The 57,671-nt window shown below is 74.9% G+C and carries 14 protein-coding genes (2 of these 14 only partly in view); 3 read left to right on the forward strand and 11 right to left on the reverse strand.

Annotated features, from left to right (window positions below; genetic code table 11):
* Both ccrA and ACFY1U_RS31160 read right to left on the reverse strand, forming a co-directional pair.
* On the reverse strand, window positions 1-1,190 hold the 5' portion of the coding sequence (gene ccrA, locus ACFY1U_RS31155) for a crotonyl-CoA carboxylase/reductase (protein ID WP_390697460.1). 187 nt of this gene lie to the left of the window's left edge; the window shows 1,190 of its 1,377 coding nt (coding positions 1-1,190); the start codon lies at window positions 1,188-1,190; the stop codon falls past the left edge of the window.
* A gap of 96 nt (window positions 1,191-1,286) precedes the next feature.
* Window positions 1,287-3,209 (reverse strand): BTAD domain-containing putative transcriptional regulator, encoded by a 1,923-nt coding sequence (locus ACFY1U_RS31160; RefSeq protein WP_390697461.1) that lies wholly within the window; start codon window positions 3,207-3,209, stop codon window positions 1,287-1,289.
* Between the two features lie 446 nt (window positions 3,210-3,655).
* Here ACFY1U_RS31160 and ACFY1U_RS31165 point away from each other — a divergent pair, with 446 nt between their 5' ends.
* From ACFY1U_RS31165 to ACFY1U_RS31175, 3 genes are read left to right on the forward strand one after another with little or no spacing between them, the layout of a single operon-like run.
* Window positions 3,656-4,438, forward strand: coding sequence for a thioesterase II family protein (locus tag ACFY1U_RS31165; RefSeq protein WP_390697462.1), 783 nt, complete (start codon window positions 3,656-3,658; stop codon window positions 4,436-4,438).
* A 19-nt stretch (window positions 4,439-4,457) separates the two neighbouring features.
* Window positions 4,458-4,745, forward strand: a complete 288-nt coding sequence (locus ACFY1U_RS31170; RefSeq protein ID WP_390697463.1) for a hypothetical protein — start codon at window positions 4,458-4,460, stop codon at window positions 4,743-4,745.
* A 55-nt stretch (window positions 4,746-4,800) separates the two neighbouring features.
* Window positions 4,801-5,469, forward strand: a complete 669-nt coding sequence (locus tag ACFY1U_RS31175) for an O-methyltransferase (RefSeq protein ID WP_390697464.1) — start codon at window positions 4,801-4,803, stop codon at window positions 5,467-5,469.
* Window positions 5,470-5,527: 58 nt separating this feature from the next.
* Here ACFY1U_RS31175 and ACFY1U_RS31180 read toward each other — a convergent pair whose 3' ends face one another.
* From ACFY1U_RS31180 to ACFY1U_RS31220, 9 genes are all read right to left on the reverse strand, one after another.
* Window positions 5,528-6,607 (reverse strand): HAD-IIIC family phosphatase, encoded by a 1,080-nt coding sequence (locus ACFY1U_RS31180; RefSeq protein WP_390697465.1) that lies wholly within the window; start codon window positions 6,605-6,607, stop codon window positions 5,528-5,530.
* A complete protein-coding gene (locus ACFY1U_RS31185; protein WP_390697466.1) occupies window positions 6,604-7,719 on the reverse strand; it encodes an acyl-CoA dehydrogenase family protein in 1,116 nt (371 codons plus the stop codon). Before ACFY1U_RS31185 ends, ACFY1U_RS31180 begins: the two co-directional genes overlap by 4 nt.
* Window positions 7,712-7,981, reverse strand: a complete 270-nt coding sequence (locus ACFY1U_RS31190) for an acyl carrier protein (protein ID WP_365838786.1) — start codon at window positions 7,979-7,981, stop codon at window positions 7,712-7,714. The genes ACFY1U_RS31185 and ACFY1U_RS31190 overlap by 8 nt, the downstream gene beginning before the upstream one ends.
* Window positions 7,978-8,868, reverse strand: a complete 891-nt coding sequence (locus ACFY1U_RS31195; protein WP_390697467.1) for a 3-hydroxyacyl-CoA dehydrogenase family protein — start codon at window positions 8,866-8,868, stop codon at window positions 7,978-7,980. Before ACFY1U_RS31195 ends, ACFY1U_RS31190 begins: the two co-directional genes overlap by 4 nt.
* Window positions 8,869-8,877: 9 nt before the next feature.
* The gene (locus ACFY1U_RS31200; RefSeq protein ID WP_390697468.1) at window positions 8,878-14,967 is read right to left on the reverse strand and encodes a type I polyketide synthase; all 6,090 of its coding nucleotides are present in this window, start codon (window positions 14,965-14,967) and stop codon (window positions 8,878-8,880) included.
* A gap of 34 nt (window positions 14,968-15,001) precedes the next feature.
* Window positions 15,002-29,872, reverse strand: coding sequence for a type I polyketide synthase (locus ACFY1U_RS31205; RefSeq protein WP_390697469.1), 14,871 nt, complete (start codon window positions 29,870-29,872; stop codon window positions 15,002-15,004).
* Between the two features lie 46 nt (window positions 29,873-29,918).
* Window positions 29,919-41,525 carry an SDR family NAD(P)-dependent oxidoreductase gene (locus tag ACFY1U_RS31210; RefSeq protein WP_390697470.1) on the reverse strand — a complete coding sequence of 3,869 codons (11,607 nt, stop codon included), beginning with the start codon at window positions 41,523-41,525 and terminating at the stop codon, window positions 29,919-29,921.
* A 61-nt stretch (window positions 41,526-41,586) separates the two neighbouring features.
* The gene (locus ACFY1U_RS31215) at window positions 41,587-56,379 is read right to left on the reverse strand and encodes a type I polyketide synthase (protein ID WP_390697471.1); all 14,793 of its coding nucleotides are present in this window, start codon (window positions 56,377-56,379) and stop codon (window positions 41,587-41,589) included.
* 13 nt (window positions 56,380-56,392) lie between these two features.
* Window positions 56,393-57,671: the 3' portion of a type I polyketide synthase gene (locus ACFY1U_RS31220; protein ID WP_390697472.1), read on the reverse strand. The gene runs 13,334 nt beyond the window's last position; only the last 1,279 of its 14,613 coding nucleotides appear in the window; its start codon lies off the right edge, out of view — the gene reads right to left on this strand; the stop codon is at window positions 56,393-56,395.

Raw genomic sequence — 57,671 nt, forward strand, 5'->3', positions numbered from 1 at the left:
GCGTCGGCGACCTCGGTGAGGGGGTAGACGGTCGATCGCGCGGGGACCAGGCGGCCGAGGCGGAACAGCCGGTTGCACTCCGACTGCTCCTGGAGGTTGGCGGCGTGGCTGCCCACGATGCGCTTGAGATTCATCCACAGGTAACGGTTGTCGAAGCGGTGCTGGTATCCGGTGCTGGAGCCGCAGGTGACGACTGTTCCGCCGCGTCGGACGACGAACACGGACAGGCCGAAGGTGGCCTTTCCGATGTAGTCGAAGACGACGTGGGGGTCCTCGCCGAAGTGGCCGCGGATGATCCCGCCCAGCCGCTTGCCCGCCTCGACGGTCGCCTCCGGGTCGTCGGAGATGTCCTGGTCCAGGCCGACCTCGGCCCGGTTGATGACGAGGTCGCAGCCGAGGGCGCGCAGCCGCTCCGCCTTCTCCTCGGAGCTCACGACACCGACGGCGATACCACCGCCGCCCCGGACGAGCTGGACGGCGTAGGAGCCGAGACCGCCGGTCGCGCCCCAGATGAGCACGATGTCGCCCTGCTTGATGCGCGCGCCCCGGTCGCTGACCAGCATGCGGTACGAGGTGGCGGCGCACAGCATCGTCGAGGCGGCCTCCTCCCAGGTCAGGTGCGCGGGCTTGGGCATCAACTGGCTGGCCCGGACGACGGCGTAGTGGGCCAGGCCACCGAAGTTGGTCTCGAAGCCCCAGATCCGCTGCTCGGCGCCGAGCATGCCGTCCGCGTGGGTGGCGGGTTCCTGGTCGTCCACCTGGACGCAGCTGACGACGACGTGGTCACCGGCCTGCCAGCGCCGCACGCCCGTACCCACCCGTACGACGACTCCGGCGGCGTCGGAGCCGACCACGTGCCAGGGCAGGTCGTGCCGGGCGGCCGGGCCGCCCTGGCGGCCCAGGCGCTTGAGGAAGGTGAACGTCGGCAGGGGTTCGAAGGTCGCCGACCAGACCGTGTTGTAGTTGATGGAGCTGGCCATGACGGCGATCAGGACCTCGTCGACGGCCAGTTCCGGCATGGGCACCGGGCCGACCCGCAGGGTCTTGCGGACGTCCCGGTCACAGGTGCCGTCGAAGACCGTCTGGTCCTCGGCGTGCAGATGGGCCGCGGTGTACGTGTCCGGCAGCGGCCTGCGCAGGAGTTCCTCCGCGGGCGCGTCGCTGAGCACGGCTTCGATCAAGGAGTCCATGGGTTCCCCAATGGGTTCGGGAAGGTCCGGTGAATGCGCTGCCGGAACCGGCCGTCGTCCGGTTCCGGGCCGGGCGGGCACGGCGTTGCGCCGGCCCTATCGAAAGCCTCCGGCGTGTGCAACGGCCCGGCTCGCGGCGCCGGGATCGGCGGCGGGCAGCAGGTACGGACCGCTGCCGGGCCGCACCGCGCGGACGCCGGGACCCTCGACGAGGGTCCGCTCCCGGGCGTAGGCCCGGGCCAGCCGGTCCATCAGATAGCGCCCCTGGTCGTGTTCGCGCAGGAGGTTGGCGTCCACCAGCGCGTCCAGGACATCCTCGGCGCCGTCCGGTGAGCACCCGAGCAGCGCGGCCGCCGTCTCCCGCCCGAAGGGGGCGCGGACTTCGGTGCCCAGCACGCGGAAGGCCCCGCCGAGGCAGATGCCGGCCACGGTGCGGTCACGGGTGGTGGCATACGCGGACTCCAGCACCGGCCGTACGGCCAGGTCGCCGACCTCCAGCTCGTCCAGCAGCCGCTGTTCGTCGCCGAGGCGACGGGCCACGTCGGCGAGGCCGCGGCGGGGCCTCGCGCTGATCCGGGAGCCGATGATCCGCACCGCCAGGGGCAGTCCCGCGCAGCCGGCGGCGACCTGGCGGGCGGCCCGCGGTTCCAGTTCGGTCCGCCGACGACCGACGATGCGGCGGAGCAGGTCCAGGGCACCCGCCTCGGACAGCGGCTCCAGTGCCATCTCGCGGGCGCCCTCGAGATCGGTGAGCCGGTTGCGGCTCGTGACCACCAGCCGGCTGCCGCCGGTACCGGGCACGAAGGGGCGGACCTGCGCGGCGTTCTGGGCGTCGTCCAGCACCACCAGCATCCGGCGGCCGTCCGTCAGGGACCTGAAGAGCGCGATGCGCCCCGCGAGCGAGGCGGGTACGGCCGTGTCGGGCACCCCGAGGCCGACCAGCAGCCCGGCCAGTATCTCCCCGGGTGCGACGGGGCGTCGGGAGCTGCCCTCCAGCTCCACGTAGAGCTGCCCGTCGGGAAAGCGGTCGCGGACCAGGTGACCCGACTGTACGGCGAGCGCCGTCTTGCCGATGCCTCCGCCGCCCGTCAGCACCACCGTCGTCGGCGTCTGTGCGGCCGGCTCGGCACCCAGGAGCCGTACCAGCTCGGTCAGTTCCCGGTCGCGTGCGGTCAGACCCGCGGTCGCCGGGGGCAGTTGGGCGGGGACGGGCCAGCGCGGGCCGCCCTCGCCCCAGCGGGCCGGCGGTTCCTGCCGCCGTTCGGAGGGGTGTTCGAGCTCGTCCTCGGCGCGCAGGATCCGCTGCTGGACCGCGCGCAGCTCCGTGCCGGGCTCGGCGCCCAGTTGGTCGACGAGGGCGGCCCGGGTCCGCCGGAACAGGTCGAGCGCCTCCGTCTGCTGCCCGGAGCGGGACAGGGCCAGCATCAGCCGGCCGATCAGCCCCTCGTGCAAGGGGTGCTCGCGGCCCAGCCGCCACAGTTCGGGGAGGATCTCGGCGTGCCGCCCGAGTGCCAGGTCCAGATCCACGCGCCAGGTGCAGGTCTGGAGATAGAGCTTCTCGAGGTGGCAGCCCTCCAGTTCCTGGAGCGTGTGGGAGGGGACGTCCATCAACGGTTCGTGGCGCCACAGCGCCAGTGCCGCCCGCAGTTGCTCCACGGCCTGCGGGAGGGCACCCCCCTCGGCCAGCGACTGGGCGGTTCTGCGGAGGGCCTGGAAACGGCCGAGATCGGTCTCGTCCTCCTCCATCTCGATCAGATATCCAGGTGCCCGCGTGATGATCCTGCTTCCGCCGTGCGGGCCCAGGGACTGGCGCAGGCGCATGACGTAGGTACGGATCGTGGCGGTCGCGCTCGGGGGCGGGGTTCCGTCCCAGACGAAGCGGGCCAGGGTCTGGACGGGGACCACCTTGTTCGCGTTCAGTACGAGGGTGGCGAGCACGACGCGCTGGCGGGGCGCCGAGACTCGAAGTTCGTGTCCGCCGGAACGGACGACCAGGGGACCAAGTAACGAGATTTCCATAACTGCTCCACCCTTTAGACGGCAGTGAGCGGCGGCATCCGACCGGGACGGGGATCCCGTGGCGGAAGTCGGTGGGGGTTGCCCAGTGGGGTGTCTCGACGCGGTGCGAAGGAACAGTGCGGGTGGGAGGGAGGCGGTCAGCGCAGGGGTGCCGCGTCCCGGTGCGGGGGTGTTCCCCGCGGGCGGCAGCACCGAGGCGATCCGGAGAAGAGATCCGCGGACCTGAACAGCGATGACGGACTGTGTGCGGGTTCTGCCTGGCAGTGCACGTTCATGGTGACTTTGTAGCGGCTCCGTCGCGCTGCCTGTCAGGAAGCTGGGGTGAGCGGCGCAAAGACAGGGGGCGGCAGGGGGCCAGTAGGGGTAGCCCCCCGTGGACGGGGGTGTCTAGCCTCCGGAGCGGCGTCATGTGTCCGTGATCGACTTCTCTCGAAGGACAGCAGCCGATGGATCACCATGTCGATGAGCGGGACCTGTGGCTTCGGTGCTTCGTCCCGGCCCCCGACTCCCCCACTCGACTCATCTGCTTCCCCCACGCCGGCGGCTCGGCCAGTGCCTACCACACACTGTCGGTCGCGCTCGCGCCGACGGCCGAGGTGTTCGCCGTGCAGTACCCGGGCCGGCAGGACCGGCGCAACGAGCCCTGTATCGACAACGTTCCCGAACTGCTCGACCGGCTGGTCCCGTTGCTCTCGACGCCGGGCGACGAACGGCCGCTGGCGCTGTTCGGCCACAGCATGGGCGCGACCCTCGCCTACGAGGTCGCGCGCCGGCTCCAGGAGCTGGGCGGGGCGGCGGAGCCCGTGATCGTCTTCCTGTCCGGGCGCCGCGCACCCCACTTCGAACGCGGCGAGACCGTGCATCTCCGTGACGACCAGGGGATCCTGCGCGAGCTGGAGCTGCTGGGCGGTTCCGTCGGCGCCGCGCTCAGGGACCCCGAGATCCTCCAGATGGTGATGCCCGCCATCCGGGGCGACTACCGGGCGGCGGAGACCTATGTGCATGTGCCGGGGCCCCCGCTGCGCTCCCCCGTGGTCGCGCTCACCGGCGACCGTGACCCCAGGGCGTCGGTGGGTGAGGTGGAGGGATGGCGCCGGTACACCGAGGGCCCGTTCTCCCAGCACGTCTTCGAAGGCGGCCACTTCTATCTCAACGACCAGGCGGAGGCGGTGCAGGAAACCGTACGACGGCATCTCAGCGCGCTGCCGGTCCCCGGTGTGGGGGCCTGACACCGAAAGAGGTGGGGACATGCCCGCTACGCACATCACCAACCTGCTCGGGACCATCGACGAGTTGGAGCGCTGCCTGCACGCGCTGCGGCAGCGGACCGGCGAGTCGGCCGTGGTGCAGAACCTGCTCGACACCGCGGCCCGGATGAGAACCGACGCCGCCGGCCTGGGCACTCCCCCGGTCCCGCCATCGGGGCAGCGGGCCGTGGCCGTGGCCGAGACCCCCTACGACCCCCTGCTGTGGCACAACGCGGGCGCGGACGACGAGGGCGTCGGCGGCCACCGCCCCGCCCCGTGGCGGCCGTGACCTCAGCCGGGCCGTGCCGCACCCGACCACTCGCACCGGATGGAGAGAGCACCGCATGGCCGACCAGCTGACCATGAGCCCACAACTCCTGGACTACGTACGCGACTTCTCGCTGCGCGAGGACGACGTGCTGCGCGAACTGCGGGAGGAGACGGCCGAACTGCCCGGCGGCACCGCCCTGCAGACACACCCGGAGGAGGGACAGTTCCTCGCCCTGCTGGTGCGGCTCACTGGCGCTGCCGCCGTGCTGGAGCTGGGCACCTACACGGGCTACAGCGCCCTGTGCATGGCACGGGCGCTGCCGGCCGACGGGCGCCTGGTGACCTGTGACATCACCGATCGCTGGCCGTCGATCGGCGTCCCCTACTGGAAGCGGGCGGGGGTGTCCGACCGCGTGGAGCAGCGCCTCGGGGACGCGACCGAGGTCCTCGGGGAGCTGCTCGCCGAGCAGGGGCCGGCGAGCTTCGACCTGGTGTTCGTCGACGCGGACAAGGTCAACTACCCCCGGTACTACGAGCAGTCGCTGGAACTGGTGCGGCCCGGCGGTCTGATCGTCGTGGACAACACGCTGTTCTTCGGCCGGGTCGCCGATCCGGCCTTCACGGACGCCGACACCGAGGGAGTCCGGGCGCTCAACGCGCTGCTGCGGGACGACGACCGGGTCGAGGTGAGCATGCTCACCATCGCCGACGGTGTCACGCTCGCCCGACGCAAAGAGGCCTGACCGACACGTACTTCGGGGCTGTGACGACGGATGCCGTCACAGCCCCGAAGTCATGGGGTCACGCGCCGGTGGCCGCCAGGTCGGACACCTCCAGGCGCACCGTGGTCGACGCCGGTCTCGGATCGGCCACGAGGTGGAGCCGCTCCACGTCCGGGCTGCCGTCGCCCAGGGCCTCGGTGCAGGCGCAGGGGGACTCCTCGAAGCCGGCGAAGCGGTAGGCGACCTCCATCATGCGGTTGCGGTCGGTGCGCCGGAAATCGGCCACCAGGTGCGCTCCGGCGGCGGCCGCCCGGTCCACCAGCCAGTTCAGGATCACCGATCCCGCGCCGAAGGAGACCACCCGGCACGAGGTGGCCAGCAGTTTAAGGTGCCACAGGTCCGGGTGCTTCTCCAGCAGGATCACGCCGACCGCGCCGTGCGGCCCGAACCGGTCGGTGAGGGTGGTGACCAGCACCTCGTGGGCGGGGTCGGCCATCAGTGCGCGCAGGGCGGCGTCCGAGTAGTGGACGCCGGTGGCGTTCATCTGGCTGGTGCGCAGCGTCAGTTCCTCGACGCGGGTGAGTTCGTCCGGGGTGGCCCGGCCGATCCGCATCACCAGCTCCAGGCTGCGCAGGAACTCCTCGTCGGGTCCTTCGAAGGCCTCCCGTTCGGCGTCCCTGCGGAAGCCGGCCTGGTACATCGCGCGGCGGCGCCGGGAGTCCACGGTGCTGACGGCGGGGCTGAACTCGGCGAGGCCGGTGAGGGTGAGGGCGGCCTCGGCGGGATAGCAGCGGACGTCGGGCAGGTGGTAGGTGACCTCGGCGCGTTCGGCCGGCTGGTCGTCGATGAAGGCGATGGTGCGGTGGGCGAAGTTCAGGCGCTGCGCGATCCGTTCCACCGCCTTCGACTTGGGACCCCAGCCGATCTCCGGCAGGACGAAGTACTCGGCGATGCCGAGCTCTTCCAGGCGGGCCCAGGCCTGCTCGTGGTCGTTGCGGCTGCACACCGACTGCAGGATGCCGCGGGAGTCGAGTTCGCTGACCACGGCGCGGATCTCGTCGTCCAGCAGGACCTGGCCGTCCTCCAGGAGCGTGCCGTTCCACAGGGTGTTGTCGAGGTCCCACACCAGGCACTTCACCATGACCGGGGCGTCGCTCATGACGCCCCCGCAGTGGCGAGGGCGTGCTGGGCGAGCATCAGTTCACACATCTCGTTGCTGCCTTCGATGATCTCCATGAGTTTGGCGTCCCGGTAGGCGCGGGCCACCACGTGGCCGTCCCTCGCGCCCGCCGAGGCCATGACCTGGACGGCGGTGGCGGCTCCGCGGGCGGCCTGCACCGCGCTGACGTGCTTGGCGAGCACGGTGGCGCTCACCATGTCGGGCGTTCCGTCGTCCCAGCGGCGGCTGGCGTGCTCGCACGCGCGGGTGGCGGTCTGCTCGGCGACGTAGAGCTCGGCGACGTGCCGGGCGACGAGCTGGTGGGAGGCGAGCGGCACACCGAACTGGTGCCGGGAGGCAGCGTGGGAGGCGACCGCCGCCAGGCAGGCGTGCAGGATGCCGACGCAGCCCCAGGCGACCGAGATACGGCCGTACGCGAGGGCGGTGGTCACCAGCAGCGGCAGGGACAGCTCGTTGCCCCCGAGCAGGTGGTCGGCGGGGAGCCGTACTCCTTCGAGGGTCACCTCGGCGTGGCCCGCGGCGCGGCAGCCCAGCGGGTCGGCGACCCTTTGGACGCGGACACCGGGCGTGTCGGCGGGGATGACGACGGCGGCGGCCCCCTCGCCGTAGCGTCCGAAGACGACGAGCAGGTCGGCGTAGTGGGCGGCGGTCACCCAGACCTTGTGGCCGTCGACGACCAGCGCGTCGCCCTCGCTGCGGATGGTGGTGCGGATGGCCGACAGGTCGCTGCCCGCCTGGGGTTCGCTGAAGCCCACGGCGGCGAGCTCGCCGGAGGTCAGGCGGGGCAGATAGGCGCGGCACTGGGCCGTGGTGCCGAGGCGTTCGATGGTCCAGGCGGCCATGCCCTGGGAGGTCATGACGCTTCGCAGGGAGCTGCACAGGCTGCCGACGTGCGCGGTGAACTCCCCGCCGGCGAGGCTGCTCCAGCCCGGGCCGCCGTACTTGGTGGGGACGCCGGTGCACAGCCGGCCCGTCGCGCCGAGCTCGCGCAGCAGCGGCTCGGGGATCAGGCCGGCCAGGTCCCAGTCGCCGGCCCGGTCGCCGACCAGGGCGGTGACGGAGGCGGCGGCGTCGGCGAACTCGTCACTCACCGGCGTCTCCGGTCGCTCCCTGGAGCCGGCGGACCAGGGACGCCATGCTCCTGACGGTGCGGAAGTTGTCCAGCCGCAGGTCCTTGCCGCGGATCGAGACGCCGTACGTCTTCTCCAGGTGTACAACGATCTCCATCGCGAAGAGCGAGGACAGTCCGCCGGAGGCGAAGAGGTCGGTGTCCTCCTCCCACACCCTCTTGGTCTTGCCGTGGAGGAAGTCGACGAGCTCCTGCTCGGTGGTGCTCTGCGGTGACACGGTCATGATGTTTCTCCCTGGTAGACGTAGAAGCCACGGCCGGACTTGCGGCCGATGTCACCGGCCCGCACCTTCTGCAGCAGAAGGTCGCAGGGCTGGCAGCCGGGGTCGCCGGTGCGCTCGTGGAGCACCCGCAGCGAGTCGACGAGGTTGTCGATGCCGATGAGGTCGGCCGTGCGCAGCGGGCCGGTGGGGTGGCCGAGGCAGCCCTGCATGAGGGTGTCGACGTCCTCGGCGGTCGCGGTGCCCTCCTGCACCACGCGGGCGGCGTCGTTGATCATGGGGTGGAGCACCCTGCTGGTCACGAACCCCGGTGCGTCCCGCACCACGACCGGCTGCCGGCGCAGTGCGTCGAGCAGTGACCGGATGGAGTCCATCGCCTGCTCTCCGGTGCGGGCGCCGCGGATCACCTCCACGGTGCGGATCAGATACGGCGGGTTCATGAAGTGGGTGCCGACGACGTCCGCCGGATGCGCGGCCGCCGACGCGAGTTCGTCGATGGGGATGGAGGAGGTGTTGGACACCAGGACGGTGCCGGGTGCCACGACGGCGGAGACCTCGGCGAGGACCTTCTCCTTGATGTCCGCGTCCTCCGTGACGGCCTCGACGACCGCGGTGGCGCCGGCCGCGTCGGCGAGGTGGCCGCTGGTGGTGACGGTCGCCTCGGGTACGTCGTCGGGCAGTGCCCCCATGAGCTGGGCCAGGCGCAGTTCCCCGGCGATCCTGGTCTCGGCGGCGGCGAGTTTCGCCTCGTCCACGTCGATGAGGGTGACGGGGACGCCGTGGCCGACGGCCAGGGTCGCGATGCTCGCGCCCATGACGCCGGCGCCGAGGACGACGAGGTGGTGTGGTCGCCGGGGCGTGCCGGCTGTCGGTCGGAGTGGTTGCTGCATGTCGGCCGCCTACTCGCTTCGGGGGTCGGGGGTGGTGTCGGGGAGGACGGAGTCCAGCCATGCGCGGACGGCGCCGGCGGTGGCGGGCAGATGCTGTTCGAGCATCGACCAGTGGTTTCCGGGGACGTCGACGACGGAGTGCGCGGTCGGCCAGGAGGCCCGCCAGTCGACGGTGCTGTCCGCCGCCGGTTCGGCGATCGGCTGCGAGGCCCGCACCAGCAGGACGGGCGCCTGGACCCGGGGCGGTGTCCAGTCGTCGAGGAGCTGGAAGTAGCGGCCCATGGCGGTCAGCCGGGCGCCGTCCATGGGTGCCGCCCGGTCCTCGCGTTCGAACATGCCGCGCACCAGCACGTCGTCGAACTGGGTCATCGCCGCGTCGCCGGAGAGGTAGGTGTCCAGCAGCACGACGGCCGCCGGTCCCGCGCCCAGCTCCTCCATGCGGGCGGCGGCCGCGTAGGCCAGGGTGCCGCCGGAGGAGGAGCCGAGCAGGACCTTCGGGCCCTCGCCCAGGTTCCGCAGGACGAGTCCGGTCTGGAACTCCAGCAGGGCGTCCAGGTCCGCCGGCAGTGGCTCGTCGGCGGCGAAGCCGGGCGCGTCCAGGGCGCTGACTCCGAAGCGGCCCTCGAAGGCGGCGGCGAACCTGCTGTACTGGTGGGCTCCGCCGAGGGCCACGACGGAGGCGAAGCAGACCAGTTCGGGCGCGTCCGCACGCTGGTGCAGCCGCAGCAGCTCGGGGCGCCGCTCGCCCGAATCCAGCAGGCCGGCTCCGGAGCGGAAGTCCGGGCGCAGCCGGGCGGCCTGTTGCAGCAACTGGATGCCGTCGTGTGCGCGGCCGAGGTCGCAGGCCTGCCGGAACAGGGCGCTGACCGGGTCCGGTCCGGGTTCGGCGGTGGCCGGGCCGGCCGTCGTGGTGGCGGCGAGTTCCGCCGCGAGGCGCTGCGCCAGCCGGGCCGGGGTGCGGCTGTCCAGGACGACGGTGGGCCGCAGCCGCAGGTCGAGCGCCGCCGCGAGCCGGTTGCGCAGTTCGACCGCGGTGAGCGAGTCGAATCCCCGCTCCAGGAAGGCGTCCCCCGGGTCCAGGGCCTCGGGGTCGGTGTGCCCGAGCACCTCGGCGGCGTGGGCACGCACCAGGCGCAGCAGCAGCGCGTCCCGCTCCGCCTCCGGTACCGCGGCCAGCCGCGGGCGCAGGTCCGGCTCCGCCGCCGCGGACGCGGCTCGCCGGGTGGCGGGGCGCACCAGCGCACGCAGCAACGGCGGTACGGGGCCGTGGCGGTGGACGGCCGGTTCCAGGCCGACCGGCACCATCAGCGGGCGCCCGGCCGCGGGTGCCGCGTCGAACAGGGCCAGGCCCTCCTCGGTGGTCAGGGCGCGGACGCCGGCCCGGGCGATGCGCCGCCGGTCGGTGTCCGAGAGGCCGGTGGTGAGGCCGGTGCGCTGCTCCCACAGACCCCAGGCCAGGGAGACGGCGGGCAGTCCCGCGCGCCGGCGGAGGGCGGCGAGGGCGTCGGCGAAGGCGTTCGCGGCGGCGTAGGCGGCCTGGCCGGGGCTGCCGAAGACACCGGCGGACGAGGAGAACAGCACGAAGGCGGACAGGTTCTGGTCCCGCGTCAGCTCGTGCAGGTTCCAGGCACCGTCGGCCTTGGGCCGCAGGACGGTGTCGAGCCGGTCGTCCGTCAGGTCCGCGAGCACTCCGTCCGCCAGCACTCCTGCCGTGTGGACGACCGCGGTCAGCGGGTGCTCCGGCGGGACCGCGTCGAGCACGGCGGTCAGCGCGGCGCGGTCGGCCACGTCGCAGGCGGCGACGGTGACCCGGCAGCCACCCGCGCGCAGTTCTTCGGCGAGCCCCGTCACGGCGGGGGTGACGCTCCGGCCGAGCAGCAGCAGGTGCCGGGCACCGTGTGCGGTGGCGAGGTGCCGGGCGACGAGTCCGCCGAGGGTGCCGCCGCCTCCGGTGACGAGGACGGTGCCGTCGGGGTCGAAGGCGGGTGTCTCGGCCGCGGGGGCGGTGGCGCGCACCAGGCGCGGTGCGTGGAGTGTGCCGCCGCGCAGTGCGAGTTGGGGCTCGTCGCCCCTCAGGGCCGTCGCCAGGGCTGTCTGAAGGCCCTCGCCGCCGTCCGTGTCCAGGAGCACGAACCGGCCGGGGTGCTCCAGCTGGGCGGTGCGCAGCAGCCCCCATACGGCGGCGCGTGCGACGTCCACCGGGACCTCGCCCAGGTCCACCGCGCCCTGCGTGAGCACGACCAGGGGGGTGTCCGTGCGGCGGGGGTCGGCCAGCCACGCCTTGAGCTGCCGCAGGACGTCCGTGAGCGCGGCGCGTGCGGCCTGCGGGCCGTCGCCGGACGGCGGACACGGCAGCAGGGCGACGTCCGTCGCCTCGTCGACCGAGCCGAGGACGGCGGTGCGGACCTCGGACCACGGCGGGACGGGGGCCAGGGCCGTCCAGTCGAGCGCGAACAGCGAACGCGCCACGGCACCGGGCGCGCCGGACGTGCCGGACCGCAGGACCAGCCGGCCGACCGTCAGCACCGGGCGTCCGCTGCTGTCGGCGACCAGGACCGAGACGGCGTCGCCGTCCTCGCCGACGGGCCGCAGGACCACGGTGAGCGCCGACTCGCCGCTCTCGCGCAGCGTCACGTCGTGCCAGGAGAACGGCAGCGGCACGCCCGAGGAGCCGTCCCGTGCGTCCGGGCGCAGGCCGACCGTCTGGAGCGCGGCGTCCAGCAGCGCGGGGTGGACGGCGAATCCGTGGTGACCGGGCTCGGGCAGGGCGACCTCGGCGTGGATCTCGGCGCCGACGCGCCAGGCGGCACGCAGTCCCTGGAACAGCGGACCGTAGTGGACGCCTACGGCCTCGAAGTCGTCATAGAGCCCGTCGATGTCGAGTTTCTCCGCCTCCTCGCCGTGTCCCCGGAAGAGGCCTTCGTCCGCTGCGGGCGCGGGCTGCGGGGCGAGGACGCCCGTGGCGTGGCGCTCCCACGGTTCGTCGTCGGAGGCCGAGTGGACGCTGATCTCGCGGCGTCCGTCCGGGCCGGGGGCAGTGACGGTGAGGCGCAGCCGGCGGGCGTCGTCGGTCAGGACCAGCGGTGCGGCCAGGGTGAGTTCCTCCACCGTGGCGCACCCGACGTGCGCGGCGGCGTGGGCGGCCATCTCCAGGAACGCCACGCCGGGCAGCAGCGCGGTTGTGGCGACGGCGTGGTCGGCCAGCCATGGCTGGGTGCGCAGGGAGAGGCGGCCGGTGAGGACCGTGCCCTCGCCGTCGGGCAGGTCGACGACGGCCGGGAGCAAGGGGTGGCCGGTGGCCGTCTGGCCGGCCGAGACCGGGTCGCCCACCGGTGCGGGGACGTCGAGCCAGAAGTGGGTGCGCTGGAAGGCGTACGTCGGCAGGTCGGTGAGGCGGGCGCCGGTGCCGTCGAAGAGCCGGTCCCAGTCGACGGGCAGGCCCTGGGTCTGGGCCTCGCCGAGCGCCAGCAGCATGCGGCGCGGGCCGCCGTCCTCGCGCTGGAGGGTGGCGAGTACGGCCGTGTCGTCGGCGCCGGCGTCCGCGGCGGTGTCGGCGATGCCGTAGGTGAGCAGGGGGTGGGGGCTGACCTCCACGAAGGTGCGGTGACCGGCGTCCAGCAGCCCCCGCACGGCCTCGTGGAAGCGGACGGTGTGGCGCAGGTTGCGGTACCAGTAGTCGTGGGTGAGGGTGCCGGGGCCTACCCAGTCGGCGTCCACCGTGGACATCATGGGGACGTCGGGCGCGCGGGGCGTCAGCCCGGACAGGTCCTCGCGCAGCCGGTCGCGCACCGCCTCGACGTCGTCGGAGTGCGAGGCGTAGGCCACCGGCATGGTCCATGCCATCATGCCCTCGCCGGTCAGGTCGTCGACGAGGCCCGCGACCTCGTCGCCGGGGCCCGCGACGACCAGCACCCGAGGGCCGTTGACGGCGGCGATCGTCACCTTGCCCGACCGGCGCTCCAGGTGGGGGGTGATCTCGTCGGGCGACATCAGGACGGTGGCCATGCCGCCCGCGCCGGTGAGACCGGCCAGGGCACGGCTGCGCAGGGCGACCACGCGGGCGGCGTCCGGCAGGCTGAGGGCGCCGGCCACACAGGCCGCGGCCACCTCGCCCTGGCTGTGGCCGACGACCGCGGCCGGCTCAACGCCGTAGGAGCGCCATACGGCGGCCAGGGACACCATCACGGAGAACAGGACGGGCTGGACCACCTCCACCCGGTCCAGCTCCGGCGCGCCGGGCGCGCGGCGCAGGACATCGGCGACGGACCAGTCCACGTACGGGGCGAGGGCCTGTTCGCACTCGGCGAGTCGGGCCGCGAACACCGGTGCGGCGTCGAGGAGTTCCGCTGCCATGCCGGGCCACTGGGAACCCAGGCCGGGGAAGACGAAGACGGCCTTGCGGCCGGGCAGCGCACGGCCGGTGGCGACCGCCGGGTGCGGCCGTCCTGCGGCGAGGGCGGCGAGCCCGTCGAGGAGTTCCGTGCGGTCGGTGCCCGCCACGACCGCACGGTCGGTGAAGAGAGAGCGACCGGTGACGAGGGAGTGGCCGACGTCCGCCGGACGGACGCCGGGGTCCGCCTCCAGGTGGGCGTGGAGGGCGGCGGCCTGGGCGCGCAGGGCGGCCGGGCCCTTGGCGGACAGAGGCCACACGACCGGAGCGGGCTCGGCGGACCCGAGGGGCTCGCGGGGCTCGGCGGACTCGCGGGGCTCCTCGGACGGTGCCTCCTCCAGCACCGCGTGCGCATTGGTGCCGCTCGCCCCGAAGGAGGACACCGCGGCCCGGCGCGGATGCCCGGTGTCGGGCCAGGCGCGGGCCTCGGTGAGGAGGGCGATGTCGCCCTCGCTCCAGTCGACCTGGGGGGTCGGCGCGTCGATGTGCAGGGTGCGCGGCAGCAGGCCGTGGCGCATGGCCAGCACCATCTTCATGATGCCGCCGACCCCGGCGGCGGCCTGGGTGTGTGTGAGGTTGGACTTGAGGGAGCCGAGCAGCAGCGGCCGCTCACGCTCCTGTCCGTAGGTCGCGAGCAGGGCCTGCGCCTCGATCGGGTCGCCGAGCCGGGTGCCGGTGCCGTGCGCCTCCACGGCGTCCACGTCGGCGGCGGTCAGTCCGGCCGAGGCCAGCGCCTGCCGGATCACCCGTTGCTGGGAGGGCCCGTTGGGGGCGGTCATACCGTTGCTTGCGCCGTCCTGGTTGACGGCCGAGCCCCGTACCAGGGCCAGCACCGGGTGCCCGTTGCGGCGGGCGTCGGACAGCCGCTCCAGCAGCAGGACGCCGACGCCCTCGCCGAAACCGGCACCGTCGGCCGCCGCGGCGAAGGACTTGCAGCGCCCGTCCGGGGCCAGCCCCCGCTGGCGGCTGAAGCCGACGTAGAGGCTGGGTGTGGACATCACGGTGACCCCGCCGGCGAGCGCGAGGGAGATCTCCCCGCCGCGCAGCGCCTGGCAGGCGAGGTGGAGGGCGACGAGGGAGGACGAGCAGGCGGTGTCGAGAGTGACCGCCGGCCCCTCCAGGCCGAGGGTGTAGGCGATGCGTCCGGTGACCACGCTGGGCACGGTCCCGGTGCCGATGAACGCCTCCACCTCGGGCGGCATGCTGGGCAGCCGGGCCCCGTACTCGTTGTACATGACGCCCGCGTAGACGCCGGTGCGGCTGCCGCGCAGCGACAGCGGGTCGATGCCGCCGCGTTCGACCGCCTCCCAGCAGGTCTCCAGCAGGAGCCGCTGCTGGGGGTCCATGGCCAGCGCTTCTCGCGGGGAGATGCCGAAGAACTCGGCGTCGAAGGCGCAGGCGTCGTGCAGGAAGCCGCCCTCCTGGGTGCTGCTCGTGCCGGGGTTGTCGGGGTCGGGGTCGTAGAGACCGGCGAGGTCCCAGCCCCGGTCGGCGGGGAACCCGGTGACGGCGTCCCGCTCGTCGACGAGGAGCTGCCACAGCTGCTCCGGGGTGCTGACACCGCCGGGGAAGCGGCAGCTCATGGCGACGACGGCGATGGGCTCGCCGGCCTGCTCGCGCTGCCGGCGCAGCCGCAGGTTCTCGCCGCGCAGCCGCTCGGTCTCCTGGAGCGAGGTGCGCAGCGCCGCCACGACCTTGTCGTCGGTCATCGTGTTCCCCCTTTCGTCCGGGGTCGGTCGGGGCTCAGGCACGCTCGTCTCCCATGGCGAGGCGTACGAGGTCGTCGACGCCCATGTCCGCGATCTCCTCGGTGCGGTCGGCGGCCGGAGCTTCGTCGGCGGCGCCGTTCTCGTGGGGTGCGGGTCCGGCCAGCCGCAGGAGTGCGTCCAGCAGGCCCGAGCGGCGCAGTGCGGCGACCGGGATGGCCGAGACCATGCGGGCGATGTCGTCGTCGGCCGGTCCGGCGTCCTCGGTGACCGCGGGGACGGCCGGGGCGAGGCGTTCCGCGCAGTACCCGGCGACCTCGGTCGGGCTGGGGTAGTCGAACACCAGGGTGGCCGGGAGGCGCAGTCCGGTCGCGGCGCCGAGCCGGTTGCGCAGTTCCACGGCCGTCAGCGAGTCGAAGCCGAGCTGCCGGAAGGCGCGTTCGGGGTCGATCGCCACGGCGCCGGAGTGTCCGAGCACGTCGGCGACGTGGGCGCACACCAGGTCGGTGAGGACGGCCCGGGTGTCGTCGGCGGACAGACCGGTCAGCCGGCGGCGCAGCAGGTCCGCTTCCTCAGCGGCGCCGGCACCGGTGGCCGCGGTGCGGCGCGCGGGACCGCGGACCAGGTCGCGGAAGAGCGGCGGTACGCCGGCCGTGACCGCCCGGGCCGCCACGCGGGCCAGGTCGAGCCGGACGGGCACCAGTGCCGGCTCGTCCAGCGCGAGCGCGGTGTCGAACAGGGTCAGGCCCTCCTCGTTGGAGAGGGCCGCCACGCCGCCCCGAACCAGCCGTCGCAGGTCCACCTCGTCGAGCGTGCCGGTCAGCGCGCTGCGCTCGGCCCACATGCCCCAGGCGAGCGACTGGGCGGGCAGTCCCCGGGCGCGGCGGCGGCGGGCGAGGGCGTCGAGGAAGGCGTTGGCGGCGGCGTAGTTGCCCTGACCGGAGCTGCCGACGGTGCCGGAGGCGGACGAGAAGAGGACGAACGCGGTCAGTGGCAGGTGCTCGGTGAGTTCGTGCAGGTTCAGGGCCGCGTCGGCCTTGGGGCGCAGGACACGGTCGAGGCGTTCCGGGGTGAGGGAGCCGATGACTCCGTCGTCGAGTACGCCCGCCGAGTGGACGACGGCGGTCAGCGGGTGGGCGTCGGGGATGCCGGCGAGAAGGGCCGCCAGGGCCTCGCGGTCGGCGGCGTCGCAGGCCCGCGCGTCGACGTGGGCGCCCAGGGCGGTGAGTTCGCCGACCAGCTCCCGCGCCTCGGCGGTGTCGGGGCCCCGGCGTCCGGTCAGCAGCAGCCTGCGGACGCCGTGCTCGGTGACCAGGTGCCGGGCGACCAGTGCGCCGAGGACGCCGAAGGCGCCGGTGACGAGGACCGTGCCGTCGGAATCCCAGGGCTTGGTCGTCCCGGTTGCGTTCTCGGGCTCCGTCTCGGCAGCAATGGCCCGGGCCAGCCTCGGTGCGAGCAACTGCCCGCCCCTCACCGCGAGTTGCGTCTCCCCCGCGGCGAGGGCGGCGGCGATCGCCGGGAGGTCGAGACGCCCGTCGGTGCCGCCGCCGGCCTCAGGGTCGCCGTCGGTGTCGAGGAGCACGATCCGGCCCGGGTGTTCGGACTGCGCGGAGCGCACGAGTCCCCAGACGGCTGCCGCCGTCAGGTCGCCGATGTCGTCTCCGGGGGCCGTGGCGACGGCGCCCCGGGTGACCAGGACGAGCCGGGTGTCGGCCCAGCGGTCGTCGGCCAGCCAGTCCTGCAGCAGGCGCAGTACGGCGGTGAGCCCGCCGCGGGCCGCGTCCGCACTGTCGCCGCCCGCGGGGAGCGCGGTGACGACTGTGTCGGGCACGGGGGCGCCGGCCTCGACGGCGGCGGTGAGCGCGGCGAGGTCCGGGTGGGTCTCGGGCAGCAGCGGTTCGGTCCCGAGGGCGGTCCAACGGCCGCTCGGCGGCTGGGCCGTGGCGGGCAGGACCGTCCAGTCGAGCCGGAACAGCGAGTCCTGGCGGCTGTCCCGGACCCGCCGCAGGGCGTCGAAGGAGACGGGCCGCACGGCCAGCGCGCCGACCTCGGCGACGGGCTGTCCGGTGGGGTCGGCCGCGGAAACGGCGATCGAGCCGGTGTCGTCGTAGCTGAGCCGGACGCGCAGTTCGGTAGCGCCCGAGGCGTGCAGCCGGACGGCACCCCAGGAGAACGGCAGCCGGGCGGTGCCGGGTTCGTCACTCTGGGCGGCGCCGCCGGGGGTGGTGAGCCACAGGCCGTGCAGGGCGGCATCGAGCAGCGCCGGGTGCAGCCCGAACGCGGCGGCCATGTCCCGCTGGTCCTCGGGCAACCCGACCTCGGCGTAGATGTCGTCGCCGAGGCGCCAGGCGGCGCGCAGGCCGTGGAAGGCGGGGCCGTAGCCGGAGCCGGAGTCGGCGAAGCGCTCGTAGAGGCCGTCGACCGGGACCGGTTCCGCGCCTGCGGGGGGCCACGCGGAAGCCGTGAACGCGGCCGGGACGTGGTGGGGTTCCGGGGCGAGGACGCCGGCCGCGTGGCCGGTCCAGGCGCCCGTGTCGTCCTCGCCCCGCGAGAAGATTCCGAGACTGCGGCGGCCCTCGTCGTCGGGGGCGCCGACCCGGGCCTGGACGTGCACCGCCTCGTCGCGGTCGAGCACCAGGGGTGCCTGCAGGGTGAGTTCCTCGACCTGCGGGCAGCCCGCCTCGTCCGCGGCGCGCACGGCCATCTCGACGAACCCGGTGCCCGGCAGCAGGATCACACCGGAGACGGCGTGGTCGGCCAGCCAGGGGTGGGTCCGGGTCGACAGGCTGCCGGTGAGGAGGATCTCACCGGTGTCGGCGACCTCGACGGCGGTGCCGAGGAGCGGGTGGCCGGTGGCGCCGGGCCCGGTGGGCAGCGCGGCCGGAGGCTTGATCCAGAAGTGGCGGCGCTGGAAGGCGTAGGTGGGCAGCGGCACCGGTGCGGCGCCTCCGGCGGACGCGGCGGCCCAGTCGACCGTGCCGCCGCGCACCCACAGTTCGGCGGCGGAGCGCAGCATGCGGTGCGCGCCGCCCTCGTCCCGGCGGAGCGAGCCGACGGCCACGGCGAGGCGTCCGCCGGCCTCGACGGTCTCCTCGACCGCCATGGTGAGCACCGGGTGCGGGCTGACCTCGACGAAGGAGGTGAAGCCCTCGGTGGCCAGGGCGCGTACGGCGGGTGCGAAGCCGACGGTCTGGCGCAGGTTGCGGTACCAGTAGTCGGCGTGCATCCGTGTGGTGTCGAGCCAGCAGCCGTCGACCGTGGAGTACAGGGGCACCTCGGCCTCGGTGGGCGCGAGCCCGGCCAGCGCCTCCATGAGTTCGCCGTGGATCTCCTCGACGTGGGCGCAGTGGGAGGCGTAGTCGACGTCGATGCGGCGGGCCCGTATGTCCTTGGCCTCGCAGTGGGCGAGCAGGGCGGTCACGGCGTCCGCGTCTCCGGCGACGACCGTCGCGGCGGCGCCGTTGAGCGCGGCCACGGCCAGGGCGTCGGCCCAGGGGGCGATGGCCGCGCGGGCCTCCGTCTCCGGCAGGGCGAGGGAGACCATGCCGCCGCGTCCGGCGAGCGCACCCAACGCCCGGCTGCGCAGGGCGACGACCCGTGCCCCGTCCTCCAACGACAGCGCACCCGCCACCACCGCGGCAGCGATCTCCCCCTGACTGTGCCCCACCACCGCATCGGGAACGACCCCGAACGACCGCCACACCTCCGCCAACGACACCATCACCGCGAACAGAGCGGGCTGGACCACGTCCACACCCTCCCAAGCACGCCCCGACCGCACCGCCTCCGTCAGCGACCAGTCCACGAACGGCGCCAAAGCCGCCTCGCACTCGGCCATCCGCGCCGCGAACACCGCCGAGGAATCCAGCAGTTCGGCCGCCATCCCCGCCCACTGCGACCCCTGACCCGGGAACACGAACACCGTCCGGCCCTCGGTGTCGGCGAAGCCGCGTACCAGGTCGGGGGCGCTCGCGCCGTCGGCGAGTGCGCCGAGGACGTCGGGAAGCCGGCCGGGGTCGCCGACGAGGACGGCTCGGTGTTCGAACGCGGTCCGGCCCGCGAGGGTGGCGGCGACGCCGGGGGCCGGGGTGTCGGGCGCCGAGGCCAGGTGCGCGGCGAGCCGCCGGGCCTGGCCGCTGAGGGCGTCCGGCGACTTGGCGGACAGGGGCCAGGCCAGGGCGCCGGAGGGCGTGGACTCCGGCGGTGCCACAGGCTCCTCCGGTGCGGGGGCCTCCTCGATGATGGCGTGGACGTTGGTGCCGCTCATGCCGAACGCGGACACGCCCGCGCGGCGCGGCCTGCCGGTCCGCGGCCACGGCGTCGGCTCGGTGACCACCTCGACGGCACCGGCCGTCCAGTCGACCTCGGTGGAGCGCTGCCGGGCGTGCAGGGTGGGTGGCACCTGGCCGTGCTGGAGGGCGAGGACGGTCTTGATGACTCCGGCCACGCCGGCGGCGGCCTGGGTGTGGCCGATGTTCGACTTCAGGGAGCCGATCAGCAGCGGCCGGTCCCCGTCGCGTTCCCTGCCGTACGTCGCGAGCAGCGCCTGGGCCTCGATCGGGTCGCCCAGCCTGGTGCCGGTGCCGTGCGCCTCGACGACGTCGACCTCGGCCGGGGTGAGCCGGGCGTTGGCCAGGGCCGCCCGGATGACCCGCTGCTGGGAGGGGCCGTTGGGCGCGGTGAGGCCGTTGCTGGCGCCGTCCTGGTTGACGGCGGAGCCGCGCAGGACGGCCAGCACGGGGTGGCCGTTGCGGCGCGCGTCGGAGAGGCGCTCCAGCAGGACCACGCCGACGCCCTCGGCCATGCCCATGCCGTCGGCGGCGTCGGAGAACGCCTTGCAACGGCCGTCGGCGGCGAGGCCGCGCTGGCGGGCGAAGCTGATGATGGCGCCCGGTGTCGACATCACCGCGACACCTCCGGCCAGGGCGAGCGAGCAGTCCCCGGAGCGCAGGGCCTGCGCGGCGATGTGGAGGGCGACCAGGGAGGCGGAGCACGCCGTGTCGACGGTGACGGCTGGGCCCTCCAGGCCGAGGGTGTAGGAGATCCGGCCGGATATCACGCTGGCGGCGCTGCCGGTGAGGAGATGGCCCTCGTTCTCCTGGGTCTGGGCGACGGAGGCGCCGTAGTCCTGGTAGTTGACGCCGGTGAAGACGCCGGTGTCGCTGCCGCGCAGGCGTTCCGGGTCGAGACCGGCCCGTTCGAGGGTCTCCCAGGTGGTCTCCAGGAGCAGTCGCTGCTGGGGGTCCATGGCGACGGCCTCGCGCGGGGAGATGCCGAAGAAGTCGGCGTCGAACTCGCCCGCGTCGTACAGGAATCCGCCGTGCCGGACGTAGCAGGTGCCGGGCCGGTCCGGGTCGGGGTCGAAGAGGGTCTCCAATGGCCAGTTGCGGTCGCCGGGGAACTCGGAGACGAGGTCCGCGCCCGCCGCCAGTGCCTCCCACAGCTGCTCGGGGGTGTGCACCTGGCCAGGGAACCGGCAACCCATGGCGACGATCGCGACGGGGTCGTCGGCGGCCGCGGCCACCGTCGACGGGGCGGCGGAGGCCGCCTGTTCGCCCAGTACCTCGGCGCGGATGTGGTCGGCCAGGACGGCGGCGGAGGGGTAGTCGAAGACGAGGGTGGCGGGCAGCGGCAGGCCGGTGGCGGTCCGCAGGCGGTTGCGGAGTTCGACGGCGGTGAGCGAGTCGAAGCCGAGTTCCTGGAAGGCCCGGCCGGGCCGCAGTTCCTCGGGCGAGTCGTGGCCGAGGACGGCCGCCGCGTGGCCGCGTACCAGGTCGAGGGTGACCCGGCGCTGTTCGGCCTCGGGCAGCCCGGTCAGGCGCTCGCGGAAGACGGACGCGGCGGGGGCGGTGGAATCCGTCGCGGGTGCCTGCGCCTCCTCCAGTTGGCGCCTGACCTCGGGGATGCCGGTGAGCAGGCGGCTGGGACGTACGGAGGTGAAGACGGCGGCGAACTGCTCCCAGTCGACGTTGGCGAGCGCGATGACGCTCTCGTCGTCGTCGAGGGCCTGTTGCAGCCCGGTGAGCGCGCGGTCGGGCTCGATGAGCGGCAGGCCCTGCTTCTGCACACGGTAGAAGTCGGAGTCGTCGACGGTCTCGCGCACGGCCCACGGGTTGGCCGCGGCCCATACGCCCCAGTCGACGCTGGTGGCCGTCAGGCCGCGGGCCCTGCGGTGTTCGGCCAGGGCGTCGAGGTAGGCGTTTCCGGCGGTGTAGGCGGCGTGGTTGCTGCTGCCCCACACACCGGCGATGGAGGAGAACAGCACGAACGCGTCGAGTTCGCGGTCGAGGAGTTCGTCCAGGTGCCGGGCGCCTTCCGCCTTGGCGGCGACGACTTCGGCGAAGGCGTCGAGCGGGGTGTCGTCGAGGGACGCCAGCTGGATGTAGGCGGCGGCGTGGAAGACGGCGGTGACCGGGGTGCCCTGGGCGTCGAGTTCGGCCAGCAGCCGGGCCACCTGGTCGCGGTCGGCGACGTCACAGGTGGGCAGAGTGAGGCCGGTACCCAGGTCGGCCAGTTCGGCGCGCAGTTCGGCCGCGCCGGGAACGTCGCCGCCGCGCCGGCCGGGCAGGACCAGGTGCTCGGCGCCGCCGCGGGCGAGCCAGCGGGCGAGGTGGGGGCCGAGGGCGCCGGTGCCGCCGGTGACCAGGACGGTGCCCCGGGGCCGCCAGGCCTGCCGGGACTCGGCACCGGGCAGGCGGGGCGCGCGCACCAGGCGGCGGGCGAGGAGACCGGAGGCACGCAGCGCGAGCTGGTCCTCGCCGGTCGCACCGGCCAGGACGGCACGCAGCCGTTCACGGGCCGGGGTGTTGAGGGCGGGCGGCAGGTCGATCAGGCCGCCCCAGCGGTTCGCGTGTTCGAGGCCGGCGACCATGCCGGTGCCCCAGGTCAGTGCCTGGTCGGGGGCGCTGAGCGGGTCGGCGGGGCCGGTGGAGACACCGCCGCGGGTGGCGCACCACAGCGGGGCGTCGATGCCGAGGTCTCCGAGCGCCTGCACCAGGACGAGGGTCAGCGCGGCGCCGGTGGAGACGGCGGGGTGGTGGGCGTGCGGCCGTCCGGCGAGGGCGACCAGGGAGAGGACGCCCTGGGGCTCGCGCCCGTCGAGGGTGTCGGCGAGTTTCGCGGCGAGGGCCGGGCGGTCGGCGTCGGCGTCGCCGAGCCGCACGGTGACCGGCTGCGCGCCCGCCTCGGCGAGGGCCTCCACGGTGTTGCGGACCGTGGGGTCCTCCTCGTGGCCCTCGGGTGCGGCGACCAGCCAGACGCCGGACAGGCGGGCCGAGGAGGGTTCGGGGACCGGCTGCCAGTCGACGCGGTAGCGCCAGCTCTCGACGGTGGCGTTCTCGCGCCTGCGGCGGCGCCAGTCGCCCAGCGCGGGCAGCACCCGGCCGAGCGCGTCGGCGTCGACCTCCAGGCCGGCGAAGGCGGCGACGGGGTCGGCGCCCTCCACGATGTCCCAGAACTCGGTGTCGTCGCTCGTTTCGGTGGCAGCGGCCACCGGCTCCGCCGGCCGGAGCCAGTACCGCCGGTGTTCGAACGGGTAGGTGGGCAGATCGGCGCGGCGGGCGCCGGAGTTCTCGAACAGGACCGGCCAGGCGACGGGCACTCCGCGCACCCACAGTTCGGCTGCCGAGCAGAGCGCTCGGGCGAGGCCGCCCTCGCCGCGCCGCAGTGTTCCGGTCACCACGGCCTGCGGGGCGTCGGCCGCGTCGAGGGAGTCCTGGACGGACATGGTGAGCACCGGGTGTGGCGAGACCTCGACGAAGATCTCGTGTCCCTGGGCGGCGAGGGCGGTGACAGCGGCGTCGAACTCGACGGTCTCGCGCAGGTTGCGGTACCAGTAGTCCGCGTCCATGGTGGCCGTGTCCAGCCAGTTCCCGGTGAGGGTGGAGAACAGGGGCACGTCCCCGGTGGCCGGTCGGATGCCGTCGAGCGCGGTGAGCAGTTCCTCACGGATCCGCTCGACCTGGGCCGAGTGGGAGGCGTAGTCGACCGCCACCATGCGGGCGCGGACGCCGTCGGCCTCGCAGGCGGCCTGGAGTTCGGCCAGCGCCTTGGGGGTGCCCGAAATCACCACGGCCGAGGGGCCGTTGACGGCCGCCAGCGACAAGTCGTCCCGGCCCGCGACGAGTTCGGCGGCCCGCTCGCGCGGGACGGCGACGGACAGCATGCCGCCGTGTCCCGCGAGGGCGAGGATCGCGCGGCTGCGCAGCGTCACCACTTTGGCGCCGTCCTCCAGGGACAGCGCTCCGGCGACGACGGCCGCGGCGATCTCGCCCTGGCTGTGCCCGAGTACGGCGTCGGGCTCGACGCCCCAGGAGCGCCACAGGGCGGCCAGCGACACCATCACGGCCCACAGCGCGGGCTGGACGACGTCCACCCGCTCGAAGGGGGGCGTGCCCTCCTCGCCGCGCAGGACGGCCTCCAGCGACCAGTCGACGTGCGGGGCGAGAGCGCGCTCGCAGCCGGCGAGGGAGTCGGCGAACACCGGGCAGGTGTCGAGGAGTTCGACGGCCATGCCGGCCCACTGGGCGCCCTGGCCGGGGAAGACGAAGACACGACGGCCGTCGCTGTCGGCGGTGCCGCGGACCAGGCCGGGGCTCTCCCCGTCCGCGGCGAGCGCGTCGAGGGCGGCCAGCGGGTCGGTGCCGACGAGCACGGCGCGGTGCTCGAAGGGGGTGCGGCCGGTCGCCAGGGACCAGGCGGCGTCGAGGAGTTCGGGGGCGCCCGGGCCGGTGAGGCGGTCGCGCAGCCGCTCCGCCTGGCGGGCGAGGGCACGCGGCGACCTGGCCGACAGGATCCAAGGCAGGGTGCCGGGGACGTCCCCGCTCTCGGTCGGCTCGGTCTCGATCGGCCCGCTCTCGGCCGGCTCGTTCTCGGGCGGGGCCTCCTCCAGGATGGCGTGGACGTTGGTGCCGCTGAAGCCGAAGGAGGAGATGCCGGCCCGGCGGGGCTCGCCGGTCTCGGGCCACGGACGGGCCTCGGTGAGCAGGGCGACGTCCCCGGAGTCCCAGTCGACGTGCGGGGAGGGCTCATCGGCGTGCAGGGTGCGGGGCAGGACGCCGTGGCGCAGGGCGAGGACGGTCTTGATGACGCCGGCGACGCCGGACGCGGCCTGGGTGTGCCCGATGTTGGACTTCAGGGCGCCGATGTACAGCGGCCGTCCGTGCGGGCGCTCCTGGCCGTAGGTGGCGAGCAGGGCGTCCGCCTCGATGGGGTCGCCGAGCGTGGTGCCGGTGCCGTGGGTCTCGACGACGTCGACGTCGGCCGCCGTGACGTGGGCGTTGGCCAGGGCCTGGCGGATGACGCGTTGCTGGGCGAGGCCGTTGGGGGCGGACAGGCCGTTGCTCGCGCCGTCCTGGTTGACGGCCGACCCGCGCAGCACCGCGAGGACGGGGTGGCCGTTGCGGCGGGCGTCCGAGAGGCGTTCGAGGAGGACCACGCCGGCGCCCTCGGCGAGACCCATGCCGTCGGCGCCTGCACCGAAGGCCTTGCAGCGGCCGTCGGCGGCGAGGCCGCGCTGCCGGGAGAAGCCGACGAAGACGCCCGGGGTGGCCATCACGGCCACGCCGCCTGCCAGGGCGAGCGAGCAGTCGCCGCCGCGCAGCCCCTGGGCCGCGAGATGGATGGCGACGAGGGAGGAGGAGCAGGCGGTGTCGACGGTGACCGCCGGGCCCTCCAGGCCGAGGGTGTAGGCGACGCGGCCGGAGACGACGCTCGCCGCTCCCCCGGCGACCAGGTGGCCTTCGCCGCCCTCCGGGGAGGTGCCCGCGAGGGAGGTGTAGTCCTGGTAGTTGAGGCCGACGAAGACGCCGGTGCGGGTGGTGCGCAGGGTGCCGGGGTCGATGCCGGCGCGTTCGATCGTCTCCCAGGAAGTCTCGAGCAGCAGCCGCTGCTGGGGGTCCATGGCGACGGCCTCGCGCGGGGAGATGCCGAAGAAGGCGGGGTCGAAGTCGCCCGCGTCGTGCAGGAAGCTGCCTTCGCGGACGTAGGAGGTGCTCTGGTGGTCGGGGTCGGGGTGGTAGAGCCGCTCCAGCGGCCAGCCGCGGTCGGTGGGCATGCCCGACAGCACCTCGCCGCCGTCCTGGAGCAGCTGCCACAGCCGTTCGGGGGTGTCGATGCCGCCGGGGAAGCGGCAGCTCATGGCGACGACGGCGATGGGTTCGTCGGGTTCGGCCTGCGCCCTGGTCTCCGGTACGGCCACCGGGGCCGGGCCGACGCCGAGCAGTTCGGTCCGCACGTGCTCGGCGAGCAGCCCCGCGGTGGGGTGGTCGAAGACGACCGTGGCGCGCAGCCGCAGTCCGGTGGCCGTGTTGAGCCGGTTGCGCATCTCGACGGCGATGAGGGAGTCGAAGCCCAGTTCGCGGAAGGCCCGGTCGGGCAGGACCGCGTCGGCGGAGTCGTGGCCGAGGACGGCGCTCGCGTGCGTGCGGACGAGGTCCAGGAGCCTGCGCCGGACTTCCGCCTCGGACAGCCCGGCGAGGCTGCGGCGCAGCGCGGACACGGCGTCGGCGGGGTCGTCCTCGGCGGGTTCCTGGGCGGTGGCGAGCGCGCGGACGTCGGGCAGGGAGGCGATGAGGGGGCTCGGGCGCACGGAGGTGAAGACGGGCACGAATCGCGCCCAGTCCACGTCGGCGACCACGACCACGGTCTCGTCGTCGTCCAGGGCCCGCTGGAGTCCGCTGACGGCGAGGCGCGGGTCCATGAACGGGATGCCCCGCTGGAGCAGTTGCTGCTCCAGGTCGCTGGTGGCCAGGCCGCCGCCCTCGGCGCTCCAGATGCCCCACACGATCGAGGTGGCCTTCAGGCCGCGTCCGCGGCGGTGGCAGGCGAGCGCGTCGAGGTAGGCGTTGCCGGCGGCGTAGGCGGCGTGGTCGGCACTGCCCCAGGTTCCCGAGACGGAGGAGTACAGGACGAAGGCGTCCAGGTCGGTGTCGGCGAACACCGCGTCGAGGTTGGCGGCGCCCTGGACCTTGGCGGCCAGGGTGGCGTTCATCGTCGCCGGGCTCTCGTCGCGCAGCGACAGCAGCTGGGCGGCAGCGGCGGTGTGCAGGACGGCGTCGATACGGCGGTTCTCCGCACGGAGCCGGTCGACCAGGTCGGACAGGGCCTGGCGGTCGGTGATGTCGCAGGCCGCGAGGGTCACGCCGACGCCGAGTTCGGTGAGTTCGGCGGCCAGCTCCCCGGCGCCGGGTGCCTCGGGGCCGCGCCGGCTGACCAGGACGAGATGCTCGGCGCCACCGCGGGCGAGCCGGCGGGCGGCGTGGGCGCCGAGTCCGCCGGTGCCGCCGGTGACGAGCACGGTGCCCCGGGGCTGCCAGGGGTTCGGTGTGTCGCCGCCGGCGGGTGCGCGTTCGAGCCGGCGGACGTGGATGCCGGAGGGGCGTACGGCCAGCTGGTCCTCCTCACCGGCATCGGCGAGGACGTCGGCGAGGTGCAGCGCGGCGCGTTCGTCGCACATCTCCGGGAGGTCGATCAACCCGCCCCACAGGCCGGGGAGTTCGAGTGCGGCGGTCCGGCCGAGGCCCCATACGAGGGCCTGTACGGGATGAGGCACGGGCTCGCCCGCGCCGACCGCGAGGGCGCCGGTCGTGGCGCACCACACGCGGGCCTCGGTCGCGGCCTCGTCCAGCACCTGGACCAGGGTGGTGGTCAGTGCCTGCCCGGTGGGCAGGGCGGGCAGACCGGGGTGCGGGCGCTCGTCGAGGGCCAGCAGGGAGAGGAATCCGGCCGGTTCGTCCGCCAGGTGGGGGCGCAGTTCCTCGGCGAGCCGGGGCCGGTCGGTGTGGGAGGCGTCGAGGACCACGACGCGGGGTTCGGCGCCCCGCTGCCGCAGCGCGTCCACGACGTGGGTCACGACGGCGTCGTCGGCGCTGCCTTCGGGGACGAGGACCGGCCAGACGCCGTGCAGGGGTGCGGTGGGCCGTACGGTGTGCCGCTGCCAGGTGATGTGGTAGCGCCAGCGGTCCAGCACGGAAGCGTCGCGGCGGCGCCGGCGCCAGTCGGCGAGGGCCGGCAGGACGTCGCTCCAGGTGTCGGCCGCGACGCCGAGGGTGGTGGCGACGGCGGCGACGTCCTCGCGTTCGACCGCGGCCCAGAAGGCGGCGTCGGCGGGGTCGCCCACGACGGCCCCGGCGCCTGCCGGGGCTTCCGGTTCGAGCCAGAAGCGCCGGTTCTGGAAGGCGTACGTGGGCAGGTCGACCCGCCGGGGCCCGTCGCCCTCGTACACGGCCCGCCAGTCCACCCGCACGCCCGCCGCGTGTACTTCGGCGAGTGCCGTGAGCATCCGGCGCAGTCCGCCCTCGTCGCGACGCAGGGTGCCGGTGACGAGCGTGGGCGGGGCGGGGACCGCCGCGTCGGGGTCCGTGAGGTCGTCGACGATGTCCTGCGTCGGGACGGTGAGGACCGGGTGCGGGCTGATCTCCAGGAAGACGGTGTGTCCCTGCCCGGCCAGGGTCCGTACGGCGGTGTCGAAGTCGACCGTCTGCCGCATGTTGGCGAACCAGTAGGCGGCGTCCAGGGTGCCGGTGTCCAGCAGGGCGCCGGTCACCGTGGAGCAGAACGGGATGCGGGAGGTGCGCGGCTGTACCTGGGCCAGGGCGTCGAGGACGCCCTCGCGCAGCGGGTCCATGTGGGCGGAGTGACCGGCGACGTCGGCGGCGACGCGCCGCACGCGTGTCCCGTCGGCCTCGCAGCCCGCCAGGAACTCCTCCAGGGCTTCGGGGTCGCCCGCGACCACGGCGGAGGCGGGGCCGTTGACGGCGGCGACGGACAGCCGGTCGTCGAAGGGGCGCAGCCGCTCGCGCAGGGCGTCGGCGGGCAGCGCGACGGAGGCCATGCCGCCGGTGCCGGACAGCTCGCGCTGGGCGCGGCTGCGGACGGCGACGATCCGGGCGGCGTCCTCGATGGAGAGGGCGCCCGCCACGTACGCGGCGGCGATCTCGCCCTGGGAGTGGCCGACGACGGCGTCCGGTTCGACGCCGTACGACTGCCAGAGGGCGGCCAGGGAGACCATCACGGCGAACAGGACGGGCTGGACGACATCGATGCGCTGCAGGCTCGGGGCGTCCGGCTCGCCCCGGACGACGGCCATCAGCGACCAGTCCAGGTGGGGTGCGAGGGCCTGCTCGCACTCGGCCATGCGCGCGGCGAACACCGGTGACTCGGCGAGCAGTTCCCGGGCCATGCCCTCCCACTGACCGCCCTGTCCGGGGAAGACGAACACCGTCTTGCCGTCGCCCGCGCCGGTGCGGCCCACGACGGTCTCGGGGGCGCTGCCGCCGGCGGCCACGGCGGCGAGGCCGCGCCGGAAGCCGTCCGCGTCGTCGGCGACGACCACGGCCCGGTGTTCGAAGGCGGAGCGGGTGGTGGCCAGGGAGTGGCCGACGTCGGCGGGTCGTATGTCCGGGTGGTCGGCGATCCATGCGGCGAGGCGGACGGCCTGGTCGCGCAGCGCGTCGGGGGTGCGGGCGGCCAGCGGCCAGGGCACGGGGGCGCCGCTCGCGGCCGGGGCGGGCTCGGCGTCGGTCTCGACGGCCGGCGCCTGCTCGATCAGGACGTGGGCGTTGGTGCCGCTCATGCCGAACGAGGACACGCCCGCGCGGCGGGGCGCCCCGGTGCCCGGCCAGTCGCGGGCCTCGGTGAGCAGCCGTACGGCGCCGGAGCTCCAGTCGACATGCGGGGTGGGGGCGTCGACGTGCAGGGTCTGGGGCAGCACGCCGTGCCGGATCGCCATGACCATCTTGATGACGCCGGCCAGACCGGCGGCGGCCTGGGTGTGGCCGATGTTCGACTTGACGGAGCCGAGCCACAAGGGCCGTTCCTCGGGGCGCTCCTGGCCGTAGGCGGCGAGCAGGGCGTCGGCCTCGATCGGGTCGCCGAGCCGGGTGCCGGTGCCGTGCGCCTCGACGACGTCGACGTCGGCGGGGGTCAGGCCCGCGTCCAGCAGGGCGGCCCGGATGACCCGCTGCTGGGAAGGCCCGTTGGGGGCGGTGAGGCCGTTGCTGGCGCCGTCCTGGTTGATGGCGCTGCCCCGCAGTACGGCGAGGACGGGCCGGCCGGCCGCCTGGGCGTCCCGGAGGCGCTCGACGAGGAGGACGGCGACGCCCTCGCCCCAGCCGGTGCCGTCGGCCGCCGCGGCGAAGGGCTTGCTGCGCCCGTTGGCGGCGAGGCCGCCCTGCCGGGCGATCTCGACGAACGCCCCGGGCAGGGCCATGACGTTGACGCCGCCGACGAGCGCCAGCGAGCACTCCTCGTTGCGCAGGGAGTGCGCCGCGAGGTGCAGGGCGACGAGGGAGGCGGAGCAGGCGGTGTCGACGGTGACGGAGGGGCCCTCCAGGCCCATGACGTACGACACCCGGCCGGACATGACGCTGACCGCGTTGCCGGTCATCAGGAAGCCGCGGACCGCCTCGGGCGCGCCGTCCGCCAGGGACATGTAGCCCTGGTCGATGGAGGCGGCGAACACGCCGGTGCGGCTGCCGCGCAGCGAGAGGGGGTCGATGCCGGCCCGCTCGACCGCCTCCCAGCAGGACTGCAGCATCAGCCGCTGCTGGGGGTCCATGGCGAGGGCCTCGCGCGGCGAGATCCCGAAGAAGTCGGGGTCGAAGCCGGCCGGATCGTCGAGGAACGCACCCTGGACGGGTACTCCGGAGGAGGCCAGCGCGCCGACCTCCCAGCCCCGGTCCGCCGGCATCCCGGCGATGGTGTCACGGCCGGCGGCGACCAGCTCCCACAGGTCCTCGGGGCTGCGCACCCCGCCGGGGAAGTGACAGCTCATCGCGGTGATCGCGATGGGCTCACGGTGCCGTTCCTCGGCCTCGCGCAGCCGCCTGCGGGTCTGCTGGAGGTCGATGGTCACGCGGTTGAGGTAGTCGCGCAGACGCTGCTCGTTGTTCTCGCCGTGCTCGCTCACTGGGCATCCTCGCCTTCTGGAAGCAGTGGTACGTGGATCCGGGGCGTCACGAGATGCCCAGCTGGTTGTCGATGAGGTGGAAGATCTCGTCGTCCGTGGCGGACTCGATGTTCGCGGCGGTGACCTCGCCGTCGGTCCCGCCGTCCGGGGCGGAGGCCTCCAGGGCGGTGAGGGCCTCGCGCAGGCGCCGGGTCAGCAGGTCGCGCTCGGGGGCACGCGGGGACAGCCCCGCGAGGCGTTCGAGGAACCGGTCGAGTTCGGCCGGCGACGCGGCCGGCCGGGCCGGGCGGGTGCGCTCGCCGACGGCCGTGCCGATGTGCCGGGCCAGCGCCTCGGGGGTGGGGTGGTCGAAGACCAGTCCGGCGGGCAGCCGCACGCCGGTCGCGGCGGAGAGCCGGTTGCGCAGTTCGACGCCGGTGAGGGAGTCGAAGCCGAGGTCCTTGAACGGGCGGCCCTGCTGGACCCGTTCGGCCGAGGTGTGGCCGAGGACGGCGGCGGCGTGGCTGCGCACGAGGTCGAGGAGGGCCCGGTGGGCGTCCGCCTCGGACAGCCCGCTCAGCCGGGTCATCAGGTCGTCGGCGGCCCGGCCCGCGGCCGCTTGGGCGGCGGCGCGCCGGCGCGGGGCGCGGACCAGGCCCGCCAGCAGCGGCGGGATCTCCTGGCCTCCCGTGCGCAGCGCGGCCGTGTCGAGCCGGGCGGCCAGCAGATAGTCGTGGTCGCAGGCTAGGGCGCGGTCGAACAGCGCGAGGCCCTCGGCGGAGGACAGCGGTGTGACGCCGCCGCGGTTCATCCTGCCGAGGTCGGCCTCGCCCAGGTGCCGGGTCATGCCCGTGCGCTCCTCCCACATGCCCCAGGCGATCGACAGCCCCGGCAGGCCCTCGGCGCGGCGCCGCCGGGCGAGTGCGTCCAGGGCGGCGTTGGCGGCGGCGTAGTTGGCCTGCCCCGCGCCGCCGAAGAGGGCTGCGCCGGAGGAGAAGAGCACGAAGGCGGCCAGGTCGCTGTCCCGGGTCAGTTCGTCCAGGACGAACGCAGCGTCGGTCTTGGGACGCAGCACCCGGTCCAGGTGCTCGGGGGTGAGGGAGTCGACCAGGGCGTCGTCGAGGACGCCGGCGGCGTGCACGACGGCGGTGAGCGGAGCGGTGGCCCGGGCGAGGACGGCGGCGAGGCCGTCGCGGTCGGCGGCGTCGCAGGCGGCGATCCGCACCTCGGCGCCGAGGACCGCGAGTTCGTCGCTCAGCTCGGCCGCGCCGGGCGCCTCGGGGCCGCTGCGGCTGGTCAGCAGCAGATGCCGCATGCCGTGCTCGGTGACCAGGTGCCGCGCGACGAGACGGCCGAGCGTGCCGGTGCCGCCGGTGATGAGGACGGTGCCGTCCGGGTCGGGCGTGCCGGGCAGCAGCAGGACGTTCTTGCCGGTGTGCCGGGCCTGGCTCACGTGCCGGAACGCCTCGGGGGCCCGGCGTACGTCCCAGCAGGTGAGCGGCAGCGGGGTGAGGGCTCCGTCGTCGAACAGGGCGACGAGGTGCCGCAGTAGCTCGCCGATCCGTTCCGGGCCGGCCTCTGCCAGGTCGTACGCCTGGTAGCGGACCCCGGGATGGGCGGCTGCCACGGCGTCCGCGTCACGGATGTCGGTCTTGCCCATCTCCAGGAACCGCCCGCCCCGGGGCAGCAGGCGCAGTGACGCGTCCACGAACTCCCGGGCCAGACAGTCCAGGACGAGATCGGCGCCCCGCCCGTCGGTGGCGGCCAGGAAGCGGGACTCGAAGTCCAGGGTGCGGGAGGAGGCGATGTGCTCGTCGTCGAGGCCGAGCGCGCGCAGGGTGTCCCACTTTCCGGGGCTCGCCGTGCCGTACACCTCGGCCCCGGCGTGCCGGGCGAGCTGCACGGCCGCCATGCCGACACCGCCGGCGGCGGAGTGCACGACGACCTTCTCCCCCGCCCGCAGACCACCGAGGTCGAACAGGCCGTAGTGGGCGGTGAGGAAGGCGACGGGTAGGGCGGCGGCCCGGGCGAAGGACCAGCCGGCGGGCATCGGGACGACGGTACGGCGGTCCGCCACGGCGACCGGGCCGAAGGCGGCGCCGAAGATACCGAACACGCGGTCGCCGGGGGCGAGGTCGCTCACCCCGGGCCCGGTCTCCAGGACCACCCCGGCGCCTTCACTGCCCAGGACGCGCTGGTCGGGGACGAGGCCGAGGCTGATGGCGACATCCCGGAAGTTGAGGCCGGCGGCGCGGACGGCGATCCGCACCTCGCCCTCGGCCAGCGGGGCGTGGGCGTGCGAGGCGGGCAGCAGGGCGAGCCCGTCGAGGCTGCCGTCGCCGGTGACGGCGAGGTGCCAGGCGGCGGTGTCGGCCGGCGCCGCCAGGACGGTGTCCCGGTCGGCCCGGGCCAGCCGAGGCGCCAGCACGGTCCCCTCGCGCAGCGCGAACTGGGTCTCTCCTGTGGCGAGCGCCCGGGGCAGGGCGTCCTCGGAGGCGGTGGTGCCGTCCAGGTCCACCAGCACGAAACGGTCCGGGTGTTCGGTCTGGGCGGCACGCACGAGCCCCCACACCGCCGCCTGCGCCGGGTCGGGCGCGGGGGTACCGAGGGCGGTGGAGACGGCGTGGCGGGTGACGACCGCGAGGCGGGCCTCGGCGAGGGCGGGCTCGGTGACCCAGCGGCGGACAAGGTCCAGGGCGTGACCTGTGAGCTTCCGGACGGCCCCGGCCCCGCTGTCGCTCTCGCTCTCGCTCTCGGTGTCGATGTCGGAGGGGCAGGACCACACGAGCAGCGCGGGTATCTCGTCGGCGTGGTCCGCGAGGCGCACCAGGAAGGCGTCGTCGAGCACCGCCGGATCCGCGGCCTCGGGCCCGTCGGCGGGGACCGGCGTCCACTCCAGCCGGTAGAGCCCGTCCCGGCCGGCGGCGGGTGTCAGGGCGCCCGGGGTCAGCGGGCGCAGGAGCAGCGAATCGGCGGACAGGACGGGCTCCCCCGCCGGGTCCCAGGCGTCGAGGGTGACCGCGTCGGGCCCTGCGGATCCGATCCGGATGCGCAGCGCGGCGGCCCCGGCGGCGTGCACCTCGACGCCGGACCAGGAGAACGGCAGCCGGGCCTGCCTGTCCTGCCCGGCGAGCAGCGCGGAGGCCTGGAGGGCGCCGTCGAGGAGGGCGGGGTGCAGCAGGTAGCGGGCGGCGTCGGAGGGCTGGTCGAGGGCGATGTCGGCGTAGACGTCGGTGCCGTGCCGCCAGGCGGCGCGCAGGCCGCGGAAGGCGGGGCCGTAGCCATATCCGGCTTCGGCGAAGCGGTCGTAGACGCCGGTCAGGTCGACCGGTTCGGCACCGGGCGGCGGCCAGGCCGCGGGCGCGGCGGCAGGAGCCGTACGGTCGCCCGTTCCGAGGGTGCCGGTGGCGTGCGGGGTCCATTCGGCGCCCGGGTCGCCTTCGGGGCGGGCATAGAGGCCGAAGGTCCGGCTGCCGTCGTCCTCGGCGGGCCCGACGCGCAGTTGCAGGTGGACGCCGTCGCGCTGGGGCAGGACCAGCGGTGTCTGCAGGGTGAGTTCGTCGACGACGGCGCTGCCGGCCTCGTCGGCGGCGCGCAGGGCGAGTTCCAGGAACGCGGTGCCGGGCAGCAGGTTCAGTCCGGAGACGACGTGGTCGGCGAGCCAGGGCTGGGTGCGGGCCGAGAGCCGTCCGGTGAGCAGGTGTTCGCCGGAGTGGGCGAGGTCGACGGACGCGCCCAGCAGCGGGTGGTCGGTGGCGCCGAGTCCGGCGGTGGCCACGTCGCCGCTACGGACGGGCACGTCCAGCCAGTAGCGGGTGCGCTGGAAGGCGTAGGTGGGCAGGTCGTCGGCCGGGGTGCCGCTGCCGGGGAGGGCGGCGGACCAGTCGACGGGCACGCCCTGGACATGGGCCTCGCCGAGCGAGAGCAGCAGCCGGTCGAGTCCGCCGTCGTCGCGGCGCAGCGACCCGACGACGAGGCCGCCCTCTGCCTCGTCCAGCACCTCCTGTACGGCGGCGGTGAGTACGGGGTGCGGGCTGGTCTCCACGAACGTGGTGAACCCGGACTCGGCGAGCGCCTGGACGGCCGGTGCGAACCGGACGGTGCCGCGCAGGTTGCGGAACCAGTAGTCGGCGTCGAGTTCGGGGCCTTCGAGCCAGTCGGCTTCCAGGCTGGAGTACATGCGGATACGGGCCGGTGCGGGACGCAACCCGGCCAGCGCGTCGTGGAGTTGTGCGCGCAAGGGGTCCATCTCGGCGGAGTGGGAGGCGTAGTCGACCTCGATCCGCCGGGCGCGGACACCGTCGGCCTCACATGCCGCGATCAGTTCGGCCAGCGCGGCCGCCTCGCCCGCGACCACCGTCGAGCGCGGGCCGTTCACCGCGGCGACGGACAGCCGCTCGCCCCAGGGCGCCAGCAGTTCGGCCGCGCGGTCGGCGGGCAGGGCCACGGATGCCATGCCGCCGCGGCCAGCGACGGCCCGCAGCAGCCTGCTGCGCAGGGCGACGACCTTGGCGCCGTCCTGAAGGGAGAGTGCCTCGGCGACCACGGCGGCGGCGATTTCGCCCTGGCTGTGTCCGAGGACGGCGTCGGGCTCGACGCCGTACGCCCGCCAGGCCGCGGCGAGGGAGACCATGACGGCGAAGAGGGCGGGCTGGACGACGTCGACGCGTTCCAGGTCGGCCGCGCTGCCGAGGACTTCGGTCAGGGACCAGTCGACGTGCGGCGCAAGGGCTGCCTGACAGTCGGCGAGGGCCGAGGCGAACACGGGGCAGGTGTCGAGGAGTTCGAGCGCCATGCCGGTCCACTGGGCGCCCTGGCCGGGGAAGACGAAGACGGTACGGCCGACCGGTCCCGCGGCGCCCTGGGCCGTGCGGGGCCAGGGGTTGTCATCGGCCAGGGCGCGCAGTCCGGCGGTCAGCTGCTCGCGGTCGCCGACGAGGACGGCCCGGTGCTCATGCCGGGTGCGGCCGGTGGCGAGGGTGCGGCCGACGGCCGCGAGGTCGGCCTCGGGGTGGCTCTCGGCGTAGACGGAGAGGAGTTCCGCCTGGGCGCGGAGGGCTTCGGGGGTGTGGCCCGAGACGGTCCAGGGGACGGGCGGCCCGTCCGGGCCCGCCTCGGCGGGGAGTTCGGGGCCCGGGGACTGTTCCAGCACGAGATGGGCGTTGGTGCCGCTCATGCCGAACGAGGAGACGGCGGCGCGCCGCGGCCGTCCGGCGTCGGCGGGCCATTCCCGCGCGTCGGTCAGCAGCTCCACCGCGCCCGCCGACCAGTCGACCTGTGACGACGGCTCGTCCACATGCAGGGTCTTGGGGAGCAGCCCGTGTCGCAGCGCCTGGACCATCTTGATCACGCCGCCCACTCCGGCAGCCGCCGAGGTGTGCCCGATGTTCGACTTCAACGACCCGAGGTACAGGGGCTGTTCGCGGTCCCGTCCGTAGGTGGCGAGCAGCGCCTGCGCCTCGATCGGGTCGCCCAGCCGGGTCCCCGTACCGTGCCCTTCGACGACGTCCACGTCCGCCGGCGTCAACCGGGCGTCGGCCAACGCCGCCCGGATGACCCGTTGTTGAGCCGGACCGCTGGGAGCTGTCAGCCCGTTGCTCGCCCCGTCCTGGTTCACCGCCGACCCGCGTACCACCGCCAGCACCCGGCGCCCGGCGGCCCGTGCGTCCGACAGCCGCTCCAGTACGACGACGCCGACCCCCTCGCCGAAGCCCGTGCCGTCGGCGGCGTCGGCGAAGGCCTTGCAGCGGCCGTCGGAGGCCAGTCCGCGCTGCCGGCTGAACTCCACGAAGAGCTCGGGGCTGGACATGACGGTGACGCCGCCCGCCAGCGCGAGGGTGCACTCGCCGGACCTGAGGGCCCGTACCGCAAGGTGCAGGGCGACCAGCGAGGACGAGCACGCGGTGTCCACGGTCACCGCCGGACCTTCCAGACCGAGGGTGTAGCTGACCCTGCCGGACAGGACGCTGCCCGAGTTGCCGGCGCCGAGGAAGCCCTCGACCTCCTCGGGGATGTGGGGCAGCAGCCGGGCCGCGTAGTCCTGGTGCATGACGCCGACGAACACACCGGTCGGGGTGGCACGCAGGGTGCTCGGGTCGATGCCCGCGCGCTCCAGCGCCTCCCAGGACGTCTCCAGCATCAGCCGCTGCTGCGGGTCCATGGCCAGCGCCTCGCGCGGCGAGATCCCGAAGAAGCCCGCGTCGAACTCGCCTGCCGCGTCGAGGAATCCGCCTTCGCGCACGTACGACGTGCCGTGGCGTTCGCCGTCGGGGTCGTGGAGGGCGTCGAGGTCCCAGCCACGGTCGGCGGGGAAGGCGGCGATGCCGTCGGTGCCGGAGGCGACGAGGTCCCACAGGTCCTGCGGGGAGCGGACGCCTCCCGGGTAGCGGCAGCCCATCGCGACGACGGCGATGAGGTCGTCGTCGTCCGTCGCGGCCCGGGGCACGAGGGCGGCGGGCGTCTCGGCCGTGCCGGTCAGCTTCTCGTCGAGGTGGGCGGCGAGGGCCTCGGGGTTGGGGTGGTCGAAGACCAGGGTGGCGGGCAGCCGCAGCCCGGTGGCGGTGCCGAGCCGGTTGCGCAGCTGGACGGCGGCCAGCGAGTCGAAGCCGAGGTCGCGGAAGGCGCGCCCGGCCTCCACGGCCTGCCCGGAAGCGTGGCCGAGGACCGCGGCTACCTGTTCGCGCACCAGGTCCAGGAGTTCGCGTCGGCGCCCGGGGCCGTCCAGCGCGGCGAGCCGGCGGCTCAGCGCCGGCCTGTCGTCGCCGGGGCCGTCGGTGGCGGCCTGCGGTCGGGCCGGGGCGCGGACCAGGCCGTGCAGCAGCCGGGGTACGGGATCGGCGGCGGTCCGGCCGCGCAGGGCGGCGGTGTCCAGGCGCAGCGCGACCAGGTGCGGCGCGTCCACGGTGAGCGCGCTGTCGAGCAGCGCCAGGCCCTCGTCGACGGTGATCGGACGCATGCCGGAGCGGGCGATGCGGCGGACCTCCTCGTCGCCGAGGTGGCCGGTCATGGCGCTGCGCTGCTCCCACAGGGTCCAGGAGATCGACTGCCCTGCCAGGCCGCGGGCGCGCCGGTGGTGGGCGAGGGCGTCGAGGAAGGCGTTGGCGGCGGCGTAGTTGCCCTGCCCGGGGCCGCCGAACGTGCCGGCCGCGGAGGAGAAGAGCACGAACGCGGCGAGGTCGTGGTCCTCGGTCAGGCGGTGGAGGGTGAGCGCCGCGTCGGTCTTCGGCCGCAGCACGGCGTCGACGCGGTCGGGCGTGAGGGATTCGATCACGCCGTCGTCGAGGACTCCGGCCGCGTGGATCACGGCCGTCAGGGGGTGGTCCGCGGGCACGCCGGCCAGCAGCTCGGCCAGTTGCCCGGGGTCGGCCGCGTCGCAGGCGGCGATCCGCGCGTCGGCGCCGAGGGCGGCGAGTTCGTCGCGCAGTCGGGCGGCGCCGGGGGCGTCGGGGCCGCTGCGGCCGGCGAGCAGCAGATGCCGTACTCCGTGGTGGCGTACCAGGTGGCGGGCGACATGTCCGCCGAGGAGGCCGGTGCCGCCGGTGATCAGCACGGTGCGGTCGGGGTCCAGGACGGGCGCCCGGTCGTCGTCCCGCGCCGGGGTCCGGGCCAGGCGCGGTGCGCACCAGTGGCCGTCCCGCAGGGCCAGCTGCGGTTCGTCACAGGCTTCCAGTACGGCGACCAGGGCGGCCGGGCCGATGTCGCTCCGGTCGGTGTCCACGAGGTGGAAGCGGCCGGGGTGTTCGGACTGGGCGGAGCGGACCAGCCCCCAGACGGCGCTCAGCGGCAGGTCGGTGACGTCGTCGCCGGGGTGCGCGGCCACTGCTCCCCGGGTGATCAGCACCAGCCGGGAGCCGGCCCGGCGCTCGTCGGCGAGCCACTCCTGGAGAAGGGCGAGAGCGTCGTGGACGGCACGGTGGGTGTCGTCGGCGGGGGCGAGTTCGGCCAGGACGAAGTCCGCGTCCCGGGAGTCGTCGAGGCGTGCCCAGCCGGCGCGGGCCGGTCCGGTCGCCGGGGCGAGGGGCGTCCAGTCCAGGCGGAAGAGCGCGTCGTGGTGGCGGGCCGGGCCCTGAAGCGCGTCGGGGGCGGCCGGGCGCAGGCCGAGGGAGGCCACGGACAGGACGGGCTGTCCGGCCGGGTCGTAGGCGTACAGCGCCATGCTGTCCTGGCCCGTCGGGGTGATCCGCAGGCGCAGACGGGTCGCGCCCTGGGCGTGCAGGGCGGCCCCGGTCCAGGTGAACGGCATCCGGCCGCCGCCCGCGCCGATCAGGCCGGTGGTGTGCAGGGCGCTGTCCAGCAGGGCGGGATGCAGTCCGAAGAGGCCGGCGTCGCTGTGCCGGTCGTCCGGGAGGCTCGCCTCGGCGAAGTACTCCTCCCCCAGGCGCCATACCGCGTTCAGGCCCTGGAAGGCCGGACCGTAGGCGAAGCCGCCCGCGGCGAACCGCTCGTAGATGCCGGTGATGTCGACCGGTTCGGCGCCGGGCGGCGGCCAGTGCGTGAGCGGCTCGGCCGGAGCGGCGGGGGCGGTGGACAGGACGCCGGTGGCGTGCGGGGTCCACTCGTCGGCGTCGTTGTCGTCGGGCCGGGAGTGCACGGTCAGCGGGCGGCGGCCCTCGTCGTCCGGTGCGCCGACGGTCAGTTGGAGGGCGACGCCGCCCGTCTCGGGCAGGCGCAGCGGGGCGTGCAGGGTGAGTTCCTCGACCTGGCCGCAGCCCACCTGGTCGGCGGCGGCGACAGCGAGTTCGAGGAAGGCGGTGCCGGGCAGCAGGGCACTCTCCCCCACCGTGTGGTCGGCGAGCCAGGGGTGCGTGCGGGTGGACAGACGGCCGGTGAGCACCTGACCCGTGCCGTCGGCGAGGGAGACCACGGCGCCGAGCAGCGGGTGGTCGGCGGCGGCCAGGCCGGCGGATGACATGTCGCCCTGCGGCGCCGAGGTGTCCTCCAGCCAGTACCTGCGGCGCTGGAAGGGGTAGGTCGGCAGGTCGACGCGCTCGGGGGCCGGGCCGGTGTGGGCCGCGGTCCAGTCGACGGGCGTACCGGCCGCATAGAGTTCGCCGACCGCGGCGAGGAACCGGTCCCGGCCGCCGTCGTCCCGGCGCAGGGTCCCGGTGACGACGGTGTCCTCGGCGTCGGCCGCTCGGGCCGTGTCCTCCATGGGGAGGGTGAGCACCGGGTGGGGGCTCACCTCCAGCAGGATGCGGTGGCCCGCGGCCAGCAGCCCCCGGGTGGCGCGCTCGAATTCCACCGTGGTGCGCAGGTTGCGGTACCAGTAGTCGGCGGTCAGCAGTTCCCCGTCGACCGGCTCGCCGGTGACGGTGGAGTGGAAGGGGATGTCGGCCGTGCGGGGGCGGATGCCGTCCAGCAGTCGCAGCACCTCGTCGCGGATGCGTTCGACGTGCGGGCCGTGCGAGGCGTAGTCGACGGGGATGCGCCGCACGCGCAGGTCCCGTGCGGTGAGTTCGGCGAGGAAGGCGTCCAGGGCGGCCTCGTCCCCGCAGACCACCGCCGAGGCAGGTCCGTTGACGGCGGCGAGGGACAGTCCGTCGCCGCGGTCGGCGAGCAGCGCGCGCACCTCGTCCGCCGGGAGGGGGACGGAGGCCATGCCGCCCTGGCCGGCGAGCGTCCGCAGTGCGCGGCTGCGCAGCGCGACCACGGCGGCGCCGTGCTCAAGCGACAGGGCCCCGGCGACGACGGCGGCGGCGATCTCGCCCTGGCTGTGTCCGGCGACGGCGGCCGGTTCGACGCCGTAGGAGCGCCAGAGCGCGGCGAGGGACACCATCACGGCGAACAGGGCGGGCTGGACGACGTCCACCCGGTCGAGACCGGGCGCGCCCGGCGTGCCGCGGATCACCTCGTCGAGCGAGAAGTCGACGTGCGGCGCGAGGGCGTCGGCGCAGGCCGCGAAGCGGTCGCGGAAGACGGGCTCGGTGTCGAGGAGGGCCGCCGCCATTCCGGTCCACTGGGAGCCCTGGCCGGGGAAGACGAAGGCGATGTCGCCACCGGTGCCGGGCTGCGAACGGTGGTCCTCGGCAAGGGCGTTCAGGGTGTCGACGGCCGTGTCGCGGTCGGCGGCGACGACGAGGGCCCGGTGCTCCAGCGCGGCCCGCCCGGTGGCCAGGGCGTGGCTCACGGCGGTGAGGGGCTGCTCGGGGTGGGCCGCCAGGTGGGCGGCGAGCTGCCGGGCCTGGGCGCGCAGTCCGTCGCCGTTGCGGGCGGAGAAGGGCAGGGGTACCGGGAGGGCGGTGTCGGCGGCGGGCGTGCCCAGGTCGGCCGGGTCGCCCTGTTCGAGGTCGCCCTGTTCGAGGATGACGTGCCCGTTGGTGCCGCTGATGCCGAAGGAGGAGACGGCGGCACGGCGCGGGCCTCCCGTCCGCGGCCAGGGTGCGACCTCGGTGACCAGGCGGACGGCGCCGGAGGACCAGTCGACGGCCTGGGTGGGCCGCTCGGCGTGCAGGGTGGGCGGTACGGTGCCGTGCCGCATGGCCATGACCATCTTGATGATCCCGCCCACGCCGGCGGCGGCCTGGGTGTGGCCCAGGTTGGACTTCAACGAGCCCAGCAGCAGCGGCCGTTCACGCTCGCGTCCGTAGGCGGCGAGCAGCGCCTGGGCCTCGATGGGGTCGCCCAGCGGGGTGCCCGTGCCGTGCGCCTCGACGACGTCGACCTCGGCCGGGGCGAGCCGCGCGTCGGCGAGGGCACTCCGGATGACGCGCTGCTGGGCGGGCCCGTTGGGGGCGGTCAGGCGGCTGCTGGCGCCGTCCTGGTTGACTGCGGTGCCGCGGACGACGGCCAGCACGGGGTGGCCGTTGCGGCGGGCGTCCGAGAGGCGTTCGAGGAGGAGCATGCCGACGCCCTCGCCCCAGCCGGTGCCGTCGGCCTCGGCGCTGAAGGACTTGCTGCGTCCGTCGGCGGCGAGTCCGCCCTGCCTGCTCATCTCCACGAACGGCACCGGCGTCGACATCACCATCGCGCCGCCCGCCAGGGCCAGTCCGCACTCCTGCCGGCGCAGCGACTGGCAGGCGAGGTGCAGGGCGACCAGGGAGGACGAGCAGGCGGTGTCGACGGTGACGGCGGGGCCCCCCAGACCGAAGGTGTAGGCGAGGCGCCCGGAGGCGACGCTGTCGGAGGTGCCGCTGCCGATGTATCCCTGGATGTCGTCCGGAACGTGGCGCAGGCGCAGGGCGTAGTCCTGGTACATGACGCCGACGAACACGCCGGTGTCGCTGCCGCGCAGCCCGGCCGGGTCGACGCCGGCCCGTTCGAACGCCTCCCACGTGGTCTCCAGCAGCAGCCGCTGCTGCGGGTCCATCGCCAGGGCCTCGCGCGGGGAGATGCCGAAGAAGGCGGGGTCGAAGTCGGCGGCGCCGGTGAGGAAGCCGCCCTCGGCGGCGTAGGTGGTGCCCGGGCGCTCGCGGGCGGGGTCGTGCAGCGCCTCCACGTCCCAGCCGCGGTCGTCGGGGAATCCGGCGACGGCGTCGGTGCCGGTGGCCACCAGGTTCCACAGGTCCTCGGGTGAGGTGACCCGGCCCGGGTAGCGGCAGGCCATGCCGACGACGGCGACGGGCTCGTGCTGCCGGGCCTCGACCTCTTCCAGCTGCCGCCGGGTGCTGTGCAGGTCGGCGGCGACCCGCTTGAGGTACGCGCGGAGCTTGTCGTCGTTCACCGTGCCGTCCGTCACTGGGCACCGTCCTTCGAGCGGGGGGCGGGGGGTCGCGGGGTCGCGGATGCGGGTCGGCCGGTCACGACGTGCCCAGCTCGTTGTCGATGAAGTCGAAGAGGTCGTCGTCGCTGGCCAGGTCGAGACGGTCCTGAGCCGTCTCGCCGGCCGTCGGGCGCAGCGTGCTGAGCAGGGTCTGGAGGCGGGCGAGCAGTTCCGGACTCGGCTCCGCGCCGGCGAGGGCCGCCTCCAGCAGGCCGAGTTCGGCCAGTCCGGTGGTGGCGCCCGTGGCGGCCCCGGGTGTCTCGGGGAGGAGTTCGGTGGCGAGGTGGGCCGCGATGGCCGCCGAGGTCGGGTGGTCGAAGAGCAGGGTGGCCGGGAGCCGCAGCCCGCAGGCCGCGCCGAGCCGGTTGCGCAGTTCGACGGCGGTGAGCGAGTCGAAGCCCAGGTCCAGCAGGCCTCGTTCGGCGTCCACGGAGCCGGGCCCGGAGTGTCCGAGGACGGTGGCGGCGTGGGTGCGTACCAGGTCCAGCAGGGTCCGCGTCCGCTGGGCCTCGGTCTGCCCGGCGAGCGTGCGGCGCAGCGCGTCCGCCGCGCCGGGCGCGGCCGTCTCGCCGGTGGCGGCGGTGCGGCGGGCGGGTGCGCGGACGAGTCCGCGCAGCAGGGCCGGTACGCCGCCGGGTCCGGACTGGGCGGCGAGCGCGGCGGTGTCCAGGCGCAGGGGCAGCAGCGCGGGCTCACCGGTGGCGAGCGCGGCGTCGAACAGGCGGGCGCCCTCGTCGGGCGGGAAGGCGAGGATGCCGCCGCGGGCGATGCGCCGGAAGTCCGCCTCGTCCAGGCCGCCGCTCATACCGCCCTTGTTGGCCCACAGGCCCCAGGCCAGCGAAGCGGCGGGCAGTCCGAGCGAGCGCCGGTACTGGGCGAGGCCGTCCAGGTAGGCGTTGGCGGCAGCGTAGTTGCCCTGCCCCATGCCGCCGAAGACGCCGGCGATGGAGGAGAACAGCACGAAGGCCGACAGCTCGGCGTCCGCGGACAGTTCGTGCAGGTTCCAGGCGGCGTCCGCCTTGGGTCGCAGCGCGGTGTCGAGTTGCTGCTGCGTCATCGCGTCGACGACACCGTCCGCGATCACGCCCGCCGCGTGGACGACCGCCGTCAGGGGCCGGCCGCCGGGGATGCGGGCCAGCAGCGCCGCGAGCGCGTCCCGGTCGGCGGCGTCGCAGGCCACGACCTCGGCCTCGGCTCCCCGTTCCGCCAGCTCGGCGACGAGTTCGGCGGCGTCCGCTGCCGCCGGTCCGCGCCGGCTGGTGAGCAGCAGGTGCCGTACACCGTGCTCGGTGGCGAGGTGACGGGCGATCACGGCGCCGATGGCTCCCGTGCCGCCGGTGATCAGAACGGTGCCGGAGCCGAAGTCCGGGGCGTCGCTCTCTCCCGTGTCGGGGACGTGCGCGAGCCGGGCCAGGTGGACCTGGCCGTCCCGCAGCGCCAGTTGGGGTTCGCCCGTGGCGACCGCGGCGGCGAGCGCCGTGTCGGAGGCTTCGGTGCCGTCGAGGTCGACGAGGACGAACCGGCCCGGGTTCTCGGTCTGGGCCGAGCGCACCAGGCCCCAGACGGCGGCCTGTACGGGGTCCGGTGCGTCGTCGCCGAGGCCGGTGCCGACCGCGTTCCGGGTGAGCAGGACGAGGGCGGCGCCGCTCAGCGCCTCCTCGGCGAGCCACTCCTGGACCAGGGCGAGGGTGCGCCCGGTGACCTGGCGCACGGCCTCGGCCTGGCCCACACCGGCCGCCGGGACCGGAGCGGCCACGAGGACGAAACCGGGCCGTACGGCCCCGTCGGAGACCTCGCGGGCGAGCCCTGCCGGGCCGGCGGCGGTACGGGTGATGCCGTGGGCGGGTTCCTGCGCGACGAGTGCCCAGCCGTCGTCCGGGGTGAGCGGTGCCGGCACGGGTGCGGTGGGCCACTCGACCCGGTAGAGGTCGTCGTGGTGGCCGGAGCGGGCGGCGGCCACCTGGTCGGGGGCCACCGGACGCAGGCGCAGGGAGCCGACGTCGGCGACCGGGCGCCCGGTGGGGTCGGTGACCAGCACGGCCATCGCGTCGCGGCCCGTGGGGCGCAGCCGGATGCGCAGGGCGGTGGCGCCCGTGGCGTGCAGGCGCGCTTCGTTGAAGGAGAAGGGCAGCCAGCCCTGGTCGGTGCCGTCGAGGACACCGAAGGCGAGCGCGTGCAGGGCGCTGTCCAGCAGAGCGGGGTGCAGTCCGAAGCGGGTGGCGTCGGCCTGGGTGCCGGACGGGAGTTCCGCCTCGGCGTACACCTCGTCGCCGACGCGCCACACCGACCGCAGCCCCTGGAAGGCGGGGCCGTAGCCGAAGCCGTCCTCGGCGGACTGTTCGTACAGCCCGTCCAGCGCGACGGGTGCGGCGCCCTGCGGCGGCCACTCGGTGAGGGGCTCGGGCGGGGCGGCGGACGCGGTGGAGAGCAGGCCGCCCGCGTGCCGGACCCAGGGTCCGTCGGCCGGCCGGGAGTGCACCGAGAACGGACGGGCGCCGGAGGCGTCGGGCGCGCCGACCGTGATCTGGAGGGTCACCCCGCCCCGCTCGGGCAGCACCAGCGGGGCCTGCAGGACGAGTTCGTCGATCTGGTCGCAGCCGGCCTCGTCGCCGGCCCGCAGCGCGAGTTCGAGCAGGGCGGTGGCGGGGACGAGGACGGTGCCGTAGATCCGGTGGTCGCCCAGCCAGGGGTGGGTGTGCAGCGAGATCCGGCTGGTGAACAGGTACCCGTCCGAGTCGGCGAGCGGGACGGCCGCGCCCAGCAGCGGGTGGTCCGCCGCCTGGAGGCCGAGGGCGGTCGCACCGCCTGCCGGGGCGGTGGCCTCCAGCCAGTACCGCTCGCGCTGGAAGGCGTACGTGGGCAGGTCGGCCCGGCGCGCGCCGGTGCCGCGGAACACGGCCGGCCAGTCCACGGCCGTACCCCGCACGCTGAGGTGACCGAGAGCGGTGGTGACGGCGTGATCGTCGGGGCGGTCCTTGCGCAGCAGGGGCACCAGGGGTCCGGCCGCGGTCGGGTCGGCCGGCTCGGGAAGGCAGTCGCGGCCCATCGCGCTGAGCGAGCCGTCCGGGCCGAGTTCGAGGTACGTCACGGCGCCCTCGGCGGCGAGGGTGCGCATGCCGTCGTGGAAGCGGACCGTCTCGCGTACGTGCCGTACCCAGTACTCGGCAGAGGTCAACTGCTCCGTGGTGGCCAGGGTGCCGGTGACGTCGGAGACGATCGGCACGGTGGGTGCCCGCAGGTCGAGCGAGTCCACGACCCGGCGGAACTCGTCGAGCATGTCGTCCATCAGCGGGGAGTGGAAGGCGTGGCTGACCGTCAGGCGCCGCGCCTTGCCGCCCGCCGCCTGCCAGCGCCCGGCGATGTCCGTGACGGCGTCCTCGGCGCCGGAGACGACGACGGAGGCGGGGCCGTTGACGGCGGCCAGGGCGACCCGGTCGGCGTGGTCGGCGAGCAGCGGCCGCACGTCCGCCTCGGAGGCGGTGAGCGCGACCATGGCGCCGCCCTCGGGGAGGGCCTGCATGAGCCGGCCCCGGGCCGCGACCAGAGCGGCCGCGTCGGCTGCCGACAGGACACCCGCCACGTGCGCGGCCGAGATCTCGCCGATGGAGTGGCCGAACAGCAGGTCGGGCTCGACCCCCCAGTGGGCGGCCAGCCGGAACAGGGCGACATGCACGGCGAACAGGGCGGGCTGGGTGTACTCCGTCCGGTCCAGCAGCGCCGCGTCGGGGGATCCGGCGGGCGCGAACACGATGTCCCGCAGGGGCCTTTCGAGCAGCGGGTCGAGTACGGCGCACATCGCGTCGAAGGCGTCGGCGAACACGGGTTGGCCGGCGTAGAGTCCGGCGGCCATGCCGGGCCGCTGGCTGCCCTGGCCGGAGAAAAGGAACGCGGTCTTTCCGGTGACGGCCGTGCCGCGCAGCACGCCGGGCCCGTCCGTTCCGTGGGCGAGGGCGCTCAGCGCACCGGTGAGCGCGGGGCGGTCCTCGGCCACGAGCGCGGCCCGGTGTTCGAACGCGCCACGGGCGGTGGCCAGGGTGCGGGCGATGTCGGTGGCGGCGAGGCCGGGGTGGGCGTCGAGGTGGTCGAGGAGCCGCTCGGCCTGGGCGCGCAGGGCTTCGGGGCTGCGGGCCGAGAGCAGCCAGGGCACGGCCGTGCCGTCGTCCTGTGTGCTCTCCCCTGTCTCCTCGGCCGGTTCGGCCGGCTCGGGGACGTGTTCCAGGATCGTGTGCGCGTTGGTGCCGCTGACGCCGAACGACGAGACGGCGGCCCGGCGGGGGTGGCCGTTGTCCGGCCAGGGGGTGTCCTCGGTCAGCAGGGACACCGCGCCCGCCGACCAGTCGACGAACGGGGTCGGCGCGTCGACGTGGAGGGTGCGCGGCAGAACGCCGTGCCGCATGGCGAGGACCATCTTCTGCAGGCCCGCGATGCCGGCGGCGGCCTGGCTGTGGCCGATGTTGGACTTGAGCGAGCCGAGCAGCAGCGGCCGGTCGGCGGACCGTTCCTGACCGTAGGTGGCGAGCAGGGCCTGCGCCTCGATCGGGTCGCCGAGCCGGGTACCGGTGCCGTGTGCCTCGACCGCGTCCACCTCGGCGCCGGTCAGTCCGGCCGAGGCGAGCGCCTGGCGGATGACGCGCTGCTGAGAGGGGCCGTTGGGGGCGGTGAGGCCGTTGCTGGCGCCGTCCTGGTTGACCGCCGAGCCCCGTACCAGGGCCAGCACCGGGTGCCCGTTGCGGCGCGCGTCGGACAGCCGCTCCAGCAGGACCAGACCGGCGCCCTCGGCCCACGCGGTGCCGTCGGCGGCGGCGGCGAACGGCTTGCAGCGGCCGTCGGCCGCGAGGCCGCGCTGCCGGCTGAACTCGATGAACGCGTCGGGCCTGGCCATCACCGTGACGCCGCCCGCGAGGGCCAGGGAGCACTCGCCGCCGCGCAGCGCCTGGGCGGCGAGGTGCACCGCGACGAGCGAGGAGGAGCACGCCGTGTCGACGGTGACCGCCGGTCCCTCCAGGCCGAAGGTGTAGGCGACGCGCCCGGAGGCGACGCTGCCCGCGCTGCCGATGCCGAGATAGCCCTCGATCTCCTCGGTGGGCTGCTGGACGCGGGAGCCGTAGTCGCGGTAGCTGGAGCCGACGTAGACCCCGGAGCGGCTGCCCTTCAGGGACGTCGGATCGATACCGGCCCGTTCGAACGCCTCCCAGGCCAGCTCCAGCAACAGGCGCTGCTGCGGGTCGATGGCGACGGCCTCGCGGGGCGAGATGCCGAAGAAGGCGGGGTCGAACCGGTCGGCGTCGTACAGGAAACCGCCCTCGCGGGCGTAGGTGCGGCCGACGGCGTCCGGGTCGGGGTCGTAGAGCTCCTCGAGGTCCCAGCCGCGGTCGGTGGGGAAGGCGGAGATCGCGTCGGTGCCGAGGGACACGAGCCGCCACAGGTCCTCGGGGGTGGTGACACCGCCCGGGAAGCGGCAGCTCATGGCGACGACGGCGATGGGGTCGTCGTCGGCAGGGACGGCTGCGGCGGCAGGGGTGCCGGGGGTGGCCGACTCGGGCTCCGCGCCCCACAGTTCACCGCGGATGTGCTCGACGAGGGCGGTGACGGTCGGGTGGTCGAAGACCAGGGTCACCGACAGCCGGAGGCCGGTCGCCTCGGCGAGCCGGTTGCGCAGGTCGACGGCGGTCAGGGAGTCGAAGCCGAGGTCCTTGAAGACGCGGTCGGGCTCGATCGCGCCGGGGTCGGGATAGCCGAGCACGGCGGCGACCTCGGTGCGCACGACGCGTTCGAGTGCGGCGAGCCGTTCGGCCGCGGGAAGGCCGGTCAGGGGGTTCGCGTCCGTGCCCGCGGTGTCGACAGGGAGGGTGCGGGCGGCGGGCAGGTCGCGCAGCAGGGCGCTGGGGCGCAGGGCGGTGTAGGCGGGCAGGAAACGTTCCCAGGCGAAGGCGCACAGCACCGGCCGGGTCTCGCCGTCGGCCAGGGCCCGGCCGAGGGCGGTGAGCGCGAGCTCCGGCGGCATGGGGGGCAGGCCGTTGCGGACGAGTTGCTCGCTGGCGGCACCCGCCGCGCTGTCCCCGGCCCACAGGCCCCAGGCGACGGAGGTGGCGGGCAGGCCCCGGGCGCGCCGCTGCTCGGCGAGGGCGTCGAGGAAGGCGTTGGCGGCGGCGTAGCTGCCCTGTCCGGTGCCGCCGAGGGTGCCGGCGAGCGAGGAGAACAGTACGAAGGCGGTGAGGTCGAGGTCCCGGGTGAGTTCGTCCAGGTTGAGGGCGGCATCGAGCTTGGGCCGCAGCACGGTGGCCGTCCGCTCGGGGCTGAGGGTGTCGAGGACGCCGTCGTCGAGGACGCCGGCGGTGTGCACGACGGCGGTGAGCGGACGGTCGTCCGGGACGGCGGCGATCAGCGCGGCGAGGGCGTCACGGTCGGCGGCGTCGCAGGCCACGACCCGGGCCTCGGCGCCCAGTTCGGCGAGTTCCTGGACCAGTGTCGCGGCGCCGGGCGTGTCGGCGCCCCGCCGACTGGTGAGCAGCAGGTGCCGGGTGCCGGCGGAGGCGAGCCGGCGGGCGACGTGGGCGCCGAGCGCGCCGGTGCCGCCGGTGATCAGCACCGTGCCGGTGGGCGCCCAGGGCGTCGCCTCGGTCTGCGGCGCGGGAGGCGCCTGTTCGAGCCTGCGGCCGAAGGCGCCGGAGGCGCGGATGGCGATCTGGTCCTCGCCGTCGGCGCCCGCGAGGACGGCGGCCAGGCGGGTACCGCTGCGGTCGTCGGGCTCGGCCGGCAGGTCGATGAGGCCGCCCCAGCGCTCCGGGTACTCCACGCCGGCGACCGCGCCCAGTCCCCAGACGGTCGCCTGGAGCGTGCTGGTGAGGGCGTCGGAGCGGCCGACGGAGACCGCTCCGCTGGTCGCGCACCACAGGGGCGCGGCGATCGAGGCGTCGCCGAGTGCCTGGAGCAGGGAGGTGGTCAGGGCGAGTCCGGCCGGCAGCGACGTGCCGGTGGCGTACGGCTCCTCGGCCAGGGCGGCCAGGGACAACAGCCCGTCGGGGGCGCCGGATTCGCGCAGGGTGCGCAGGCGGGCGGTGAGCGTGTCACGGTCGGTTCCGTCGGGCGCGAGCTCCACGGTGACGGTGGTGGCACCGTGCCGGCCCAGTGCCCGCAGAACACCCGCGGTCACGGGATGCCCCGCCGCCGTGGAGGGGACCAGGACCCACCAGGTTCCTGTGAGGGCCGGTGTGCCGGACGCCAGGGTGAGGGGCTTCCAGCCGACGCGGTGGCGCCAGCCGTCGATCGTGGTCCGGCTCTGCCGGTCGCGCCACCAGTCGGCGAGCGCCGGCAGCACTCCGCTCAGACCGGCGCGGGCCGCCTCGTCGGCCTCGGGCAGTCGCAGGGTGTCGGCCACGGCGGGCAGGTCCCGGCGTTCGACGGCGTCCCAGAAGGTCGCATCCACGGGTTCCCCGGTGTGTGCGCCGGCCGTGGCCGCGGTCGTTTCGAGCCAGTACCGCTGCTGTTGGAAGGCATACGTGGGCAGGTCGGCGTGACGGGCTCCGGTGCCCTCGAACGCGGGCCGCCAGTCGACGGGGACACCCCGGACATGGGGCTCTGCGAGCGAGGTCAGGAAGCGGTCGAGGCCGCCCGCGCCGGTCTGCAGGGTGCCGGTGACGCAGCCCGTCCCGCCCGCCGCGTCCACGCTCTGCTGGAGCCAGACGGTGAGCATGGGGTGCGGGCTCGCCTCGACGAAGGTGTCGTACCCGGCGGTGGTCAACGAGGTGACGGCCCGATGGAACTCGACCGGTTCGCGCAGGTTGCGGTACCAGTACCCGGCGTCGAGGGTCAGCGGGTCCAGCGGGCCGCCGGTGACGGTGGAGCAGAAGGCGATGTCCGTGGCGCGCGGGGTGACGTCGGCCAGCGCGTCGAGGATCTCGGTGCGCAGGGCGTCCACCTGGGGCGAGTGACCCGCGAAGGTGACGCCCGGGATGCTCCAGCTGAGACTGCCGTCCTCGGCCAGCCGTTCGCCGATCTCCTCCAGTGCCCCGGGGTCGCCGGAGAGGGTCACGGACGTGGGCCCGTTGACGGCGGCGACGGCGACGCGGTCGCTGAAGTCGCTGATGCGCTCGCGCAGTTCGTCGGCCGGCAGCGCGGCGAACAGCATCGTGCCGTGCCCCACCAGCGGGATCAGGGCGCGGCTGCGCAGGGCCACGACCTTCGCCGCGTCCTGAAGGGTCAGCGCCCCGGCGACGCAGGCCGCGGCGATCTCGCCCTGGCTGTGTCCGACGACCGCGGCGGGTTCGATGCCGTACGAGCGCCAGAGCGCGGCCAGCGACACCATCACGGAGAACAGCACGGGCTGGACCACGTCCACCCGCTCCAGCGGCGGGCTGCCGGGCTCCTCGCGCAGCACGTCGGTCAGGGACCAGTCGACGTACGGGGCAAGGGCGCGTTCGCAGTCGGCGATGCTCTGGGCGAAGACGGGCGCGGTGTCGAGGAGTTCGGTGGCCATGGCGGACCACTGGGAGCCCTGGCCGGGGAAGACGAAGACGGTGCGGCCGGGTGCGGTGGCCGTGCCCCGGACCACGGCGGGGTGGGTTCGCCCGGCGGCGAGCGCGGCCAGGCCGTCGAGGAGACCGTCGCGTTCGGTGCCGACGACGACGGCCCGGTGCTCGAACGCGGAGCGTCCGGTTGCCAGGGTCAGCCCGATGTCGGCCGGGCGCAGTTCCGGCCGTTCGGTGGCGTGGGCGTACAGGTGCTCCGCCTGGTCGCGCAGGGCCTGTTCGGTGCGGCCCGACAGGGTCCAGGCGGTCGCGACGGGTGGCTGGCGGTCGGTGTGCCCGGCGGGTTCCTCGGCCTGCTCGACGATGACATGCGCGTTGGTGCCGCTGAGGCCGAACGACGAGACTCCGGCGCGGCGCGGGTGTCCGTTCGCCTCCCAGGGCCTGGCCCGGGTCAGGAGTTCCACCGCGCCCGTCGACCAGTCGACGTCGGGCGTGGGTTCGTCGGCGTGCAGGGTGCGGGGCAGGACGCCGTGGCGCATCGCCTGGACCATCTTGATGATGCCGCCGACACCGGCGGCGGCCTGGCTGTGGCCGATGTTGGACTTCAGGGAGCCGAGCAGCAGCGGCCGGTCGGCGGGCCGGTCCTGGCCGTACGTGGCGAGCAGGGCCTGCGCCTCGATCGGGTCGCCGAGCCGGGTGCCGGTGCCGTGCGCCTCCACCGCGTCGACTTCGGCGCCGGTCAGTCCGGCCGCGGCCAGGGCGCTGCGGATGACGCGCTGCTGGGCGAGTCCGCTGGGGGCGGTGAGGCCGTTGCTGGCGCCGTCCTGGTTGACCGCCGAGCCGCGCACGAGGGCCAGCACCGGGTGCCCGTTGCGGCGTGCGTCCGAGAGGCGTTCGAGGAGAAGCAGTCCGGCTCCTTCGGCGATGCCGAAGCCGTCCGCGCCGGCGCCGAAGGACTTGCAGCGACCGTCCGCCGCGAGGCCGCGCTGGCGGCTGAAACCGGTGAAGGACAGGGGGGTGCCCAGTACGGTGGCGCCGCCCGCGAGGGCCAGCGTGCACTCGCCCGACCTGAGTGCCTGGGCGGCCAGATGGACGGCGACCAGGGAGGAGGAGCAGGCGGTGTCGACGGTGACGGCCGGCCCTTCCCAGCCGAAGGTGTAGGCGATGCGGCCGGACAGGACGCTGGTGGAGATCCCGGCGATGAGGTGGCCCTCCACCTCTTCGGGGACGGCGCCCTGTCCTCCATAGCCCTGGTAGGCGGCGCCGGTGAAGACACCGACCTGGGTGCCGCGCAGGGTGGCGGGGGCGATCTGGGCGCGCTCCAGGGTCTCCCAGGCGATCTCCAGCAGGAGGCGCTGCTGGGGGTCCATGGCCAGGGCCTCGCGCGGCGAGATGCCGAAGAAGGCGGGGTCGAAGCGGCCCGCGTCGTGCAGGAAACCGCCGTCGGTGCTGTAGGTGGTGCCGGCGCGGTCCGGGTCGGTGTCGTAGAGCCGGTCGAGGTCCCAGCCACGGTCGGCGGGCGGTCCGGAGACGGCGTCGCGACCCTCCTCCACCAGCCGCCACAGGTCCTCGGGGGTGCGTACGTCTCCGGGATAGCGGCAGCCCATGGCGACGACGGCGATGGGGTCGTCGGGGTCGGCGGCCACATGGGCGGGGACGGCTGCCGCCGGGGCGTCGGGGCCGAGCAGTTCCTCGCGCACATGGCGGGCGAGGGCGGTGGCGCTGGCGTAGTCGAACAGGACGGTCACGGGCAGCCGCAGTCCGGTGGCGGTATTGAGCCGGTTGCGCATCTCGACCGCGGTCAGGGAGTCGAAGCCGAGTTCGCGGAAGGCCCTCTCGGGCTGGACCGCGTCGAGGGAGTCGTGGCCCAGGACGGCGGCGGCGTGCTCGCGGACGAGGTCGGTCAGCAGCCGGTCGCGCTCGGCGGGGGCGAGCGGGGTCAGCCGTTCACGGAGGGAGGAGGTACCGCCCTCGGTGTCGGGCCGGGGCGCGGTCTCCTCGGCGAGGGCACGGCGCACGTCCGGGAGGTCGCCGATGAGGGGGCTGGGCCGGGCCGAGGTGAAGACGGGGGCGAAGCGGTCCCAGTCGACGGCGGTGACGAGTTCGACGGCCGGATCGTCGGCGAGGACCTGGCCGAGCGCGGTCAGCGCGGTCGCGGGCCGCATGAACGGGATGCCCCGGCCGCGCAGTTGCTCCTCGACCAGGTTGGCGGCCATGCCGGCGCCGCCTTCGGGGTCCCAGATGCCCCAGACGACGGAGGTGGCCGTGCGGCCCCTGGCCCGCCGCTGGTCGGCGAGCGCGTCGAGGTAGGCGTTGGCGGAGGCGTAGGCGCCGTGGTCGCCGCTGCCCCAGACGCCGGAGATGGAGGAGAACAGCACGAAGGCGTCGAGGCCGTCGCGGTCGAAGAGGGCGTCGAGGTTGGCGGCCCCGGCGACCTTGGCGTACAGGGTCTCGGCGAACTCCTCGGGGTCGGTGTCGCGCAGCGGCACGAGCAGGCCGGTGCCGGCGGCGTGCACGACCGTCGTGATCGGGCCGTCGTCGTCCTCCAGTTCCCGCACCAGTGCGGCCAGCGCGTCGCGGTCGGCGACGTCGCAGGCGGCGACGGTGACCCGGGTGCCGTCGGCCCTGATGGCGTCGGCGAGTTCGGCCGCTCCGGGTGCGTCGACGCCCCGGCGGCCGGCCAGCACCAGGTGCTCGGCGCCGCGGTCGGCCAGCCACCTGGCCAGGTGTGCGCCGACGCCACCGGTGCCGCCGGTGACCAGGACGGTGCCGCGGGCACGCCAGTCGCCCCGGTCCGCGGGGTCGGTGGTACGGCTGCGTACCAGGCGCCGGGCGTAGGCGCCGCCGGCGCGCAACGCGATCTGGTCCTCGCCGTCCCAGCCGGCCAGGGCGCGGCACAGGCGGGACCCGAAGCGTGCGTCGGGTGTCTCGGGGAGGTCGATGAGACCGCCCCAGCGCTGCGGGTGTTCCAGGGCGGCCACCCGGCCCAGACCCCACACCAGGTACTGGGCCGCGTTGGTGACGGCGTCGCCGCGGCCGGTGGTCACCGCCCCCCGGGTGGCGCACCACAGGGGGGCCTCCAGGCCGGCGTCGCCGAGGGCCTGGACCAGGCTCAGCGTGAGCGCCGTGCCGAGCGGGAGGTGCGGGCGGTCGGGGCAGGGCCGCTGGTCCAGGGCGATCAGGGACAGCACGCCCTGCACCGGGCCCGCCTCCTCGACGGCCCGGCTCAGCCGGCCGGCGATGTCCGCGCGGTCGGCCCGGGTACCGGTGCCGCCGAGGACCACGGGCACCGGGGCGGCGCCCGCCTCGCGCAGGGCCTTCAGGCAGGGGTGTGCGTCGACCGCCTCCGTGGTGGCGACCAGCCAGGTGCCGTCGAGGGTGGCCGGGCGTGCGGCCGGGACGTCGGCGAGCGGATGCCACTCGACGCGGTAGCGCCAGGAGTCGACGGTGGTCTGCTCGTCGCCGCGGGTGCGCCAGTCGGCCAGGGCGGGCAGGACGGCGGAGAGCGGGGCCTGCGGGTCGACGCCCAGGGTCGTGGCGAGCCCGGTGAGGTCCTGCTCCCGCACGTTCTCCCAGAAGGCGTCCTGCAGCGGATCCGCCGCGGCGGCGCCGCCCCCGGTGTCGGCCGGTTTGCGCTGCAGCCAGTACCGGTCCCGCCGGAAGGCGTAGGTGGGCAGGTCGACCGGCCGCTCCGGCCGGCCCGCGAAGAGGGTGTTCCAGTCGGGGGCGAGGCCGCCGGTGTGGGCCTCGGCCAGAGAGAGCAGGAAGCGGTCGGCCCCGCCCTGGTCGCGGCGCAGGGTGCCGACGGCTACGGCGTCAATCCGCGCGGCCTCGGCGGTCTGGTCGATCGCCATGGTCAGCACGGGGTGCGGGCTGGACTCGACGAAGAACCTGAAGCCCTCTGCGAGCAGGGCGCGGGTGGCCTCCTCCAGCCGTACGGTCTGCCGCAGATTGCGGTACCAGTAGTCGGCGTCCAGGGTGCCGGTGTCCTGCCAGCGCAGGTCGACGGTGGAGTAGAAGGGGATCTGTCCGGTGGTGGGGCGGATGTCGGCCAGGCTCTGAAGGAGGCGTTCGCGGATCTGCTCGACGTGCGGGCTGTGGGAGGCGTAGTCGACGGGGATCCGGCGCGCGCGGATGTCGGCTGCCTGGAGTTCGGCCACGAGTCCGTCGACCGCTTCGGGGTCGCCGGACACCACCACCGAGGCGGGGCCGTTGACAGCGGCGACCGACAACCGGTCCTCCCACCGCTCCAGATGGACCGTCAGCTCGTCGGCGGCGAGCGGTATCGCGGCCATGCCGCCGCGCCCGGCCAGCTCGACGAGGGCGCGGCTGCGCAGGGCGACGACCTTGGCGCCGTCCTGAAGGGAGAGTGCCCCGGCGACCACGGCGGCGGCGATCTCGCCCTGGCTGTGTCCGAGGACGGCGTCCGGCTCGACGCCGTGCGCCCGCCACAGTTCGGCCAGGGACACCATCACCGCGAAGAGGGCGGGCTGGACGACGTCCACGCGCTCCAACTCCGCGGCGGAGCCGAGGACTTCCGTGAGGGACCAGTCGATGTACGGGGCGAGGGCCGTCGCGCAGGCGGCCATCCGCTCGGCGAACACCGGTGAGGCCTCGAGGAGTTCGCGAGCCATACCGGTCCACTGGGCGCCCTGTCCGGGGAAGACGAAAGCGACCCGTCCCGAGGCGCGCACCGTGCCCTGCACCAGCCCGGCGAAGGTGCCCCCGGCGGCCAGCGCGGTGAGCCCGGCCCGGAACCCGTCCGCCGAGTCGGCGACCACGACGGCGCGGTGCTCGAAGGCCGAGCGGGTGGTCGCCAGGGCCCGCGCGACGGCGGCGGTGTCGACGGTGTCGGCCGCGTCGTCCAGGGCCTCCAGCAGGCGCCCGGCCTGGGCCGCCAGCGCCTCTTCGGTACGGGCGGAGACGATCCAGGGCACAGCCGTGAGCGGCATGCCCTGCGGGTCGGACTCGGCGTCCTCCGCCCGGGGGGCCTCCTCGATGATCACGTGGGCGTTGGTGCCGCTGACGCCGAAGCCGGAGACGGCGGCGCGGCGGGGCCGGTCGGGGTCGGCCGGCCATTCCCGTGCCTCGGTCAGCAGCTCCACCGCGCCCGCCGACCAGTCCACCTGCGACGACGGGGCGTCCACGTGCAGGGTCTTCGGAAGCACCCCGTGCCGCAGCGCCTCCACCATCTTGATCACGCCGCCCACCCCGGCCGCCGCCGAGGAGTGGCCGATGTTGGATTTCAACGACCCCAGCCAGAGCGGCCGTTCACGCCGCTGCCCGTAGGTGGCGAGCAGCGCCTGTGCCTCGATCGGGTCGCCCAGCCGGGTCCCGGTGCCGTGCGCCTCCACCGCGTCCACGTCGCCCGCCGACAACCGGGCGTCGGCCAACGCGGCCCGGATGACCCGCTGTTGAGCCGGGCCACTGGGCGCCGTCAGCCCGTTGCTCGCTCCGTCCTGATTGACCGCCGTGCCCCGCACCACCGCCAGCACCCGGCGCCCGGCGGCCCGTGCGTCCGACAGCCGCTCCAGTACGAGCACTCCCAGCCCCTCGGACCAGGAGGTGCCGTCGGCGCCGTCGGCGAAGGCCTTGCAGCGGCCGTCGGGTGCCAGGGCGCGCTGGCGGCTGAAGGCGACGAAGGGGTCGGGGTGGGGCATGACGGTGACGCCGCCGGCGAGGGCGAGGCTGCACTCGCCGGCCCTGAGGGCCCGTACCGCGAGATGCAGGGCGACCAGCGAGGACGAACACGCCGTGTCCACGGTCACCGCGGGACCCTCGAGACCGAGTGTGTAGGAGACGCGGCCGGAGATCACGCTGCCCGCGGTGCCGGCGTGCAGCAGTCCCTGGACGTCGGGCCGGTCGCGGGAGTCGTCGCCGTAGTCGTTGGTCATGGCGCCGATGAACACGCCGGTGGGGCTGGAGCGCACGGAGGCGGGGTCCATGCCGGCGCGCTCCAGCGCCTCCCAGGAGGCCTCCAGCAGCAGCCGCTGCTGCGGGTCCATGGCCAGCGCCTCGCGCGGCGAGATGCCGAAGAAGCCCGCGTCGAACTCCCCCGCCTCGTGCAGGAATCCGCCGTGCCGGGTGCAGGAGGTGCCGGGATGGTCGGGGTCGGGGTCGTAGAGGGCGGAGGTGTCCCAGCCGCGGTCGGTGGGCCACTCGGAGATGGCGTCCCGGCCCTCGGCGACCAGGTCCCACAGTCGTTCGGGGGTGTCGGCGCCGCCGGGGTAGCGGCAGCTCGTGGCCACGATCGCGATCGGCTCGTGCCGGGCGTCCTCGGCCTCGCGCAGTTCGCGGCGCGCCTCGCCGAGGTCCGCGGTGGCCCGCCTGAGGTAGTCGAGGAGTTTCTTTTCGTCAGACATGGTGGCGCGCTCCTCAGGCCATTCCGAAGTTGTTGTCAAGGAGTTCGAAGAGTTCGTCGGCGCTTGCGGAGCCGATGTCGTCGGCGTCGGAGGCCCGGTCCTCGGGCGCGGTACGCCGGGCCCACACACGCATCAGGTTCTGCAGGCGCGGCCCGATGTCGTCGGCGCCGGGGGCGCCTGGGTCGGCCGCGGTCAGGGCGGCCTCCAGCGCGTCGAGTTCGGCGAGTGCCGGTGCGAGTGGGTCCGGCACGCCGCACAGCCCTTCGTGGAGATGGTCGGCCAGGGCCAGCGGGGTGGGGTGGTCGAAGACGGTGGTCGCCGCCAGCGGCAGGCCGGTCGCGGCGCGCAGCCGGTTGCGGAACTGCACGGCGAGCATCGAGTCGAAGCCGACCGCGGAGAACGCCTGGTCCGGTGGGACCGACTGGCGGTCGGTGTGGCCCAGGACGGCCGCCGCGTGGTCGGCGACGAGGTCGAGCAGGAGCCGTCGGCGGGCCGGTTCGTCCAACGGCGCGAGCTGTGCGGCGAGTTCACCGGCGCCGGTCTCCTGGTCGCCGGAGGGGGCGTCCGTGGTGGCTTCCGGCAGTTCGGCGAGCAGGCGCAGCGCCCGGTCCGTCGGTACGGCGGCGACGACTCGGTCCCAGCGCACGTCGGCGAGGACGGGATCGGGCTCGGCGCCCTTCAGGGCCCGGCTCAGTGCCCGGGCGACCGTGTCGGCGGGGAGGGGACGCTCGGTCTGCGCCGACCGTGGGTCGAGTCCGCCGACGGCCATGAGGAAGCGCCGCCCGCCCGAGGCCCGCAGCAGTGCGCGCAGGCCGGCGTAGGCGCTGGTGGACGCGGCTTCGCGGGCCGCCCCCCAGATCCCGCCGAGCGGGCACAGGACGGCGACGGCGGTCTCGGGAGCGATCAGTCCGACGAGGTCCGGGACCGGCCCGAGGGCCTGGCGGACGGCCTGCTCCAGGGTCTCGGGGGTGAGGTCGGCGAGGGCCGCCCCGGGTGCCGTGGGGGCGTCGGCCAGGTGGACGACGGCTGTCAGCGGTGCCTCGGCGGGCAGCGCGGACAGCAGCTGGAGCAGGTCGGCGGAGGTCTCTTCGACGGTCAACGAGGCGCCCAGGGCGGCGAGTTCGTCGCGCAGCCCGGACGGTGGCTCGCCGCCGGTGGCGAGGACAACGTGCAGGGCACCGTCGGCGGCGAACCAGCGGGCGATCTCCGCGTCCAGCGCTCCCGTGCCGCCCGTGACCAGGACGGCGCCACCGGCCGGACTCCAGCCGGGAGATGCGGGTGCCGGGGCAGGC

Origin of the sequence: Streptomyces sp. NPDC001351 (genome assembly GCF_042896045.1) — a bacterium.
Classification (GTDB): Bacteria; Actinomycetota; Actinomycetes; order Streptomycetales; family Streptomycetaceae; genus Streptomyces.

Bases quoted from the DNA above. Each gene is read 5' to 3' on its own strand.
- ACFY1U_RS31160 (WP_390697461.1), bottom strand. From the start codon at position 3,209: ATGGAAATCTCGTTACTTGGTCCCCTGGTCGTCCGTTCCGGCGGACAC.
- ACFY1U_RS31165 (WP_390697462.1), top strand. From the start codon at position 3,656: ATGGATCACCATGTCGATGAGCGGGACCTGTGGCTTCGGTGCTTCGTC.
- ACFY1U_RS31170 (WP_390697463.1), top strand. From the start codon at position 4,458: ATGCCCGCTACGCACATCACCAACCTGCTCGGGACCATCGACGAGTTG.
- ACFY1U_RS31175 (WP_390697464.1), top strand. From the start codon at position 4,801: ATGGCCGACCAGCTGACCATGAGCCCACAACTCCTGGACTACGTACGC.
- ACFY1U_RS31180 (WP_390697465.1), bottom strand. From the start codon at position 6,607: ATGAGCGACGCCCCGGTCATGGTGAAGTGCCTGGTGTGGGACCTCGAC.
- ACFY1U_RS31190 (WP_365838786.1), bottom strand. From the start codon at position 7,981: ATGACCGTGTCACCGCAGAGCACCACCGAGCAGGAGCTCGTCGACTTC.
- ACFY1U_RS31195 (WP_390697467.1), bottom strand. From the start codon at position 8,868: ATGCAGCAACCACTCCGACCGACAGCCGGCACGCCCCGGCGACCACAC.
- ACFY1U_RS31200 (WP_390697468.1), bottom strand. From the start codon at position 14,967: ATGACCGACGACAAGGTCGTGGCGGCGCTGCGCACCTCGCTCCAGGAG.
- ACFY1U_RS31215 (WP_390697471.1), bottom strand. From the start codon at position 56,379: ATGTCTGACGAAAAGAAACTCCTCGACTACCTCAGGCGGGCCACCGCG.